At 59.3% G+C, this 57671-nt stretch carries 45 protein-coding genes and 2 pseudogenes (2 of these 47 cut by a window edge); 32 read left to right on the top strand and 15 right to left on the bottom strand.

Features of this window, described 5'->3' with window-relative positions; genetic code table 11:
• The 6 genes from G6P99_RS12960 to G6P99_RS12985 all read right to left on the bottom strand — a co-directional run.
• Nucleotides 1–726, bottom strand: the 5' portion of a protein-coding gene (locus G6P99_RS12960) for a hypothetical protein (RefSeq protein WP_165128329.1). The gene continues 642 nt to the left of window position 1, outside the view; 726 of the gene's 1368 nt are visible here — the first part of the coding sequence; it begins with the start codon at nt 724–726; its stop codon lies beyond the left edge, outside the window.
• A 15-nt stretch (nt 727–741) separates the two neighbouring features.
• The gene (locus tag G6P99_RS12965) at nt 742–1173 is read right to left on the bottom strand and encodes a DUF5681 domain-containing protein (protein WP_165123029.1); all 432 of its coding nucleotides are present in this window, start codon (nt 1171–1173) and stop codon (nt 742–744) included.
• Nucleotides 1166–1543, bottom strand: a complete 378-nt coding sequence (locus G6P99_RS12970; RefSeq protein WP_165128331.1) for a DUF5681 domain-containing protein — start codon at nt 1541–1543, stop codon at nt 1166–1168. Before G6P99_RS12970 ends, G6P99_RS12965 begins: the two co-directional genes overlap by 8 nt.
• Nucleotides 1536–2882, bottom strand: a complete 1347-nt coding sequence (locus G6P99_RS12975; protein ID WP_246709530.1) for a site-specific DNA-methyltransferase — start codon at nt 2880–2882, stop codon at nt 1536–1538. Before G6P99_RS12975 ends, G6P99_RS12970 begins: the two co-directional genes overlap by 8 nt.
• Nucleotides 2883–2924: 42 nt before the next feature.
• Nucleotides 2925–3650: a hypothetical protein gene (locus G6P99_RS12980; protein WP_165128333.1), complete on the bottom strand. Its 726-nt coding sequence runs from the start codon at nt 3648–3650 to the stop codon at nt 2925–2927.
• Nucleotides 3651–3914: 264 nt separating this feature from the next.
• Nucleotides 3915–4403 (bottom strand): tetratricopeptide repeat protein, encoded by a 489-nt coding sequence (locus tag G6P99_RS12985; RefSeq protein WP_165128335.1) that lies wholly within the window; start codon nt 4401–4403, stop codon nt 3915–3917.
• Between the two features lie 100 nt (nt 4404–4503).
• Between G6P99_RS12985 and G6P99_RS12990 the strand changes: the two genes are divergently transcribed.
• From G6P99_RS12990 to G6P99_RS13055, 14 genes are all read left to right on the top strand, one after another.
• Nucleotides 4504–5820, top strand: coding sequence for an aldehyde dehydrogenase family protein (locus G6P99_RS12990; RefSeq protein WP_246709531.1), 1317 nt, complete (start codon nt 4504–4506; stop codon nt 5818–5820).
• A 352-nt stretch (nt 5821–6172) separates the two neighbouring features.
• The gene (locus G6P99_RS12995) at nt 6173–7075 is read left to right on the top strand and encodes a helix-turn-helix domain-containing protein (protein WP_165128337.1); all 903 of its coding nucleotides are present in this window, start codon (nt 6173–6175) and stop codon (nt 7073–7075) included.
• A 643-nt stretch (nt 7076–7718) separates the two neighbouring features.
• The gene (locus G6P99_RS13000) at nt 7719–9359 is read left to right on the top strand and encodes a GMC family oxidoreductase (RefSeq protein ID WP_165128339.1); all 1641 of its coding nucleotides are present in this window, start codon (nt 7719–7721) and stop codon (nt 9357–9359) included.
• 3 nt (nt 9360–9362) lie between these two features.
• Nucleotides 9363–10781 (top strand): c-type cytochrome, encoded by a 1419-nt coding sequence (locus G6P99_RS13005; protein WP_246709532.1) that lies wholly within the window; start codon nt 9363–9365, stop codon nt 10779–10781.
• 21 nt (nt 10782–10802) lie between these two features.
• Complete coding sequence (locus tag G6P99_RS13010; protein ID WP_165128341.1) at nt 10803–11387, top strand: sugar dehydrogenase complex small subunit; 585 nt, start codon at nt 10803–10805, stop codon at nt 11385–11387.
• Nucleotides 11388–11988: 601 nt separating this feature from the next.
• Nucleotides 11989–12819: a 3-hydroxyacyl-CoA dehydrogenase gene (locus G6P99_RS13015; protein WP_246709533.1), complete on the top strand. Its 831-nt coding sequence runs from the start codon at nt 11989–11991 to the stop codon at nt 12817–12819.
• 1 nt (nt 12820) lies between these two features.
• Nucleotides 12821–13798 carry a 3-hydroxyacyl-CoA dehydrogenase NAD-binding domain-containing protein gene (locus G6P99_RS13020; protein ID WP_165128345.1) on the top strand — a complete coding sequence of 326 codons (978 nt, stop codon included), beginning with the start codon at nt 12821–12823 and terminating at the stop codon, nt 13796–13798.
• Between the two features lie 77 nt (nt 13799–13875).
• A complete protein-coding gene (locus G6P99_RS13025) occupies nt 13876–15096 on the top strand; it encodes an acyl-CoA dehydrogenase family protein (RefSeq protein ID WP_165128347.1) in 1221 nt (406 codons plus the stop codon).
• A gap of 159 nt (nt 15097–15255) precedes the next feature.
• The gene (locus tag G6P99_RS13030; RefSeq protein ID WP_246709534.1) at nt 15256–15990 is read left to right on the top strand and encodes an enoyl-CoA hydratase-related protein; all 735 of its coding nucleotides are present in this window, start codon (nt 15256–15258) and stop codon (nt 15988–15990) included.
• Between the two features lie 37 nt (nt 15991–16027).
• Nucleotides 16028–17254, top strand: a complete 1227-nt coding sequence (locus tag G6P99_RS13035) for a CaiB/BaiF CoA transferase family protein (RefSeq protein WP_165128351.1) — start codon at nt 16028–16030, stop codon at nt 17252–17254.
• A 212-nt stretch (nt 17255–17466) separates the two neighbouring features.
• The gene (locus G6P99_RS13040) at nt 17467–17865 is read left to right on the top strand and encodes a (2Fe-2S)-binding protein (protein ID WP_246709865.1); all 399 of its coding nucleotides are present in this window, start codon (nt 17467–17469) and stop codon (nt 17863–17865) included.
• Nucleotides 17862–20012 carry a xanthine dehydrogenase family protein molybdopterin-binding subunit gene (locus G6P99_RS13045; protein ID WP_165128355.1) on the top strand — a complete coding sequence of 717 codons (2151 nt, stop codon included), beginning with the start codon at nt 17862–17864 and terminating at the stop codon, nt 20010–20012. The genes G6P99_RS13040 and G6P99_RS13045 overlap by 4 nt, the downstream gene beginning before the upstream one ends.
• On the top strand, nt 20009–21301 hold the full coding sequence (locus G6P99_RS13050; RefSeq protein ID WP_165128357.1) for a c-type cytochrome: 1293 nt from the start codon (nt 20009–20011) through the stop codon (nt 21299–21301). The genes G6P99_RS13045 and G6P99_RS13050 overlap by 4 nt, the downstream gene beginning before the upstream one ends.
• A 114-nt stretch (nt 21302–21415) precedes the next feature.
• Entirely contained in the window at nt 21416–23008 is a 1593-nt protein-coding gene (locus G6P99_RS13055) for a carbohydrate porin (RefSeq protein WP_165128359.1), read from the top strand.
• Between the two features lie 105 nt (nt 23009–23113).
• On the opposite strand, the gene G6P99_RS13060 is transcribed toward G6P99_RS13055, so the two are convergent.
• The gene (locus tag G6P99_RS13060) at nt 23114–23563 is read right to left on the bottom strand and encodes a hypothetical protein (RefSeq protein WP_165128361.1); all 450 of its coding nucleotides are present in this window, start codon (nt 23561–23563) and stop codon (nt 23114–23116) included.
• Nucleotides 23564–23584: 21 nt separating this feature from the next.
• The gene (locus tag G6P99_RS13065; protein ID WP_165128363.1) at nt 23585–24916 is read right to left on the bottom strand and encodes an NAD(P)/FAD-dependent oxidoreductase; all 1332 of its coding nucleotides are present in this window, start codon (nt 24914–24916) and stop codon (nt 23585–23587) included.
• A 544-nt stretch (nt 24917–25460) separates the two neighbouring features.
• Here G6P99_RS13065 and G6P99_RS47625 point away from each other — a divergent pair.
• The 9 genes and pseudogenes from G6P99_RS47625 to G6P99_RS13105 form a co-directional block, all read left to right on the top strand.
• Nucleotides 25461–25799: pseudogene (locus tag G6P99_RS47625) on the top strand (catalase); the annotation flags it as partial.
• Nucleotides 25800–26000: 201 nt separating this feature from the next.
• A complete protein-coding gene (locus G6P99_RS47630; RefSeq protein ID WP_414645590.1) occupies nt 26001–26156 on the top strand; it encodes a catalase-related domain-containing protein in 156 nt (51 codons plus the stop codon).
• A 1101-nt stretch (nt 26157–27257) separates the two neighbouring features.
• Nucleotides 27258–27383, top strand: coding sequence for a hypothetical protein (locus tag G6P99_RS13075; RefSeq protein ID WP_256434658.1), 126 nt, complete (start codon nt 27258–27260; stop codon nt 27381–27383).
• 112 nt (nt 27384–27495) lie between these two features.
• Nucleotides 27496–28203: an ATP-binding protein gene (locus G6P99_RS13080; RefSeq protein ID WP_165128367.1), complete on the top strand. Its 708-nt coding sequence runs from the start codon at nt 27496–27498 to the stop codon at nt 28201–28203.
• A gap of 36 nt (nt 28204–28239) precedes the next feature.
• Nucleotides 28240–28764, top strand: a complete 525-nt coding sequence (locus G6P99_RS13085; RefSeq protein ID WP_165128369.1) for a flavodoxin domain-containing protein — start codon at nt 28240–28242, stop codon at nt 28762–28764.
• 3 nt (nt 28765–28767) lie between these two features.
• Nucleotides 28768–30615, top strand: a complete 1848-nt coding sequence (locus G6P99_RS13090; protein WP_165128371.1) for a 2-oxoacid:acceptor oxidoreductase subunit alpha — start codon at nt 28768–28770, stop codon at nt 30613–30615.
• Nucleotides 30612–31499 (top strand): thiamine pyrophosphate-dependent enzyme, encoded by an 888-nt coding sequence (locus G6P99_RS13095; protein ID WP_165128373.1) that lies wholly within the window; start codon nt 30612–30614, stop codon nt 31497–31499. The genes G6P99_RS13090 and G6P99_RS13095 overlap by 4 nt, the downstream gene beginning before the upstream one ends.
• A 241-nt stretch (nt 31500–31740) precedes the next feature.
• Entirely contained in the window at nt 31741–32358 is a 618-nt protein-coding gene (locus G6P99_RS13100; RefSeq protein ID WP_165128375.1) for a PepSY domain-containing protein, read from the top strand.
• 626 nt (nt 32359–32984) lie between these two features.
• The gene (locus tag G6P99_RS13105) at nt 32985–34007 is read left to right on the top strand and encodes an alpha/beta hydrolase (RefSeq protein WP_165128377.1); all 1023 of its coding nucleotides are present in this window, start codon (nt 32985–32987) and stop codon (nt 34005–34007) included.
• 98 nt (nt 34008–34105) lie between these two features.
• Here G6P99_RS13105 and G6P99_RS13110 read toward each other — a convergent pair whose 3' ends face one another.
• Nucleotides 34106–35392: a sensor histidine kinase gene (locus G6P99_RS13110; RefSeq protein ID WP_165128379.1), complete on the bottom strand. Its 1287-nt coding sequence runs from the start codon at nt 35390–35392 to the stop codon at nt 34106–34108.
• Between the two features lie 389 nt (nt 35393–35781).
• Here G6P99_RS13110 and G6P99_RS13115 point away from each other — a divergent pair, with 389 nt between their 5' ends.
• A complete protein-coding gene (locus G6P99_RS13115; RefSeq protein WP_165128381.1) occupies nt 35782–38496 on the top strand; it encodes a PAS domain-containing protein in 2715 nt (904 codons plus the stop codon).
• Nucleotides 38497–38614: 118 nt separating this feature from the next.
• On the opposite strand, the gene G6P99_RS13120 is transcribed toward G6P99_RS13115, so the two are convergent.
• A complete protein-coding gene (locus G6P99_RS13120) occupies nt 38615–39262 on the bottom strand; it encodes a response regulator transcription factor (RefSeq protein WP_165128383.1) in 648 nt (215 codons plus the stop codon).
• A 639-nt stretch (nt 39263–39901) separates the two neighbouring features.
• Between G6P99_RS13120 and G6P99_RS13125 the strand changes: the two genes are divergently transcribed.
• The 6 genes from G6P99_RS13125 to G6P99_RS13150 all read left to right on the top strand — a co-directional run bounded on the left by G6P99_RS13125 (nt 39902) and on the right by G6P99_RS13150 (nt 50369).
• Nucleotides 39902–40213 (top strand): response regulator transcription factor, encoded by a 312-nt coding sequence (locus tag G6P99_RS13125; protein WP_334262018.1) that lies wholly within the window; start codon nt 39902–39904, stop codon nt 40211–40213.
• A 530-nt stretch (nt 40214–40743) separates the two neighbouring features.
• The gene (locus G6P99_RS13130) at nt 40744–42195 is read left to right on the top strand and encodes an ATP-binding protein (RefSeq protein WP_165128385.1); all 1452 of its coding nucleotides are present in this window, start codon (nt 40744–40746) and stop codon (nt 42193–42195) included.
• Nucleotides 42196–42386: 191 nt separating this feature from the next.
• Complete coding sequence (locus G6P99_RS13135; protein ID WP_165128387.1) at nt 42387–47861, top strand: trifunctional serine/threonine-protein kinase/ATP-binding protein/sensor histidine kinase; 5475 nt, start codon at nt 42387–42389, stop codon at nt 47859–47861.
• A 347-nt stretch (nt 47862–48208) separates the two neighbouring features.
• Nucleotides 48209–48451, top strand: a complete 243-nt coding sequence (locus tag G6P99_RS13140; RefSeq protein ID WP_165128389.1) for a hypothetical protein — start codon at nt 48209–48211, stop codon at nt 48449–48451.
• 342 nt (nt 48452–48793) lie between these two features.
• Entirely contained in the window at nt 48794–49396 is a 603-nt protein-coding gene (locus G6P99_RS13145) for a helix-turn-helix domain-containing protein (RefSeq protein ID WP_165128391.1), read from the top strand.
• Between the two features lie 151 nt (nt 49397–49547).
• Complete coding sequence (locus tag G6P99_RS13150; RefSeq protein ID WP_165128393.1) at nt 49548–50369, top strand: cyclic nucleotide-binding domain-containing protein; 822 nt, start codon at nt 49548–49550, stop codon at nt 50367–50369.
• Nucleotides 50370–50638: 269 nt separating this feature from the next.
• On the opposite strand, the pseudogene tnpC reads toward G6P99_RS13150, so the two are convergent.
• The 3 genes and pseudogenes from tnpC to tnpA form a co-directional block, all read right to left on the bottom strand.
• Nucleotides 50639–52173 (bottom strand): annotated as a pseudogene (gene tnpC / locus G6P99_RS13155) (IS66 family transposase).
• Between the two features lie 72 nt (nt 52174–52245).
• Nucleotides 52246–52605, bottom strand: a complete 360-nt coding sequence (tnpB, locus tag G6P99_RS13160) for an IS66 family insertion sequence element accessory protein TnpB (protein ID WP_029084721.1) — start codon at nt 52603–52605, stop codon at nt 52246–52248.
• Nucleotides 52602–53108 (bottom strand): IS66 family insertion sequence element accessory protein TnpA, encoded by a 507-nt coding sequence (gene tnpA / locus G6P99_RS13165; RefSeq protein ID WP_035978196.1) that lies wholly within the window; start codon nt 53106–53108, stop codon nt 52602–52604. The genes tnpB and tnpA overlap by 4 nt, the downstream gene beginning before the upstream one ends.
• Before the next feature lie 1439 nt (nt 53109–54547).
• Between tnpA and G6P99_RS13170 the strand changes: the two genes are divergently transcribed.
• Nucleotides 54548–55150 (top strand): hypothetical protein, encoded by a 603-nt coding sequence (locus G6P99_RS13170; protein ID WP_165128395.1) that lies wholly within the window; start codon nt 54548–54550, stop codon nt 55148–55150.
• Entirely contained in the window at nt 55110–55442 is a 333-nt protein-coding gene (locus tag G6P99_RS13175; RefSeq protein ID WP_165128397.1) for a hypothetical protein, read from the top strand. The genes G6P99_RS13170 and G6P99_RS13175 overlap by 41 nt, the downstream gene beginning before the upstream one ends.
• A 1141-nt stretch (nt 55443–56583) precedes the next feature.
• Here G6P99_RS13175 and G6P99_RS13180 read toward each other — a convergent pair.
• A complete protein-coding gene (locus G6P99_RS13180) occupies nt 56584–56784 on the bottom strand; it encodes a hypothetical protein (protein WP_029085168.1) in 201 nt (66 codons plus the stop codon).
• Between the two features lie 97 nt (nt 56785–56881).
• A protein-coding gene (locus G6P99_RS13185; protein ID WP_165128399.1) for a glycosyltransferase family 4 protein crosses the window boundary here: on the bottom strand, nt 56882–57671 show its 3' portion. 344 nt of this gene lie beyond the right edge of the window; 790 of the gene's 1134 nt are visible here — the last part of the coding sequence; its start codon lies off the right edge, out of view; its stop codon occupies nt 56882–56884.

Consider the following 57671-nt stretch of genomic DNA (forward strand, 5'->3'; position numbering starts at 1 on the left):
GACAAATTCCGCAAGATATTCTTGTGCGTAGACCAGTGGATCGTTGTCTTTGATCAGGTCGGCCTGCAACCTGTCCCTGCGAATAAGCCAGTCTTCGACGCTTTCGCTCTGCAGGCGTTTCGGCAGGAGCGGATTGCCCATGGTTGGCGCATGATGTTCGATAAAGCCGTACTGAGCATCCGTACAGATGTTGTAGAAGAAATTATCGGGATTCTTGCCAGCTGAGTTTGAGCAGACCAACGCTTCACCGCCGAAGTCATAAAGGGTGGGCTTGATCGATTTCTCCCAAATCTCCATGGTTGAGCCGTCGGTCTTGTTATCTCCGTCTTTGGCAAACGCGGCCTCGTCGATAACGATCCGATGATATCGGCGGCCGCGGCCCGCGATCGAGTTTTCCAGTGACCAGAAGTCCAGACGTCCTTCTGTTTTGAATTTCATGACCCCGGCGGTCTTGGAGGTATGCTCGATGAGGCCTGCCAACGCGGATGCCGTTTCCGAATACACTTCTGACCAAGTTTTATGTTGGGGAGAAAACCATGCGCATTCGAACCCTTGGACGAGACCTTCCTTGATCCAAGTCTTGGCAAAATCGGTCTTCCCAAAGCGCCTGCCGCACCGCAGGGCTTTGAAGCGATGGCCGCGGAGAGCCAAAAACGCCTTCACTTGTCCAACATGAAAAGTTCCGAGCGAAATTCGTTTCGGAGGTGTGAGAAGTTTCTGGGCCAACTGAGCCGCGCTCCATCAATTTTTCTCGGTGCTGCCAAGTTGAGCCCACCATTCGATCGCAGCGGCACTCCTTTTTTGTGCAAAGTCGCGTGTCTTAGCTTCGGCCGTTTGCCCCGGGTAATCCGGCAGCCAATCCTCGACCACCACGCGTTGGGTGCCGCTTTTGCTGCGTTCGGCTCTAATCCAGAACTTCAGCACGGCCATCGCCGCGTCGACGTCGCCGCCCGGTGCGCGCCGAGCGAGCATATTCAAATTAAGCTCCCACCCCGGCGTTGTCTTGGCTTGGCCGTTTTCGTGGTGTCGGATCGGAGCATTGAGAACGCCGACGACGACGGCGGCCAAGTCAGCCGGCTGGCGTCTCGGCCGTCCCTTTGGGTTTCCGGAAACTCCGGGCTTGAATCGCGACGCCTTGGGAGGTCTACTGTAACCGATCTCATAGTCAGTCATCACTGTCCTCCTGCGAAGCAGCGAAAGCCTGTGTATATTCGTTGTCAACGAACACGATCTCAAACTTTGCAACGCTGTTTCGCTCCGCGAATTCCTTGAATTTTTGCAGCGTGCGGTCAGCCTTTTTGTCGCCGTTCAAAGACTTTTTCAGGAGCTGGTAGATGATTGCCTCTAGCATCGGCATCTTCGTCGGATGGCCATCCTTCTTAGTATCGACCGGGCTGAGGAGCAGCCGCTCGACTACCGTGAGCGGGGTTTCAACGGGCTTGGGCTTTGTCCTGTTGCGGGGATTGCCGCTTTGCCCGCCCTTCCATCGCTTGCTTTTGGGGGGCCGACGATAGCCCACGTCGTCGTCCGGCGGCTCAGCCAATGGCTGCACTCCGCCTTGACCTGAGGAATGCGAAACTTTCACCCAAGTGACTGTGGGCCTTGCGTCCCGTCATCCGCTGCCAACGTTCGACTGCGGTGTCGACATAGAGTGGGTCGAGCTCTATACCATAGCAGCGTCTTCCGACACGTTCGGCGGCAAGGAGCGTGGTCCCGCTGCCCAAGAATGGATCGAAGATAATGTCGTTACGGTTCGTGGAGTCCTGGATGGCGTCCGCCACTAGCAAGACAGGCTTGACCGTCGGGTGCAGTTCGCGATTACGCTTCGTGCCTTTCCGCGCAAACGCATTGCTGCCGGCATAATTCCAAACGTTCGTTCGGTTGCGCCCGAATCTGCCGAGCTGGATATTGTTGAGATGGGATCCCGAGCCGTTCTTAAAGACAAAGATAAGTTCGTGGCGGGATCGATAGAGCGAACCCATCCCACCATTACTCTTGACCCAAACGCAGAGGTTCAAGAGTTCGCAGCCAGACGATCGGCCGGCAGTGAGGGCTTCGGAGATGTGGCGCCAGTCCATGCAGATGTAGACTAGGCCGCCAGGTACGGTGTGCTGGCAGATGCCTGACAGAGCCCCGGTTAGGAATGCGACGAATTCGTCTTCGGACATCTCGCCGGTTGCCATCGGAAACTCGCGATGGCGGATGGCGCCTTTGCCACTCACATGCCCATCAATCCTGACGTTGTACGGAGGGTCGGTGAAGGTCGCCGAAGCTCTTTCGTCATTAAAGAGACAGGAGAGGGCGGAGGGATCAAGTGAGCTTGCGCAAAGGATCCGATGATCCCCCAGATTCCAAATGTCACCCAGGACCGACACTGGTTGACCGTCCGCAAGTCCGAAATCATCGGCGTCGAGCGACCCGGTTTCTTCAAGTGACTGTATACGAAAGTCGATTTCCGGCAGTTCAAATCCGGTCGCGTCGATATCAAAGCTCAGCGCGAGGTCAGAAAGCTCTTTAAGCTGAACGGCGAGCGTAGCGTTATCCCAAGTCGATCGGTCAGTCAGCTTGTTATCAGCCAGCATGTAGGCTCTAGCTTCGGCATCCGACAGATGATGCAGGAAGATGATGGGTACTTGCGAAAGGCCTAAGTGTTTTGCCGCTTCAACGCGGCCGTGGCCGGCAAGAATGTTCCTGTCTTTGTCCGCGAGCACAGGTGCATTGAAGCCAAATGCATCGATGCTCTTGCCGATAGCCTTAATCTGCGCCCGGCTGTGTTTGCGAGCATTGCGCGGATGAGGTTTGAGATCAGAAATCGGCACGAGCACGATTTGTGGCGAGCCCGCAAGCAAGCCCATCCGATTGTCGTCGTTGTCGGTGTCCATGACGTCGCTTTCCACACTGGCGACGTCAACCTACCAAAATTACTAGGTGAGAATAGGGGACTTGATTTCGGCTTCCTGAATGGGATTGTTGGTCCCTGGGTAACAAGGCGAACCGTTTCTGCGCTTCGCTTGCTCGAGATCGCGCCACCAGATGAATTGTTTGAGGCCAGGCGCGCCAGAATTGTCCCTGACTGCTTTGAAGTAGTCGTACCAGCCATTTAGGGGATCTCCATGCCCGTCGGACCTTCCGCCGCAAGCAAGCCAATAGGCCTGGGCGGCCGCCGCTGCCTCGAGATTCCCGATCCCGGGCACTGTCTTTCTGAAAAAGCGCCACATCACAACGATGCGGGTCGCGCAGAGGGTCCGTGCGTCAAAAATGTTCGGTACCTTTGGCTTTCCGCGTCCGCGCTTTGTTTTTCCACTGGTAGAAACCAATGGGGGTGATAGACGCGCGGACTCTGCCCTCGAAGCCAGCTGCTGCATATCGCGTCGGGTGACGCTGAGCTTGCTCGGACTAGCGGCTAACACCAGCGCACTGATTACTGGAGATTCTAGTTCCCGCGCGATCAACTCTGCCGCTGCAGCAATAGCAGCAAGCCGATCTCGAGCTTGCCGGGTCGAAGGATGTACCTCGTCCACCATTTGATCGTACCGCAGTCCGTCTGACCACCATCCGAGGTGGGCCGGTAACCAACTTGGGGGATCATCTGGTGCAATGAGTTTTGCAATGTCGGTGAAGTTCGGAATTGGAAAGCGGGATTTTCGCACTGGCTAGCTCCTTTGCGAGCCAATGCTACAGGCGTAAAGGCCGGGAAAGCCGTCGATCTAGAATTGAAATGTAAATAAGCTGTTGAAAAAGTCGACGATATCTCAGTTGTCTGGCTTGTCGGCGGAGTTTAGGGCGATTTGCGCAATGTGCGGTTATGGAACGGCCGCCGTGCGAAGCGGACAGTCGCAAACTATTGACGTTAGGTGTGTGCCATGAGCGGGGGTCCCAGTTTTGCGTGTCGCCTCGTGAGACGTGCCGGGACGTCAGTCGGGCAGCCCGGCTTTTCGCAATCCTTCCTCGTATCGCGTTACGTCTTCGGCACGTAGATAAGTCCCAAGGACGCCTTTGAGATTCGAAACACGCAACGCGGGATTTAACCGAAGCAGCCGGACTACCGCCTCATGTGCCTCCTCGGGCCGTCCGGCCGCCGCATTGCTTGCGGCGCTGATGCGTATTCCAGCCTGGAAGTCCGGATTGTCCTGCAATGCCGTTGCGGCCCACGATGCCGCTTCGTCATAGCGGCCGAGGAAAAAATGTGCATGCGCGATCCCGCTTTGAATGTCTACCAGCCACCGACCAAGGGGACTAAGGCGCATGGCACGTGCAAAATGCTCGATGACAGTTTCGGATCTCCGAGCCAGTTTCTCATCCAGCCACTGCAACGCCATGCCTCGGCCAAATTGGAATTGAGCATAAGGGCCGCGATCGACTAGGCCTGTGCCAACGCCGAGGTCACGCACAACAAACGCCAACGCCCATCCGCTGCCGCAGAGTACGTCAGCGTCGTCTTTGCCAAGTTCAAGCGCCCGATGAGCCAGCCTCGACCCTGCGACGGCGCAGGTCATCGGTCGGGTGCGGCTCGCCGGCGCGGAGGACGCACGCGCCGCTATCGCTGCCGCCATGCGCGCATTCCCGGCCTTCTCGCGCACGAGCAAGACCGAACGCATCGCACTGCTGCGGCGGATGCACGCTGCTATCAAGGCGCGTCGGGCGGACTTGCTGGATGCAATCGTCGAAGAGTATGGCGCACCCGTCTCGCGCGCCGGCTTCATGGCTGACCACCCGGCAGATGTCCTTCTCGATATGGCCCGGGTCCTGGAGGATTATCGCTTTACGCGTCGCGTCGGCACGGCCGAGGTGGTGATGGCGCCCTTGGGTGTCGCCGGTCTCATCACGCCGTGGAATAGCGATGCTGGCTTCATTTGCGGCAAGCTCGCGGCCGCAATCGCTGCTGGTTGCACGGCGGTCGTCAAGCCGAGTGAGATGAGCGCGATCCAGACGCAGGTCGTCACCGAAGCGCTGCATGAGGCCGGATTGCCGGCCGGTGTGTTCAACATCGTCACCGGCCGGGGCGAGGTGGTGGGCACCGAGATCACCAGCCATCCCGATGTCGCGAAGATCTCCTTCACTGGCTCGACCGCCGTCGGCAAGGCGATCCTGCGCGCCGGAGCGGAGACGATGAAAAGGATCGCGCTCGAACTTGGCGTAAAGTCTCCCACAGTCATTCTTGACGATGCCGATCTGGCGAAGGCGATTCCGTTGGCGCTCGGTGCGGGCCTCATGAACAGCGGAAAGGCTTGCATCGCTGGCACGCGCATCCTCGTGCCACGGAGCCGGCTCGGCGAGGTGGAAGAGCTTGCGAAGACGGCGATCGGACAGGTCAAAACCGGCGATCCGCGCGATCCCTCAACGACGGTCGGTCCGATGGTCAGCCAGAAGCAATGGGATCGCGTTCAACGTTATATCCGTATCGGTATCGACGAGGGCACGCTGCTTGCCGGCGGCGAGGGCAGGCCAGACGGGCTCGACGGCTGGTTCGTGCGGCCGACGCTGTTCACCAACGTTCGCAATGACAGGACCATTGCGCGCGAGGAAATCTTCGGGCCGGTTCTGTCGATCATTCCCTATGCAGATGACGAAGAGGCGATCGCCATCGCCAATGACACGGTCTACGGCCTGCAAGCGTATGTCCTGTCCGGCAACACGGCTCGTGCGCGACGAGTGGCCGATCGGATCATTGCCGGTCGCGTGCTGATCAACACGCTGGCCCACGAGCCGATGGCGCCCTTTGGCGGTTTCAAGCAATCCGGCATCGGCCGCGAATACGGAGACTTCGGACTCGAGGCGTTTCTTGAGCCGAAATCCCTGCTCGGGCTACATGCCGCTTGACACGCCAAATCGTCAACAATGACGCGACGCGGTCAGCCCGGCTGATATGGAGAACTCGGTGACAGCAACGACTCACGAAATCGACGTCAACAAAACTCGATCTCCACCTTGTCTAGCTCGCATCGATCCGCACTTGGCTACGTGCCAATAAGTCGGTGCCACAAAAGAGCATACGCGGACAGCTGGGATCACGTCCGTTCAAGAATTACTTGAGCAAACTGTGGGATCGTCGCATCGGATTGACAGTTGACGTTCATGCGATGGACCGGTTCCGGTGCCAGTCGCGGCGTCAGATCCAAGGAGCTACAAAATGCGGATCTACAGTTTGGCGCTTTGAACCATTGATTGAGTGATGACCGAGGCTTATGGACAACGGCTTGGCGAAGCACTGCGGGTCGAAAATGCACCGTCGATCGTTACCCGGGTATTGCGTGCAGCTAAAATAGCGGTCACGGAGATTCGATGTGATAATCCGCTGCCGGAAATGTGCGGTCCGCTTCAGCGGGAAGATGCTTTTCTCGTCACTTTGCACCTCCGCGATTCTCCCAATCGCGAATACTGGGAGGATGGCCGCCGGGCGTCGGTGTGCGCCTTGCGGGCCGGCGAGAGTTGTCTACATGACCTGAAGCGAAATCCCGCCGCTCTTCCTAAGGCCTTTCACTGTCTGTTTTTTTATTTGCCGCGTGCGGCGCTGGACGCGATCGCGGACGACGCTAACGCGCCGCCAATTCGCGATCTGAGATATGAACCCGGCGCGGGCGTCAACGACGTCACGATATCCGGCCTAGGAAGCTTGCTGCTTCCCGTCCTCAGCCATCCCGACCAAGCTAACCAGTTATTTGTCGACCACGTCCTGCTCGCGGTCGGGGTGCATGTCGCGCACACCTATGGCGGCATGCGGCCGATGTCGCGGCCGGCGCGGGGTGGGCTCGCGCCATGGCAGGAGCGACGCGCGATGGAAATTCTTCGTGCCAACATCAAGCGCGGTGTGGCACTCAAGGAGGTGGCGCGAGAGTGCGGCATATCAGTGGGTTATTTCTCGCACGCCTTCCGTCGCACGCTGGGAGTGGCGCCGCACAAGTGGATAATTGAGCAGCGCGTCGTGCTCTCCAAGGAAAAGCTGCGCGATGACAGGCTTTCGCTATCGGATGTCGCTATAGAGTGTGGCTTCAGCGATCAAAGTCACCTCACGCGAGCTTTCAGGCAGACGGTCGGCGTAAGTCCGGGCGCGTGGCGTCGGGCACTCAAGAAATAGCAAGCGAGGGGAGTTTCCTTCGGATTGCGTAGGCTGTACCGGGTCGCTCAAAACGGCGGATCGGCTGCCATCGAGCGCGATCCAGCGATCCGGACAACTGGCACAGTAGGTCCGGCTATGGCCGAGCGGCCAGTCGACCTGGATACGACACTGCTGATGCTCTCGCAGCAGTTCGAACCAGTCCGCGATACCGAGACGCGGGCCCGCCGAAGAAGATCCTGCAGAGCCGACAAGACTTTACTCACGACACAGCCTTGACCGGCAAATCAGGCGATTGGCGCCCCCAATCCAACGGTGAGCGGATGTGCAGGATGGCTAGACCTCGGATATAGAGCTCTGCCCGCGGTTGCCTTTTTCAACTGCTGCGGCTCGACCTCGCTCGGGATTGTTTTCAAGGGGGAGAAAGCTGGGGAATGGAGGCGCCGCGCTCAGAAGTGGCATTAGAACCAGAATCGTTCGATCGACGACAGTCCCGTTCAATATTGTGGCAAGCATTCGCGGCACAGTCGCAGTCAAGCGCTGAACAGTTCGCGTCGTCATATGGGTACCTCATGTCCGGAGACGTCAAGAAGGCAATCGAAGCGCCAGCGCCGTCGCCCCTACGATGCAACGTTCGGGTCACGGGAATTAGAGGTGGGTGCGCATGGTCAGCAAAATGGGAGCAGATGTCGTCATCGCCGGGACCGGGATCGTGGGTTGCCTGATCGCCGAGCAGATGCTGGATGCAGGTCTGTCGGTATTGATGCTCGAAGCGGGGCCACGCATCGATCGCGGGCGCATCATCGAAAATTACCGCAACATGCCGCCGGCCGCAAAGGTCGCGAATCCTGACGGTCCATTCCCGCCAAAACCCTGGGCGCTGCATCCGATGGACTACACGGGTGATCCGGATAAGGATTACCTCATCACTTCCGGTCCCGACGCGAAGGCGTATCAGCAAACTTACGTGCGCTATGTCGGCGGCGCCACTTGGCATTGGGCGGGCACGCTTTGGCGGCTGACGCCCGAGGACATGATGCTGAATGCGAAATTCGGCGTGGGCCGCGACTGGCCGTTCGATTATTCCGTGCTTGAGCCATACTACACTCGCGCCGAGTATGCGATTGGCGCAGCCGGTCCCTCCGACCCGGCGCTGCAATGGCCACCGATCCGCTCGAAGCCCTACATGATGGAGGCCTTCCCATTCGGCTCGGGACAACGTCGCTGCGTGCCGGCGGCGGAGTCTATCGGACTCCAATACATCCCCTGCGCGCAGGCGCGCAACAACAAGCTTGCCTATCAGGGCCGACCGCCGTGTTCGGGAAACAACAACTGCATGCCGGCCTGCCCGATTGCGGCCAAGTACGATGCATACAGCGCGCTGCTGCGCATCGAGGCAAAGGGCGCAGTGGTCGTGCCCAACGCGGTGGTCTACCGCGTCGAGACCGACGACAAGAACAACGTTCAGGCGCTTCACTTCTACGACCCAAACAAGACCTCGACGCGCGTGACCGGCAAGACATTCGTCCTGGCTTGCAACGGCATCGAGACGCCAAAAATCCTCCTGCTGTCGAAGAACGAAAATAACGCAAACGGTATCGCTAATAGCTCCGATCAAGTTGGCCGCAACATGATGGACACGCCGAAGTTTTTTGTGCTGGCCAAGTTTAAAGAACCGATCTGGTCTGGACTCGGCCCGGTACAGACCGGTGCGATCATGTCCACCTCGCAGGGAGACTTCCGCTCGCGGTATGCGGGCGGGCAGATCAGCCTGATCAATTTTTCCGGCGCGGGCTACGCCGGTCTCGCGGCGCTGAAGCAGAAGCTTGTCGGTAAGGCGCTTGACGAAGCGATCCGGCGCGAGACGGCCTGCAATGGCGTGATCGCTGTCGAGCACGAAGTCCTGCCGTCCGCGGAGAATCGTCTCACGCTGTCCGACAAGAAAGACATGCTCGGGCTCAACAAGCCTGCCGTGTACTACGACGTCGGCGACTACGTGCGCAACGGTGCCGATCTGCACACATTTCCGATCACTCGGAAATTCGCCGAAGCGCTTGGCGCCGAAAAGGTCATACGCTTATCCGGTTTCGAAGCAAGTCAGCACATTATGGGCGGGACGATCATGGGCAAGGATGCGAATACCTCCGTCGTCGACACCGACTGCCGCGCACACGATCATCCCAACCTGTTCCTGCCGGGCGGTTCGGCGATGCCTTCGGCTGGTTCCGGCAACAGTACGCTGACCATGGCCGCGCTGGGGGTGAAAGCGGCCGACGCAATCGTTAATCAGACGAAGAGGGGGTGAGTGTTGAATACGTTTGCCCTCATTCGCGTTTGCGTTACTGCGCTGCCGATTGCCGTGTCCGCTTTGGCCTCGGCTCAGGATGCCGCTGCGGATGACGAGGAAATCAAGCACGGCGAATACCTGGCCATCGCTTCCGACTGCGGAGCCTGCCATACCGCACCAGGTGGCAAGCCGCTCGCCGGCGGCCTGCCGATCGAATCACCGCTGGGTACGATCTATTCAACCAACATCACCTCATCAAAGCTGTACGGCATCGGCCGCTATTCGCTGCAGCAATTTTCGGAAGCCCTCAGGCGCGGCATTCGTGCCGATGGCGCGCACCTGTATCCAGCCATGCCTTACGCGTCTTATGCTCTGCTCACTGACGAGGACGTCAAAGCACTGTACGCTTACTTCACCAAGGCGGTCCCCGCCGTAGAGGAGCCGCCGGCCAAGACGACGTCGCTTCCGTTCCCTTACGACCTGCGCTTTTCAATGGCCTTCTGGAACGCGCTGTTCCTCGAGGCGAATCCCTTCACGCCCGATCCGCGGAGGTCGGCCGAATGGAATCGCGGCAAGTATCTCGTCGACGGTCCGGCACATTGCGGCGAGTGTCATACGCCGCGCGGCTTTTTCATGCAGCAGGACCGCAGCCGCCAATTCGCCGGGGCCGTACTCGGCTCCTGGTTTGCGCCCAACATCACGCCCGATGCCAACGCCGGGATCAGCGCGATGGGAGCGGACGAATTGTTCCGCTATCTCAAGTTTGGCAAAGTGGCCGGCAAGGCACAGGCCGGCGGCGAGATGGGAATCGCCGTGCAATTGAGCTTCAGCAAGCTCAGTGACGACGATCTCAAGGCCATCGTCACCTACGTGCGCAGCGTGCCGGCGATCGGCGATGCGGAAACGGAAGCGAGGTTCGCGCAGGGCAAGCCATTGACGGAAGTTGCGAAATTTCGTGGTGTCGGCGCCATGAGTTCAAGTGAAGCGCTGCCCGGCGGCGCCGCGCAATTGTTCGCGGCGAACTGCGCGAGCTGCCACGGCATCGGTGCAGGAGGGTCACGAGACAACTACTTCCCGAGCCTGTTCCACAACTCCGCACTTGCCACCGGGGGTGGCCGCAACCTTGTCGCCACGATCCTGTTCGGCGTCAACCGCAGCACGGCGGATGGCCTCGCCTTCATGCCGGGCTTCGGTGGCAACGCAACCGATATCGCCGCGTTCACCAACGAACAGGTCGTGGAGCTGGCGAATTATCTTTTGCAGCACTATGGCAACGCGGCTTACTCCGTCACCCCGCAGATGGTGGAGCAAGTCCGAAGCGGAGCCCCCAAGCCATTGTTAGCGATTTTGGTCGACGTCGGCAAAGGGCTGGTCTGCGCCTTAGTGATCTTGCTCATACTTTGGCGGATTGTCCGCCATTCGTCGCTCACACGCGTTTGACCTACTGGGGAGATGAATGCCATGACCTATGAAGGGAAATCCGCAACCGAGGCTACAGCGACCGAAGATACCATCCAGGCCGAGCCCATCTTACGCCGTACGCTGCTGAAAAACGGTGCAACCGCGCTTGGAGTCGCGGTGCTCGGAGGATCGATGCAAAAAGTGGTGCAAGCAGCAGGCGCGGTCGACACCGCCACCACCGTGAGCGTCGACAAGTTCATGGCGGCCTCCAGGTGCCTGATACAACACGGGCTCTCATCTGACGTCGGCGCCCGCATGGCGGGAATTCTTTCCACGAAGATTCCTTCGCTTGATGCAGATCTCGATGCGATCATCTCCACCGCCAGGGAGAAGAACTCCAAGGTCGTCGAGGATTTCTTTGATGCGCTACCGGACGGCCATGTTAAGGACTCGGCGCACCAAATCATCTTCGGCTGGTACGCGGGTGTCGTTGACGAAGGCTCGACTGCAGAAGTCTTCGCCTATGAAGAGGCGCTAATGTATCAACCGACGAAGGACGCGGTGGCGCTGCCGACATATTCGTTCAACGGGCCGAACCACTGGACAGACGTCGATCCGCCGCTTTCGGCCATGCCGGAATTTTGAACCGCCACAAGCCGGTTTAGCCACTGCGCTTCCGTGTCACTAGCATGACCCGGTGATCGCCGGGAGTTCTCCCTACGCATCGGACCAGGTCGCATAATCTCCGACCACGGGGTCCGATTGCGGCTGAGGGCCCTCGTTGGTGGATGGGGAGCGCTGGACCCGCCAGATCCGTTCGCCCCGTCCGAAGCGTTAGCGGCCGTTGCTGCACTCTAACACTTCAATCTGAGGCCGGCGTTCTGATATGCGACCGTCGTACGGAGATTGTTTGTCGTTCGCTCCGTTCGCGATGAAATTTGCCAGGATTTGCGAGCATCCGCTCACGCTTCTAGGTCCCGCATCGCGATTGTTCTCGAGGGGGCACAAGCGTCGTGCTTTCATAAGTAAAGTTAGAAGCAGAACTGTTCCAGAGACGACAGTCTCATCAAAGATGACCATCAGCCTGCGCGGCATAATCACGATCGAGCTTTGAGTTAACACTCTCCAGATTGCAAAGAGGTACGACATGTCGAGGCCGTTATTGAAATCATCTCAAGACGCTGTTGCGAGGGCCGTTATCCCACGCCTTTTTGTTCTTGAGCTGAACGCCGGCCGCATTCATTCGATGAATGTCGACGGTTCCGACCGTAAGACCATCGTGTCGGATTGCCATTTGCCCGACGGCATCGTGGTCGATGTCGAGGCTGGCCACATCTACTGGACCAACATGGGCATACCGAGTCTGAACGATGGCTCGGTCGAGCGCGCCGACATCGACGGCAAGAACCGCAAAACAATCGTCGCGCAGGGAGACACCCACAGTCCGAAGCAGATTATTCTCGATAAGAAGGGCGGCAAGCTCTACTGGTGCGACCGTGAGGGCATGCGCGTCATGCGTTGCAATCTCGATGGTTCGCGACTGGAGACGCTCATCGAGACGGGGCGCGGCGAAGCCGACAGCCGGGATGCGACACGGTGGTGTGTCGGGCTGACAATCGATCTGAAATTTGGACATATCTACTGGAGCCAGAAAGGCCCGGACAATGCCGGGCTCGGTCGCATCTCCCGCGCCAATGTTGAAATTCCCGCCGGCCAAACCGCGGCGACCAGGTCCGACATCGAGATCTTCTTCGACGGTCTCCCGGAACCGATCGATCTCGAGCTCGAGCTCAAGAGCCGTGTCCTCTACTGGACCGACCGCGGCGACCCGCCGCGCGGCAACACGGTGAACCGGGCCTCGATCGACACCAAGCCCGCCGAGCCGGAGGTCGTGGTGACCCACCTCATGGAGGGGATCGGCATCGCGCTCGACGTTCCAAACGACCGCATGTTCGTGACCGATTTCGCCGGCTCAATTTTCTCCGCACGGCTCGACGGATCCGATGAACGAAATGTCCTCGAAGCACAAGGCAACCTCACCGGCATCGCATATGCCGAAATCCCGAAGGTGAAGTGACATGTCGCAAAACAAGCCCATTCGCCGAGTTGCGATCATTGGCACGGGCGTCATCGGCGCCAGCTGGGCCTCACTCTTTCTTGCCAGAGGCCTTGACGTGGCGGCGACAGATGTCGCGCCGGGGGCGGAAGCGGCGCTGAAGCACTTTGTTGCGACGGCGTGGCCGGCACTGCAGCGGCTTGGACTCGCACCCGGTGCTTCCCAGAACAGGCTGTCATTCACCGGGGACCTGAAGGACGCCGTCAAGGATGCCGACCTGGTCCAAGAGAACGGGCCTGAGAAGATCGAGTTCAAGAAGACGCTTTATCGTCAGCTGGACGAAGTGCTGCATCCCAGCGTCATCATCGCCTCTAGTTCGTCCGGCTTGACGATGAGCGAAATCCAGTCGGCGTGCGAAATGCATCCTGAACGCTGCGTGATCGGCCATCCGTTCAATCCGCCTCACTTGATTCCGCTGGTCGAGATCGTCGGCGGGGCCAAAACCTCGGAAGCGACGATCAAGCGCGCAGCGGAGTTTTACACGTCGATCGGGCAACGGACAGTGCGCGTCAACAAGGAGATGCCGGGCCACGTCGCCAACCGCCTGCAGGCCGCGCTGGCGCGCGAGGTCTACTACCTCGTTGCCGAGGGCGTCGTGAGTGCCGCCGACGTCGACACGGCCCTGTGTTGGGGGCCCGGCCTGCGCTGGGGCATCATGGGCAACATGGTGCTCAATCACCTCGGCGGCGGGCCTGGTGGTATCGAGCACTTCTTCCAGCAGTTCGCCGGCCCGATGACGGCCTGGTGGAAGACCCTCGGCTCGCCGGTACTGACCCCGGACGTGCAAAAGAAGCTCATCGACAGCGTCCATACGGAGCTCGGATCTCGCACCATCGAGGAGCTCGCGGCGGAACGCGACGAAGTGCTGCTTGGCCTGCTGGCGCTGCGCAAGAAGGCAGCCAAGTCGAGCCAGGAGAAAACGAAGGTGCCTGTCGGCTGAGACCAGGCGCCATCAGCGAGATCAATCATACGTCCTTCAACTATCCGGTTTTCAAGCCGCAGCATCAGGAGTTCCAAATGTCCACGGCAGCCGCAGCAAGCAAGACCACCACGCCGAAGCCCGTCCCCGTACCGAACCCCGACTTCTATCAGCTGATCGAGCTGCTCACACCCGAGGAGAAGGCGATCGTCGCAAAGGTGCGGGCCTACATGCAGACTAAGGTCCAGCCGATCATCAACAAGTACTGGTCCGATGACGCGTTTCCGTTCGAACTGCTGCCTTCGTTCAAGGAAATCGGCATCGGCGGGCTCGGCTTCGAGGGTTACGGCTGCGCCGGCGGCAGCCAGAAACTGTACGGCTTCGTCACTATGGAGATCGCGCGCGTCGACGCGTCGATCTGCACGTTCTGGGGCGTCCACAGCGGTCTCGCCATGGGCTCGATCTATCTCGATGGATCCGAGGAGCAGAAGCAGAAATGGCTGCCGCAAATGGCCCGTTATGAAAAGATCGGGTGTTTCGGGTTGACCGAGCCGCTGGTTGGTTCGGGAGCGAGCGGCGGGTTGACCACGACCGCCAAGCGCGAGGGCGACACCTGGATTCTCAATGGACAGAAGCGGTGGATCGGCAACTCGACGTGGTGCGACCTCTCCATCATCTGGGCACGCGACCTCGCCGACAATCAGGTCAAGGGCTTCATCGTCGAGAACAAGTCGACGCCCGGTTTCAGCGTCGAGAAGATCGAGCACAAGATCGCGCTCAAGGTGGTCCAGAACGGCCAGATCACGCTGAAGGACGTGCGGGTGCCTGAAGCGAACCGCCTCCAGGGCGGCAATTCGTTCCGCGATACCGCGCGCGTGCTCCGGATGACGCGGTACATGGTGGGCTGGGCGTCGACCGGCATCCAGATGGGCGCATACGAGGCGACCCTCAAATACGCCCAGGAGCGACTGCAATTCGGCAAGCCGATCGCTTCGTTCCAGCTGATCCAGGATCTGCTCGCCAAGATGCTTGGCAATCTGACCGCGTGCCAGTGCCTGATGCTCCGCCTGGCGCAGATTGATGACGAAGGCAAGCTCGACGATCATCATGCGGCGCTGGCGAAGGCGTTCTGTACGGCGAAATCGCGCGAGACAGTTGCATGGGGCCGCGAGATCCTGGGCGGCAACGGCATCGTCGCCGACTACAACCTCGCGCGCTTCTTCGCCGACGCCGAGGCGCTCTATTCCTACGAAGGCACCTATCAGATGCAGAATCTGATCGTCGGCAAGGCCATCACCGGTCGCGGCGCCTTTGTCTGACATTCCAGCAGCCGGCGCTAGGAGGCCGGCAACCCTCAACAGGGAGACATGACTATGGTATCGCAAGCTGTATCGTCTGAAAAAGTATCCAACCCTTTGCCAAGGGCGGCATTGGCCCTCGCGAACGTCCAGTACGAGAAAAGGGGTGCGACCGCCTACGTGACGGTCAATCGTCCGAAGGTGCTCAATGCGCTCAATACGCCGACCTGGACCGATCTGCACGCTGCATTCGAGGATGCCAAGGCGGACACGTCCGTGCGCGGCGTCATCCTCACCGGCGCGGGCGACAAGGCGTTCATCGCCGGCGCCGACATTAGCGAACTCGCGCATGTCGGTGCCTATGAAGCGGAAGAGTCCAGCCGCTTCGGGCAAGACGTGCTCGATCTGATCGAGAATCTCGGCAAGCCCGTGATCGCAGCGGTCAATGGCTTTGCGCTTGGCGGCGGCTGCGAGACGGCGATGGCGTGCACCATCAGAATCGCAGCGGAGCACGCCAAATTCGGTCAACCCGAGGTCAAGCTGGGCCTGTTGCCCGGCGGCGGCGGAACGCAACGTTTGCCGCGCCTGGTAGGAAAGGGTCGTGCGTTGCAGCTGATCCTCACGGGCGAGACGATCTCTGCGCAGGAAGCCTATCGCATCGGGCTCGTCAACGAAGTTGTCCCTGCGGCGGACCTGATCGCGCGGGCCGAGACGATCCTGAAGCAGATCGCAGCCAATGCGCCGATAGCGGTGCAGTTCTCGCTGGAAGCCGCCAACAAGGGGATGGAGACGAGTCAAGGCGAAGGCCTCGCGCTGGAAGCGTCCTTCTTCGGCATCTGCGCCTCCACCGAAGACAAGAAGGAAGGCACCGCTGCCTTCCTCGAGAAACGTGCGCCGCAGTTCCGCGGTCGCTGAAGCGACCGCCGCACATGGCAATCTGGAAAGGACGACCATGACAAACGACAATATTTTCTCCGGACTGAAAGTGGTGGATCTGGCGAGCTTTATCGCAGGTCCGAGCGCCGCGGTAATCCTGTCGGATTTCGGCGCTGACGTCATCAAGGTTGAGCCGCCGCACGGCGACCTGTGGCGAATTGCGAACCACCTGCCACCGCAGCCGGTCGCCGAGGATGCGTACCCGTGGCACCTCGCCAATCGCAACAAGCGGGGCATCGCGCTGGATCTGAAGTCGCCGAGCGCCCATCAGGTTCTCGAAAAGCTGGTCAAATGGGCTGACGTCCTCATCGTCAATACACCGCACCCGGCGCGCAAGAAATTGAAGCTCGAATATGACGATGTGGTGGGGTGGAATCCGCGGCTAATCTACGCTGACATCACGGGCTTCGGCGACAAGGGACCGGATGCGAATCTTCCCGGCTTCGACATCACGTCGTACTGGGCCCGCAGTGGGTTACTGTCGATGACACGCGACGCCGGCGCGGCGCCGACCTGGCCGGTGGCCGGCAGCGGTGACAATGCCACCGCCGTCGGGCTGTATTCGGCGATCGTCACGGCTCTGTATCGTCGTGAACGTACAGGGGAGGGAGCACATGTCACGACCTCACTGCTCGCAGAGGGCGTGTGGTCCGCCAGTGTCTCGATCCAGGCCGCGCTGTGCGATGCGAAGTTCTTCGGGTTGCACGATCGCAAGAATCCTGCGAATGCGGCGATGAACGTCTATCGCGCCAAGGATGACACCTGGTTCGTGCTCATCGTCACGCCCGACAAGCTGGCGGCCGTCGTCAAGGCCATCGGCCGCCCTGACCTTCTGACCGATCCACGCTTCTCCGACCCGGCCAAGCTGACGGCGAATATGCCACAGCTCACGGCCATCCTCGACGAGACTTTCTGTGCCGAGCCGATGGCCCATTGGTACGAAGTGTTCAATGGTGTTCACGTGACGTTCGGCGCGGTGCGTGGGCCGCGAGAGGTGATCAATGATCCTCAGCTGCAGGCGAACGACATCATCGTTCCGCTCAGCGGTGCCGGCGGCAAGCTGACGTCCACTATTAGTAGCCCGCTTCAGGTGCATGGCGTCGCCAAAGTGCCCGCCAAGCGCGCCCCGAAGATTGGAGAGCACAACGAGGAAGTTCTCCGGCAGCTTGGATTCAGCGCGGCCGAGGTCGATGGCTTGTGTGCTAGCGGTGCCATTTCGAAGCCAAAGGAACATGCAGTCTAGCGTGACGACGCCGTCGGGTGCGGCGGGAGCCGCCCCCGAGTCGTCCCGCCTTGCAGTGGAATTCACCTCAGTGGATCGACATGAGCCCACCTGCGCACCCGCTCGACGACAATGCCGGCACACAGAAAGCCGGACTCACCGAAGATCCGGCCCAAGTCGCACTATTACTCAACGTCAATGGACGCGACTATGCCGTGCAGGCTCCCGAAGACATGCCATTGCTCTGGGTTCTGCGTGATCTCCTGAACCTCAAGGGGACCAAATTCGGATGCGGAATCGCGCAATGCGGCGCATGTACCGTACATGTGGACGGCCGGCCGGTTCGATCCTGCATGTTGCCGGCGGCGAATGTCGGGTCTCGCGAAGTGACGACGATCGAAGCTATCGGGCAAAAGGAGAGTGGGCGCCGGATCCAACAGGCGTGGCTCGAACTCGAGGTCGTCCAATGCGGCTACTGTCAGTCGGGTCAGATCATGAGTGCGGCGGCTCTTATCGAGCGCAATCCTTCTCCCGATGATGCTGAAATCGATGCGGCCATGGCCGGAAATATCTGCCGTTGCGCGACTTACGCCCGCATACGCGCTGCGATCAAGTCGGCCTCACGCACATGACCGGGCACCTGTCGATTTCCCGTCGTAAGTTCATCGTAGGCGGCCTCATGGTCGCCTTCGCCTGTGAAGCCCGAGCGAGGGCCGCGACGTCCGGAGCGGCAGGTCCGAGCGCAATCGGTGGTTTCGTCCGCATCTCGCAGGAGGGAAGCGTATCGCTGGTGATGCCGAGCGTCGAGATGGGTCAAGGTATCTACACAGCGGAAGCGGCTTTGCTGGCCGAGGAACTCGACGTGCGTCTCGATCAGATCGTGGCGATTGCCGCTCCACCCGACGCATCGCTCTACGCGCAGCCTCTCTTCAAGGCACAGATGACGGGTGGGTCCACTTCAATCCGAGGATTTTGGACCCCTCTTCGGCAGGCCGGGGCCGCTGCGCGATCCATGCTCGTTGCCGCGGCGGCGCGCGCTTGGGCAGTTCATCCGGACGAATGCTCCACGAAGGACGGTACGGTCCTGCATTCATCTACCGGCCGCGTGCTGAGATACGGAGAGGTCGCTGAATCGGCCGCGACCCTGCCGATACCCGAAGATCCGAAGTTGAAGTCGCCCGAAGAGTTCAGGGTCATCGGCAAATCCCAACGTCGCATCGATACGCCGTCGAAGGTGAATGGAAGCGCCGTCTACGGGATCGATGTGGCGCTTGATGGAATGAAGACCGCGGCCGTGGTGATGTGCCCTGTGGACGGAGGCAAGGTCAGGTCGGTCGACGAAGCCGATGCGCGGAAGATTCCGGGCGTAATCGACGTCTTGCGTATCGACGACGCAGTTGCAGTCGTCGGCGAACACTATTGGGCTGCCCGCGCCGGCGTCAACGCATTGAATGTCGATTGGGATCTGGGACCGAACGCAAAGCTTTCCACTGCGTCGATCCGGGCCGAGGTTGCGAAAGCAGCTAAAGCGGGGACACGGCTCAAGGCGCTCGAGCGTGGCGACGTCGAAGCCGGGGTCATGAGTGCGACGAGATTGTTGACGGCCGAATACGAGCTTCCATTCCTGGCTCATGCCACGATGGAGCCGATCAATACCACTGTTCACGTTCGTCCGGATGGCTGCGACATCTGGGTCGGAACTCAGACACCCGTGGTCGCTCAGAAGCATGCCGCCAGGATCACGGGACTTCCAGTCGAGAAGGTGGCCTTGCACAATCATCTCATTGGCGGCGGGTTCGGGCGCCGCCTCCAGGCAGATACGATCGAGCAGGCCGTTCGTTTTGCAAAGCAGGTTCCTTATCCCCTGAAGATCATCTGGACGCGCGAGCAGGATATCCGGCACGACCGTTTCCGCCCCTGCTATCTCGACAGACTTTCAGCGAGTCTGGACGAGCAGGGCAGACCCTCGGCGTGGATTCATCGCACCACGTCCGGGACAGTCAGACGCTACTTCGACGAAAACGGCTGGCCGGAAGGAAAGCTCGACAAGGATGCCGTTGAAGGGGCCTGGGACAGCCCCTATGCGTTTCCCGCCATTCGGGTCGAATGGATCAGGCACGATCCACCGGTCAAGCTGAACTGGTGGCGCGGCGTCGGACCTACGCACAACGTCTTCGTCGTCGAGAGCTTCCTGGACGAGCTGGCGCACGCGGCGGGACAAGATCCTATCGCCTACAGGCGGGCGTTGCTCGAGGCAAATCCGCGCGCTATCGCCGTGCTGGACAAGGTTGCTGCCGCGGCCGGTTGGGACAGGCCACAAAAACCGAGGTCCGGGCGTGGCGTATCGCTGCATCAGAACTTCGGAACCTACGCCGCTCTGGTAGTCGAAGTCGGAGTAGCCCTGTCGGGCGAGATATCGCTGACGAAGATCGTGGCGGCCGTCGACTGCGGTATCCGGATCAATCCGGATACCGTCCGCGCGCAGATCGAGGGCGGCGTTCTGTTCGGACTGTCTGCCGCCCTGTTCAACGGCATTACCTTCAGCGACGGACGGGTCGAACAGGGTAACTTCAACGACTACAGACAACTTCGTATCAACGAAACGCCGCCGATTGAGGTGCACTTATTGGAAAGCGGCGAGAATCCCGGCGGCCTTGGCGAGGTCGGAACGGTGTCTGCGGCCCCAGCGCTGGGGAATGCAATCTTCGCAGCGACCGGCGTTCGCGTCCGCCGCCTGCCGATCGACCGAAGCCTGCTTTCCAAACGGGAGAACGCATGAAGCGCATCCTCGTCGCGGTATGTGCGCTCGGTGCTGTCCTCGCGATCCCGACCGCATGCTTTTTCTTTTGGCCGGCCTCTATCGAAGCGGTCCAGGCTACGCAGGCACAACCAACTGGATCCGCACTTGTTACGAAAGGGGAGTATCTGACTAAAGCGGCCGATTGCGCCGCCTGCCACACCGCCGCCGGCGGGGAGCCGTTTGCCGGCGGACGCGCCTTCAAACTTCCGTTTGGAACGATCTATTCGACCAACATCACACCCGACCGGGAAACAGGAATTGGCCAATGGAGTGACGCCGAATTCGTGAGAGCCGTACATAAAGGAATCGGGAAAAACGGGGAGGATCTCTATCCTGCCTTTCCGTACACAGCCTACGCCCTTCTTTCGACCGACGACGTCCTTGCCGTCCGTGCCTACCTCTCAACTGTGCGACCAGTGTCGCTGCGGAAGATCGATAACACACTCGTTTTCCCGTTCAACCAGCGGTATTCGCTGAGAGCCTGGAAACTCCTGTTTGTGCCGACCAGGCCATGGGAGCCGTCCGCGGCCCACGATGCGACATGGAACCGCGGAGCGTATCTTGCCGAAGCGCTGGCGCATTGCGGCGAATGCCATACACCGCGCAATCTGATGTTCGCGACAGAGAGCGGCAGGAAGTTCGCCGGAGCGGTCATTGACGGGTGGAAAGCCTACAACATCACTTCTGACAGTGAGACCGGCATAGGCGCATGGTCCAACGACGAAATAGAACAGTATCTGTCTTCCGGACACGCGCCCGCGCGCGGCAGCGCGGGAGGCGGCATGGGAGAGGCAATCGATCTCAGTCTCCGTCATCTCTCCTCCGAAGACATCGCAGCGCTGGCCCGATATCTGAGGACCATCCCGGCACAACGATCGGAACTCACGGTGCAGATTGATCACGATCCCGCCACGTTGAATGGTGCCACGGCCTGGTCGCCGGGGCCGGATCGTGACGAGAGTATCGGATTCCAGATTTTCGCCTCGGCTTGCGCCAGCTGCCACGGTTGGGACGGGACCGGTCAGCAGACCGACCATGCAGAACTTCTCGGCTCACGCGCGGTGAACGACCCGTCAGGCGCCAATCTTGTCCGCGCCGTGCTTGAAGGGGTCAAGATCGGGTCACCCAGGGGCGACAACTTGATGCCCTCCTTCGCCGCCGCCTATTCCGACGCGGAGATCGCTGCCGTCAGCAACTATGTCATAGGGCATTTCGGCGGCAAGCAAGGCAACGTCACCGCGGCCGACGTTCGTGCCTCCCGCGACTGAGCCATACAATCAGATGAGACGAAGAGAGACTTGTGCAAACCATCGCGTTCCCAGCATTGACGCTGCCGATTTAGCGTCTTCTGACAAACGCGAGCGGGGCACGGGAGCACTGCGATGGAGTTAGGGCGCGTTGCGCTTGGCATTTGTTTTTTCCTTGCCCTGGGACGATCTGCGGCGGCGGATGCAGGATTGACCAACTTTGGTCATCTGACCGGCGTCCCGCGCGCGACCGAAGAGAAGCGTGCGGCTACACCTCGCAAGCAAAAGAAAGCGCCTGCCGCTAACGCGAGCCGGGACCGGCCGATTGATCCTTGGCAACCAGTTCCGACGAAGTACGTGTCCCTGGCAAACTTGGCTCCCGGCCTCTTGCCTTTCTTCAATAATGGACCTGTGTTCGGAATACCTGGAACGGTGACCGGGGATATCTGGCATCGTACTCAGCTCACCGGCGACTGGGGTGGCGCGCGAACGGACTGGGCGCTTCACGGCGTTTTCATCGATATCTATTCGACCAGCTATTATCAGAGCGTAACATCCGGCGGACTAAAAGCCGGCGGTTCCTTTGTGCAGAACACACAGGCTTCGCTCAACATCGACACCGGGCGAGCCGGCCTTTGGTCTGGCGGCCTGCTGCATCTGACCCTGCATTCGCGCTTTGGTGATACTCCGGCGGATACCTTCACGGCAGGCGCGACGGTTCCCCAGTATACCGGGCTCGCCTATCCCGACCCGCTTCGCGCAAATGATGTCCTGCCCGCGCAATTCTTTCTGACTCAATCACTCACCAAAGAATTCAGCGTCCTCATCGGCAAAGTTGCTGTCGTCTACCTCGCCGATCAGACGCTGTTCGGCGACAGCTACAAATACGACTTTACCAACTTCAACTTCAACAAGAGCCCGGCGGCGCTCAATTTCTTCAATGCTGTTTCATGGACGGCGCTAGGCGTGTGGGCGCCCAGTCCACAGTTTACCGTTTACGGCGGTGTGTTTGATCCAAATTCCAAGGCAGACAACTTCGCCGACCATGCCTTCGAGACGGTCAATCTCTACATCACCTCGATCCTGTCCTACTCGGTTGGGGGCCTCCCTGGTCAATTCGCACCGGCCTTCAATTGGTCCAACAAGCCGAAACTCAATCTCGAGTCCCCGTTCGGACCGTTGACCACGCTGGCTGCGACAAGCCAGGCCGTTGGCGCCCTTATTGGTGGCTTCCCGAGCGACGGCTTGCCCGCCAATTTCAAGGATCAGAGCTGGGTCGTGATTGCTAACGCCTCGCAGTATCTCTATGTCATGGACGACCCCACAACGATTGCAGAGAAGCTGAAAAGCGGCCAACCGCTCCGCGGGATCGGGATTTTTGGCAGGGTTGGATATGGTCCAGAGGCCACAAATCCGGTTACCAGCTACGCAAGCGTCGCGCTGGTCGCGCATGGTCTGTTCAACGGCAGGGAATGCGACGGTTTCGGAGCGGGAGTTTATTACAACAGGGTCAGCAGCAATCTGAAGACAGACATCGCTCGGCTTACGCTGGGGAATGCCAGCGCGAGCGACGAGAGCGGCATTGAGGTGTTCTACAATTTTGCGGTTACGCCGGCTGTCCGATTGATCCCCAGTTACCAGCACATATGGCATCCACTCGCTGCCCAAATCGCCAAAGGCCAGGATCACGCCGATCTCTTTCTGACGCGTCTCACTGTGGCTTGGTGAGTTACGGTAACAAGGAACAATCTCCACGCTCTCGAGCCGGAAAACGCCGAGCGACTTTGGAGCCTCGCAACGACAATGCTGGCGCTGTAACGACGCGAACTAGTGTCAAAATTGCTTAGCTTGCATTTCCTCAAATTCGTCGCGACACGCGTCGCTGAAGCCACGCAACAGATCGATCGTGCCATCGATGGCCATTTCGCGCAGTTCGACGAAACTCTTGTCTGGCTCCAAATAGGTGTCCAGGATCTTTCGGACGACGTCTTCGGCTCGCCGGATCACCGTCTTCGAAGACACCGCCCGCATTCCGCTAAGCTTCGCGTAAAGACCGACCAAGCCGGGTATGTCGGCTTCGTCGTGCTGGAGGGCATCAATATAACATTTGGCGGCGTCCTCGATGAAATCACTGTAAAGGACCTGCCGGCGGCTCTTCTCGTGAAGAGTCCACTCGACGCGGACCTGGCTTCGGTGGTTCAGCCAAGTCGCCACTCCGCTGGTCAAGCCGCCGACAGCTGCACCCGTGAGGGCGGCGAGCGCCGAGATGATGGAGACGTCCACAGTTGCAGTCCCTCACAATTCCTATGACGCGGAGGAACGCGGCCCTTCGGAAATCAGCCTCGAGCTGCGTTGTCCGGTTAGATAAGACCAGAACCACTGCGTTTGGACCCGGAAACGGTTCTGAAGCTGTGGCAACGCGAGCACGTGTAACGCGGCCCACACCAGCCAGGTCAGAAAACCACTGCTGCGCAAATGGCCGGACTCGAGGATTGCGAAATTCTTTCCGACCACCGCCATGTTGCCCTTGTTGCGGTATCGGAACGGCCGACCATCCTTGCGCCCCCTGACACGGTTGGCGATGACATGCCCGACAAATCGGCCCTGTTGAATGGCTGCCTGCGCCACTCCGGGGACGGGGTGACCATCCTGGGTTATCGTGGCTGCATCTCCCGCGACAAAGACGTTGAGCGCCTCGGGGATGTCCATGAAAGCGCCAACGAAAGCGCGCCCGGCGCGGTCAGTCTTCGCTCCGAGCATTTTTACGACAGGCGAAGCGTTTACGCCTGCCGTCCAAAGGACGGTGGCGCTGGGAATGCGAGTGCCCGCCGCGATCACGCCTTGATCGTCAACCTTCTCGACCTTAACGCCGGTCGAAACTTCAACGCCGAGCTTGGTTAGTCGCCTGGTTGCTTTTCGCGACAGAGATTCTGCAAAGGTCGGAAGAATACGGGCGCCGCCGTCGACTAACACAATTCGGCTCTTGGCAGGGTCGATCTTGCGAAAATTGTTGCGCAGGGTCACCGCGACCAGTTGAGCGATCGAAGCGGCAAGCTCGACGCCGGTCGGGCCGGCGCCCACCAGCACAAAGGTCATTTGGCGCGCGCGTTCTTTCTCGTCATCGGTCGCTTCAGCCAATTCAAATGCGCCTAGGATCTTGGTTCGAATTGTCTCAGCATCGTTGAGGCTCTTGAGGCCTGGTGCAAAGCGCGCGAATTCGTCGTGACCGAAATAGCTCGGACGCATGCCGGCGGCGATCACGAGGAAGTCGTACTCAAGTTTTCGAGGACCTATTCCCGGGCAATATACGTCGACGGTCCGAGTTCCCAGGTTGATGCCCTTAACCTCGGCCATCAATACGCTGAGGTTCTTCTGTTTCGCCTCGAGCTGCCGGATTGGCGCCGCAATCTCGGATGGCGCCAATACAGCGGTGGCGACCTGGTACAAGAGTGGCTGGAAAATATGATGATTGCGCCGGTCGATCAGGGTTATTTCGACATTGGCTCGCTTGAGCGCCCGTGCAGCCGCGATGCCGGCGAAGCCTCCACCCACGATCAGGACGCGTTTCTTACCTAAGACCGCTTTTGCCACAGGCGGCGGTTCTAGCGGAAACGATTTGGTCAGAACTGTCTTCATGGAAACTACTCCGATCCGAAGGCGACTCAGTCTCGGGTATCGATATGGGAGTGGTGTGACTTCTCGTCTTGAACGGCGCTGCGGTGCATGGAACGTTCACGACGTTATTTATTAATGCGGACAGCAAGCATTTGAACAATGGGCGCTGCGAACCAGCCCTAAGGTCACGGCGATAACGATCAGGAATGCTGTCGCGCCGTTCGTTACGATGCTCGTCAGCAGAGTCGGGCGCCCGACCCGATCGTCCGGCTATCGCGAGCGTGCACCGATCTGCTCTAGGAGAAGCTGGCGCAGCCAGCTTTTGAAACTCGCGCGAACTATTCTGAAAATCGTGCGATTGCAGCGCGCTTTCCGAATTCATCAGCTGACAGTTTTGAGCACAATTGGCGTTAATCCCGCAGCCGCATTCAAGCGCGCCTGGCGGCGAGAAGGCATATTGAGCGCCTGGCTTTGAGAAGCTGTTCCAGCTCAACACGACGGCTCTCGTACTAGATGATGAAGCATCGAGCGCCCGGCACGCCCAACTCTCCACCGGAGCCTACCCTTGAACGCCCCATCCAAACGACCGCCGTTAGCCCATGCATCTGGCACCCCAGTCACGGATAATTTTAACATTCAGACCGCGGGGCCGCGCGGCCCCGCTCTGCTGCAGGATGTCTGGCTGATCGAGAAGCTCGCCCATTTCGCCCGCGAAGTGATCCCCGAGCGCCGCATGCACGCCAAGGGATCCGGCGCCCACGGCACCTTCACCGTCACGCACGACATCACGCGCTACACCAAGGCTAGGATTTTCTCCGAGATCGGCAAGCAGACCCCAATGTTCGCCCGTTTCTCGACCGTCGCGGGCGAGCGCGGCGCTGCTGACGCCGAGCGCGATATCCGCGATAGCTATCATCGTGACGGCGCCATGCGCACTGGCGGCAATCTCGGCGGAACCCCCAGCTATTTCCCCAATAGCCGGGGCGAGTGGATCGATCAGCCGCAGCTTAATGAGCCGCTGCTGGAGCTCGAAGGCGGGGCTGCACATTGGGACCATCGTGTCGACGATGATCACTACCGGCAGCCCGGCAACCTCTTTCGCAAGATGACTCCTGCCCAGCAGCAAATTCTGTTCGACAATGCGGCTCGCCAGGTCGGCGCCGCAGCTAGGCACATTCAGGAGCGTCATGTCGTCAACTGCGCCAAGGCAGATCCTGCCTACGGCGCAGGCGTCGCGAAGGCGCTGGGCATCGAATTATGATCGTACATAATCGCGGCTGAGTAGGCCTCGCGCTCCGCGCCCGCCGATGGCGCTCACTGCGCCGTCGGCCGCCCGCACCGTGTCTGCGGAAGAAGCAGGGTCGTCGCGACGCGACGTGTCGAGGAAAGTGAAGTCGGCAGCATCGGCGCGAAATGAAAGGGCAAAGGAGCCGATATGAGGAGTGCATTGAGTCTGGCTACATTCGCCATCGGAGTGCTGTGCTTCGTGGCGTTCGTTACCAAAGTAAAGCCGGCTTCCATCGTTGCAGCGCCTTCGCCGATTGAGCAGTCGCGGGCCCAGTGATGGGTCCTGCGATTCCGATATGTCTTAAAGCAGAACCGAGATTTATCAATTATCGGGGCCGATAAGCGGTGCCTATAGCTCGCTATTTTATCTTTGTTGGAAGCGCGCTTGCGGCCTTGCTGTTCATCTCCGACTGGCTTCTGGCAAACCCCCGAGCGACGTCCGCTGATCGGTCCGTCGCCCTCTATAGAGCGGTCATCCGGATCAAGTCCGCCAACAAATGGCCGGAGAAGGTCGTTTTGGATACAAGCCAGCTGACTATCACACCTCCCGTTGTCATGGACGCCCCGACGATCCAATCGTCGAGCCCACTACCGTCTGACAAATCGCCGGATCGTTTGAAATTTGACGCTACGAGCTTGTTAAAGTCAGATGCACAGACGGCCGCGATAAATCATCCGACCCCGCAATCCAGGGCCCGCACGACGAGGGCCCCTCGATCGAGGCGTGCAGCGAAAGGTCCTGTCATACACCGCCGAACGGTAATGAGCAGGGACTGTTGCCAGTTAGGGTGGGTTGATAGCGGTCAAACAGGGTCGAATGCTATGCCGCACAGGCGCGCGGCGTCGTCATGGCAATTGGATTGACGTGCGCTCGATCGGCAGAAATTGAAAGACAAAAGAGCTCTGCAGGTGCGCACGGAAGTGCGCATCAATCATCTAAATTAGTCAGCAACGTACAAGATCGCCCAAAGTACATCCGCTATTCTTTACAGCATCAAGACGAAATCGGCAGCCCATTTGGCGTCTCGTTCAAGTCACACGAGCGGGCTGCATTTCGCATTCGGAGCAACCTAGCATGATCGAGTACCTAATTGCTGCGCGCGCTGCGGTCATCCTCTGGACCAGTTTCGTAGTAATGCCGGCCGAGATTGTCTTTGACGCGATTGAAGCCGAGCTGGAGCGTCGCGGCGTCGAGCAATGAAGGCTCCTGTCCGAAGGTATTCACCGCGAGCGCTGTTCGGAACGGTATTGATACCCGAACGAAACCATGGCGAACGCCTCTGGTCAGAGAGAACAACTCGTTGGAGCACGAAATGACAGAGCGCGCCGCACAGTTGCCGAATCCTGACGGATCGTTGCTCCTTCGCGAGTTGGACCACAGAATAAAGAACGAGCTCACGTCGGCCATCTGCGCGTTTTCGACCAAGGCGGTGCAGTCGGAGAGTGTCGCGGTCAAAGCGACGCTGCTCGATGTCGTAGACGTCTTGCATCGATGGGCCGATGTTCATCGTGCGCTGCATATGCCGGATCAGGGGGGCCTCACCGATGCCGCGAGATACCTCCAGCAGCTCTGCTTCGCAATCACCAAATACCGGCTCGATTGTCGGGCGATACGTGTCTTGTTTTCGGCGGACGATCTGAGGCTTGAAGGAGAGCGTTGTTGGAAGCTTGGACTGATTGTATCCGAGCTGCTGACCAATGTGGCACGACACGTACGATTTGACGGTAAGCATCCAGAATTGCGGGTGAGGTTGATGCTTGCAGGCAATGTCGTAAAGTGCGGGGTGTCTGACAATGGGGCGGCGCCTGAACCCATCCGGCGCGGTCGAGGGCTTACGATCGTCGGCGAACTGGCCAGCAGTCTGGGGGGCCACGTTCATACGTCCTGCGCTGCCGAAGGATCTTCGTTCCTCCTCACCTTTCCATTGACTGAGGCCGAGCAATGCGCCGCTGGCGCGGCTCAACATGTCTTGAAGCAGAGGAAGATGGGCCGCGCTCAGCGGTTGGCGCCGTCAAGGTAGCGGGGAAACGTCACTGATGGAAAGCGGAGCTAATTCTTGAACAGTATCGCCAATCCCGCGGGAGCTGTCCCGCAGTTCGCTCAGCGTCGGGTCCTCCATATCGTCTTTGCCTCCACCAGCGGACATACGGAGTACGTGGTGGGTGCGCTGATGGAGTCCTTGAGAAACAGTATTCTAGGCTGGGAGATCGAGGCAACGATCGCCGAGAAAGCGCAACCACAGGATTTGCTGAGGGGAAATGTTCTCCTGCTCGCCTCCGCAACCTGGAATACCGGGGGCACCGAGGGGCAATTGAATCCGCACATGTGGGAGCTACTCCATGATAAGGCGAAGACTCTGGATTTGGCCGGCAAACCGTGTGCGTGCATCGGACTAGGCGACCATCGATACTTCTACACGGCGCGAGCGGCGGATCATTTGGAACACTACGTTGAGGTCCACCATGGTCGGTTGATCGTTCCAACGCTTAAAATCATAGATGAGCCCTATGGCCAAGAAAAGACCGTAGGAGCCTGGAGCAAACAGTTGGTGGATGTCTTGAAACCGGCAGATCGGTGTTAGGCGATGCCCCGCATCTCTCTCAAAATCGTCGGCGCGTCCGGACAGGGAATAAACTCCATTGGCGCAATCATCGCCAAAGGCCTCAAGAGATCCGGATACTGCGCGTTCGGCTACCGCGAGTATCCCTCCCTTATAAAAGGCGGACACGCGAGCTATCAACTGGACATCTCGAATGACCAAATCCGCAGCACGGAAACCAAGGTGAACGTGCTTGTCGCGCTCAACCATCACGGTCTCGAGCTGAACATTGAGGAGCTGAAACAAGGCGGGATCGTGCTGCACGTGACGCCCGGGTGGCAGTTTCCGGAGCACCATCGGAATCTGATCGCGGAGCGAAGCCTTCGCGTCATCTATTTTCCGGTCGATGACATTCTCAAGCGCCTCGGCGCGAGGGCAATTCTGTCGAACGTGCTGCTGACGGCGTTTGTCTGGTCCATGCTGGACCAGGATATCGATGTCATCAAATCCCTCGTCGGAGCGACGTTTGCGAAGAAGAAAGCTCTGCTCGAACTCAACATGCGATGTATCGAAGAGGGATATTCCTTTGTCGATCCGGAGCAGGGGACGGTCTCCGTCACGTTGCCGCCGCCTGACAGGGGTTTCGCCAACCACCTTTTGATTACCGGCAGTCAAGCGATGGGGCTCGGCGCGGTTCATGCGGGGGTACGGCTCTATGCCGGCTACCCGATGACACCCTCCAGTCCGCTGCTGTCATTCATCGCCGAGCTCGAAAACAAGACCCACATGGTGGTCAAGCAGGCGGAAGACGAAATCACCGCAGCCCAGATCGTGAGTGGGGCGATGTACATGGGAACCCGCGCGCTCACGGCCACTTCCGGTGTCGGTTTTGATCTCATGAGCGAGACACTGTCCCTGAATGCCATGATCGAGAACCCGACGGTGTTTGTGTTAGCGCAACGCCCCGGTCCGGCGACCGGCCTGCCGACCTGGACAGCCCAAGGAAGTCTCTTGCAGGCCACGAACTGCTCCGCAGGCGAATTTACGCGCTGCGTGATTTCGGTCAGCAACAGCCAGGACGCCTTCGATCTGATGCCGGTCGCATTCAACCTGGCGGAGCAGTACCAGATCAGTGTCATTGTCCTCACCGACAAGCAGATCGCCGAGGCGCTGTACACGCAACACCCGTACGATCTGGAAAAGGCCGAAATTGATCGTGGCAGGCTTGTCGTCGATCCCGAGAAGCTGGAACTCCTGAAGTCTTCTGATCGATTTAACCCGCACGCCCAGGGCGGCGTTTCGTTGCGATGGCTTCCCGGCAGCCGCGCGGCGACCTATTGCGCGCAAGGTGATGAACACAATTCCATCGGCGCGGTGGATGAGTCCAGTCTCAACACGAAGTTGCAGATGGAGAAGAGGCTGCGGAAGTTTCACGGATTGAAAGCGGGACTTCCGGCCCCTCACTTAAGTATCGGCGGTCGCAGCACAACGACGAGCGACTGGATTGATACCGGCGACGAAATCGAGTTGCTCGCGATTGGCTGGGGAAGCACCGGCGACGTATTTCAGGACGTCATGCATAGCGATGAACTGCGAGGGCGGAAGATTGCGTATTTGCACTTCACATATCTCTGGCCGCTCCGCACCCAGGAGCTTCAGGTTTTGGCCAAGCGATCGAAGCGGCTGGTCCTGGTGGAGCAGAACTATCAGGGGCAGCTGGGCATGCTCATCAGGATGGAATGCGGGCTGGATATCCCGGACAAGATTCTCAAGTACGACGGCCGACCGTTTTTCTACGATGAGCTTCTTTCGTCGGTGATGGAGAGATGCGCGAGCGCCTCGGAAAACGAAGCGACGTCTCCCGGTTTCGAACATGCGGGTAGCCCATCATGAATATCGCTCTGCAGACCCAGCCGCCCGCTCTTTCCGACTACTATTCGGAGACCAAATGCATCTGGTGTGACGGCTGCGGCAACTATGGCATTTGGAGCGCCGTGAAGTATGCGCTGGTGGAGCTGAATTTGCACCCATGGCAGGTGTGCCTTTGCTACGATGTCGGGTGCAACGGCAATGGCTCGGACAAGATTGAGGGCTACCGCTTCCACGGGCTGCATGGTCGCGTCATCCCGTTTGCAGCAGGCGCGAAACTTGCGAACATGAAGGCTCCGGTCATCGCCTTCGGCGGGGATGGCGGGACCTTCTCGGAAGGTGTCGGGCATCTGGTCCATGGCGTGAGAAGCAATTATCCCATCACGTTTGTCCTGCACAACAACACAAACTTTGGGCTAACCACCGGGCAGGCGAGCTCGCTCACTCCACAGGGCCAGCCAATGAACACGAGCCCTTACGGGATCCCCGAGCATACGTTGGCGAGCATGGACCTGATCTTCTCGCTCAACCCAACCTTCGTTGCTCGGGGCTTTAGCGGTGACATCAAACTAATTACTCGTATTCTCAAAGCCGCCATTCAGCACCGCGGCTTTGCCTTCGTCGAGATGCTCCAGGCGTGTCCGACATACAATCACTTCGCGACGCACGAATATCTTCTGAACAGGTACTTCGATGCAAATGCCGATGGTCACGACCCGGGCAATCTGCAGCAGGCGAGGGCGCTCGCTGCGCAGGTTCAGGATCGGATCGCCTGCGGCATTCTCTATCAACGCGAAGACATTCCCCACTTCTATGACCGGCTAGTCCCGCGGCAAGGGCTCGAGACGACCTGCGTGGAGGAGGTGCGGAGGTATGATGTGAGCGAGTATTGGAAGGAATTGGTGTAATCGAATTAACCGTTGGCCGTGCGACAGCGCGGGCTTCGAACATAATCATTTCTTTCGTCCGTCTATTCGAGAAATGCCGGCTAGTTGTAGCTCATGGTCGGGTCTCCCGTGGCGCCAACGATTGGGGATTCCGCGAAGCGGCGTGTTGTGTCCGTCGATAACTTGCAGCTGGACGGCGTCATTCTGTCGGCCGGCGTGCCTCTTGTTAACCGTTCCTCGTCGATCTAAATCGAGTGGGCCAATGTCAAAGAAACAACTATCCGTAGCCCTATTAACGTCGCTGATCTGCGCGCCCTCCTATGCCGGCACCACGTTGGATGGCGAAATCGGCGCGGCTCAGGAACAGGGCGCAAGCGGCAATGGACTTACCGACGAGGCGATAAGCCGTGAACTTGAGTTGTTCCGAGGCGCGAAAATATCACTGCGCCAGGCGCTGAAGATAGCCGGCAGCCTCCACCCCGGCTCGAGGATCGTGGATGTCAGTTTTGATGGCGGCTCCGGCTCATCGGTTTATCACGTGAAGACGTTTCGGCAGGATCATATCTGGGAAGATACGATCGACGCCAAAACAGGGCAGGTTGCGGGCAATGCTGCAGTGTCGTCCATGAGCGAGTTAACCCTAGAGGATCGGCTCAATCTGATCGCCATGCAATCTGTCCGGCAAGAGCTTGCAGATGCAGTCCTCGTAGCCGAGAACAACACGTCAGGAAAAGCGCTCAGTGGCGGACTGATGAACGAAGCTGGCAAGTTGATTTTTGTGATCGTGGTTCTGTCCGGCACAAACCTCAAGCAGATCATGCTCGAACCGCCGAGCGCCAACAACCGGGAAACGCTTCCGCGTCGTTCAAAGCAGCACTGATGCCAAGGATCAGGCCGCTCGGACGGCAACCGAGTGTTGGCCTTTCAATGCCCTTTTTTGGTCCCCCACTATCGGCCACGCTGAGCCCTCGGCTTACGCACCGGCAACAGATCCGTAAATTCCAGGACACAAATCTGCGCATCGGCAGCGGGAAGAGCACGCAAATGCTGAACTTTGAAGGAAACGGCTCCATTTTTTGAGATTGGTGCCTGCCTCAAACTAGCGTGCGCAGCGAGGAAAACGTTACAGCACGCGCAATGGCGGAGTGGAGCAAGATGACCTCCGATGGATGCAGTGATGGCTGAGCGCTATGGACAGCGGGTTGGCGAGCGATTGCGAGTCGAAACGGTTACCCGGGTATTGGGCTCTGTGACGGCCATGCGTGCGGCTTCACAGCTCCAGGTCATTTCACGCGCATGTTCAAAAAGATCGTTGGCGTAAGTCCGGACGCGGGCGGCGGGCGCTTGAGGAATAGCACGCAAGCAGATAAGCGTTGGCTTGGGGGAGAGTCAGTTACCATGTGGAGTAGCTTTCGTTGTCGCAGGCTAGATTGGGCAGTCGCTGTTCTATTTGCCTTCGTTTTGGTCGGTTGCGCGGCCAGACCTGGCCCGGAGGTGCTGACGCCCGTGGCTGCCTCGTCTGGCGAGAAGGCGCTGCAGATCTATGTGGCGACCACGCGTGAGCGCGAGAGTTTGTCGGGGAATGTATTCACTGCGAACCTCGCCAATGCGCTCAACTTTGCAAAGTTTGTCGTCTCGGTGCCGCCCAACCACAAATCCGGAAATATCGAAATGCCGACCGCAACCCCCGATCCACGGAATAGCTTTGCTGTAGTGGATCAGGCCGTGATGAGCGAAGCCGACTTTCGCAGAGCCGTCGCTCCGCAAGGCGATACTCGGCGGACGAAGCACAAAGCCTTCGTTTTCGTGCACGGGTTTAACAGCAACTTCCAAGAGTCGCTGTTCCGACTCGCCCAATTGCAGGCGGACATCAAAATCGACGGGATTCCGATCCTGTTCTCCTGGCCATCACAGGGGCAGGTGGCGGCCTACGAAATGGACAAGCAATCGGCAAGCTATTCTCGCGACTATCTGATGGCTTTACTAACCCTGTTGAGCAGCAGCCCCGAGGTCGGCGACATTGTAGTGGTTGCCCACAGTATGGGTGCTATGTTGACCGTTGACGCTCTGCGCCAGCTTCGTATCGAAGGCAAAGACCGAGTGATCGCCCGGTTAGGCCGTGTTGTGCTGGCGGCGCCCGACATCAACGCGGAGACGTTTCGGGCTCAGGTACAAGCCATCGGTCCGCTCAAGCCACCTTTGCTGGTTCTAGTTTCCAAGGATGATGGTGCACTTCGAGTGTCCAGTTTTCTTGACGGTGGCATCGCGCGTGCTGGCGATATCAACGTTGACGATCCTGTTGTGCGGGAGGCTGCCCTCAAGGAAAAGGTTCAGATCGTCGACATTTCGAAGCTCGCAAAGCACGACGATTTGGGGCATGACCAGTTCGTCAGTGTTGCTGTGCTTTATTCACGATTGCACGACCAAGTCGCGCGTTTTCGCAACACGGCTGGCACATTCAGCTTTGTGGATGACGGTGAAACGTTCTTGCGGCCGATCGACATCGGAGATCAGGTGGCTGCGCAATGACGACTTGCAAGGATCTCACCTACCTCCGGCGCATAGTTGACTCGACGAAGGGTGAGGTCCGGAAGGCGCCAAAAGCGGCATCGATCACGGATAGCGGTTCAGTCAGCGGGGATCGTAAACTGAAAGAGAGCTCCGCGCGGCTCGCACCCCGTCGCCCACAGCCGCCCACCATGGGCTTCGATGATCGAGCGGCAGATCGAGAGGCCGATGCCCATGCCCTCGGGCTTCATCGTGTAGAAGGGTTCAAAGAGACGCGGTAGGCTCTCCGGGCGCAGCCCATGACCGGTATCCCGCACCGCAACGCACACGCCCTCCGGCTCAATACTCATGGTGCTGATGTGTATTTCGCGGTTGCCGTCCTGAATGCCACTCATCGACTGGATGGCATTGGCAATCAAGTTGAACATCACTTGTTGCAGTTGCACCTGATCGCATTGGATGCGTGGCAACTCACCCGCCAGTTGCGTGCCCACCGTGACGCCAGTCTTGATCGTCTCGCTTCGGCTTAGCGCGACCACCTCCAGTATCGCTGCATTGAGGTCGACGACATCCTTCTGGGGGGGCACTTTTCTGATGAGAGACCCGATCCGGTCGACGACTTCGTTGGTTCGACCGGTTTCGTTCACAATGCAGGTGAGCGCCATCCTCGCCTCCGCCACATTGGGCGGGTTTGTCTCTAAGAACCGTAATGCAGCAGCAGCGTATGTGCGTGCCGCCGTAATGGGCTGCTTGATTTCATGCACAATCGAAGTGGTGAGTTGGCCCATGGTAGCGACGCGGTTGGCGTGCGCCAGCTCGGCCTGCATCTCGCGATATTGCCGCTCGCGACGGGTGCTCTCCAAGGCAATGGTGGCTTGCGCAGCGAAGTCCGTGAATAGGCAAATCTGTCTGTCGGTGAACGGCTGTACCCGTGTGCGGCCCAGACTAATTACCCCGACTATATCATTGTCTTTGAGCAGCGGCAGAAACAGGGCCGTTCGATAACGAGCCTTCGCCGCGGTGATCCAAAGATCATCGCGATGATCGCCTTCAAGCGCTGTCAAGTCTGGGATATGGGCGGGTAACTTGCTTGTGGTTAATCGCCCCAGAAAACTCTCCTTGTCGAGCACTGGGAATGAAGACCGCACCTGACTAACCAAAAAGGGGTCCCCTCGTACCGCCACCAGACGAAGGCCGCGTTCTTCGAAGAGGCGCAAGCTGCCCATGTCGGCTCGACAGAGACGCTTGGCGCTGTCGAGGATGGCGTCGAAAATGGGCTGCAAGTCGTGCGGCGAGCTCGCAATGGCGCGCAGCACTTCCGAGATGGCCGCCTGTTGCTCGATGAGTTCGGTCACCCGATCTTCCGGCTCAGAAGCGGCGCGTTCTGCGTGGATACCCTCGGTCATGCGGAGCAGCCTCGGCCTAGAAGTTGAGGGCAGCATAACAGCTCCAGCCGCTGTTCGCGACAGCTCCCTCGCCATCCGGCGCACTCGGGCGATGTCGACTGACGGCTGGTAATTCTCGGGCGATGCAGTAAGATTTGCAGACGGACAGCGGCCTCAGTGCGCAGCGCACGCGAAGCCTTGTCCGCCGAAATCAAGCCGGAAGCTCGACGCCGGAGCTGAGAGATTGTGCCGCATTTGATGATGAACGGCGCTTACTCTGACCGTGGTTCTCACGAATTTTTTGCGATAAGATTTACCTGACGGAATATCCAGAGCGAAAGGGTTGGCCATAGGACCAGCTGCGGGGCCGCTATGGCGCTCTGTCACTGCACAAAACGCACGGGCGGAAGATGACTGTCGTCGATGCAGGCAAGAAGACCGAAGACCAGCTCGGATACGTGGCACAATTGCAAGCCACTCTAAATGTAATTCCCGCGCACACTTGGTACGCATCTCCGTCCGGTGGACTCACCTTCGTGAACCAACGAGCTGCGGACTACCTTGGTCTTCCGAAAGATCATCCTCTGCGTTTCGGCATCGACGTTGGCGCAAAGTGGGACGCCCATCTTCCCTTCGTGCATCCGGACGACCGCGAAGAAACACAAGAAAATTGGTCGACCCGTCTGCGCACGGGTGAGGGCGGTGAGGGGAGTTTTCGAGTTCGTAACGCTGAAGGACGCTACCGCTGGTTCCTCAGTCGCGCCGAGCCGCTCCTGGCGAGCGATGGAACCATACTGCAGTGGGTTGGAGTGAACTTGGATATTGACGAGCTCAAATGGGCGGAGCAGGCCCTGCGGCAGGGCGAATACAAGCTCCGTCAAATAATCGATACCATACCGACCCATGTCGTGCGTTACCAGCCGGACGGCACAGCTGATTTCATGAATCAGACCTTCAGGGAATTCGTTGGTCCGGGGGTCGGGTTCGACAACCTGAGAAGCGTGGTGCATCCGGAAGATTACCCGAAACGCTCGCGCGACTGGGACACACATGTAGCGGCGACAGAGCCGTACGACATCGAAATGCGACTGCGCCGCGCCGACGGCGTGTATCGCTGGCACCGCAGCAGGCGCGTGCCGCTGCGCGACGCGAACGGCGCGATCGTGAACTGGTATGGCGCCGGTCACGACATCGATGACCAGAAACGGGCTGAGCAAGCGTTACGCCGCAGCGAAGCCTATCTGTCGGAAGCACAGAGGCTGAGCCACGTCGGTTCCGCGGCCTACAACGAGACGGAAATGCTTTATTGGTCCGAGGAGGCTTCCCGCATCTGGGGGTTTGATCCGCAGCAGGGCATTCCGAGCCGCGAAGCGGTTTGGCAGCGGATCCACCCAGACGACCTAAACAGGGTGAAGGAAGACGTCGAGCGCGGAGTGCGCGAGAAAAGAAGCTTTACGAACGAGTTCAGAATCATATTGCCCGATGAAACGGTCAAACACATCGAAGCAACTAACTATCCTGTGTTCTCGGCAAGCGCAGAACTACTAGAGATCCTCGTCACCGGTATGGATGTGACGGAACGCAAGCGGGCCGAGGACACGTTGCGGCAGAGCGAGGCGCGTCTTGCCGAAACGCGGCGCGAGTTGCAGGCGACCATCGACAAGATCCCGGCACTGGTCGCAAGCCTTTGGCCGAGCGGAGAGCGCGATTTCGTGAATCTTACCTGGCAGCGTTTTACTGGAATCTCGCAGGAGGAGGCGCGCGGCACGACGCACATGATCCCGGTTCACCCGGATCACCGCGGGCTCGATGCGAGCGATTGGCAGAGGTGCCTCGAGACCGGGGAGCCGTTCGAGCAGGAAGAGCAGCTGCTGCGGGTCGATGGACAGTATCGATGGCATTGGGTCCGCCGCGAGCCGTCGTTCGACGAGAACGGAAAAGTGATTAAGTGGTACGGCATCGGCTTCGACATCGAGGACCGCAAGCGCGCCGAGGATGCGCTGCGGGAGAGCGAGGCCAAGTTCCGCGACTACGCCGAGACCGCCTCGGATTGGTTTTGGGAAATCGGTCCGGACTACAGATTCACACTGTTGACCGCGAATGCGTTTCGTTCGGATCCGGCGGATCGAATCGGGACGTTGTGTTGGGATCGCGCTCTCGACCTTAAAACCGAACCGGAGAAGTGGCGGCTTGTCTGGGCAACCCTCGATTCACGGAAGCCGTTCCGTGATTTCGTATATTGCTCCGTGGACGGCGGCGGCTCTCCGATGTACGTGAGGATTAGCGGCAAGCCAATTTTTGACGCTAATGGAGAATTCCGCGGTTATCGCGGCACCGGCACCGACGTTACGGCATTGCGGACAGCGGAGGCAGAAGCTCGCGAAAGCGAGCGGCGCTATCGTGAGGTACAGTTGGAGCTAGCGCATGCCAACCGTGTCGCGACCATGGGCCAGTTGACGGCCTCGATCGCCCATGAAGTCAACCAGCCGATTACAGCGGCAATCACGTACGCGTTAGCCGCTCGGCGTTTCCTAAGCGCGGACCCGCCGAATTTTCACGAAGCGGATGACGCGCTCTCTCTTATTGTCAAGGAGGGGAATCGCGCAGGGGAGGTCGTGGGGCGAATCCGCGCGCTCATCAAGAAGGCGCCCCCACGAAAAGACGCTGTAGCGATCAACGATGCGATCCTCGAGGTTGTTGCGCTCACCCGTACTGAGGCTGCAGACAACAAAGTCTCGGTGCGGACGCAGTTGGCGGAGGGCTTGCCGCATATCCGGGGAGATCGGGTCCAGCTGCAACAGGTACTGCTTAACCTGATCATCAATGCCATCGAAGCGATGCGCGACGTCGGCGAAGGGGAGCGGGAATTGCTCATCACCAGTCGTAACGAACCGGATGGCGTGTCGGTCGAGGTGCGCGATTCGGGTCTGGGCCTCGCGCCGGTGGCTCTTGAGCGGGTGTTCGAGGCGTTCTACACCACGAAACCGAGCGGTTTGGGGCTCGGGTTGTCAATCTGCCGATCGATCATCGAAGCGCATAATGGACAATTGTGGGCGAGTCCTAACGCGCCACGTGGCGCTATCTTTCGTTTCACTGCGCCGGCTCATCCGGCCGCCGCGTCGTGAGTGGAATGCCGCTTCCGATCGAAGGCGTGGCAGACGTCGAGTCTAGCACGCACCCTGATCACCCGTGGTGAGACGCAATTGTATCGCCGCGGAAGATGCAGGCCTAAGCGTGTGCGCGCTAGGCAACGCGACCTGGGCTATGCGGCTTTGTTGGCGTCAGTTGCAATTGGTCGGCCATACGCGCCAGGTCAGGCAAGGACGATGCCCGCATCTTGCGCATTACCTGGCCACGATGAACCTTTACCGTGATTTCGCTTACGCCGAGGTCGGCTGCGATCTGCTTGTTTAAACGCCCGGTCACCACGAACGCCATGACCTCGCGCTCCCGCGGCGTCAAGGTCTCGAAACGAGCTTTCAGCCCTGCCTTAGCTTGTTCCTGCTCAAGCTGCGCTCGATCACGGGCGTGACCGAGCTGAATCGCTTCAAGCAAATCCTGCTCCCGGAACGGCTTTGTCAGGAATTCAATAGCGCCCCCCTTCATCGCCTGCACCGACATTGGAATGTCGCCATGTCCGGTGATGAAGATTATCGGCAGCCGTCTTTTGGCACCTGCCAGTTCACGCTGAAGCTCGAGCCCGCTCGGGCCGGGAAGCCGCACGTCAAGTACCAGGCAAGTGGGTCCTTCTGGCAGATCCGCTGCGCAAAATTCGCTCACTGACCCGAATAGGCTGGTCCGAAAGCCCGCCGATTGAAGCAGCTTACCTACCGAGTCCCGCACTCCCGGATCATCGTCGATGACCATCACTGTTGGCGGTTGCTCTATCACATGTGCCTCGTTGACATGCGCATCAGCTTTCTAGTCCGCCACCCAGCATAGAGAGATTATCGCAAGGGCGATAGAGGGAACAACAATTCGGTTCCCTCCGATTGCAGCGATCGGTGAACTGCCCTTTTGAAGTCGGCGCGGTGTTCTGCGCCAGGCAGCCAATCGCCCATCAAGGTCGAACCGACTAGCGCTCGCAGAGCCCAACCTTCGTATAGTCCGCACATTCCCATCTGATGCTCGATCTTTCCGCTAGTTCAATAGCGAGCGCCAATGCGTTCCATTATGGTGAAGTTGTCCCGTCCCGAGGCCGATCACTGCCTGCGGCCTTCACTCGCCCTCCAGTCTAGTCCAGGCTGGAGGGACTTTTGTGAGTTAACAGAGGTAGGGTGATATGAAAGTCGATGCCTGTTAACGCAGCGTGGTGCATGGACCACAAAATTTCCGGTCGAGTTACCTATACAATTGTATAATCGAAGCACATAGCGGTTGCGTCTAGGTTGGATGAGCGAGAGTGTGTGGACGACATCCGTTTCTCCAATCGCCGCTCGCCCTTACCGGTCGTGCCAAGTGCCAAATGCCAGACCAATAGTTGCGATAGTCGATGACGACAACGCGGTTGGAAATGCAATCGAAGTTCTAATGCGTTCGGTAGGATTGATCGCCAAGACATTTTCGTCGGGGGAGGAGTTCTTGCGCTCACCCGAACTGAGCCGCACCGGCTGCTTGGTTGTCGACTTCAACATGCCCAAGATGAGTGGCCTCGATTTGCATAACCATTTGTCTCGATTGGGCAAAGAGATTCCCACCGTACTGATCACTGCGTATCCGAGCGATGGTATTCGTGCCCGCGCACTTCAGGCGGGAGTCATCGGCTATCTGCCCAAGCCGTTCGATGAGAGCGACCTCCTGAATTGTATTCAGGCTGCGCTAGATCGTGCAAAGGGACAATAGAGGCGCGCCTTAGCGTGCCAACGTTGCATCAACGGCTGTTAGGCAGGCGATAGGTCGCCTCCGCTGGCCATCGGCGATGTAACTCAGTTTGCGACGGCATCGCAGCGGGAGCAAGCTAGACCTGTCCATTGTCTGTCGACTGATCATGGTGCAATAAGCTTCAACAACTAGACGCCAGCGCTGGACGGTCGTGCTGGTGCACGCGGCTCCTGCCGGTCATTGTGGTCGCAGCGGCGCGGGGGACGGCCCAATCTGTGTCGAGGGCGATTGATTATACCAACGTGTAGTTCTTGCTTTCCAAAGGTGAGGGAAAGACTACGAGCTTCGTTGGGGCCAGCTTTACGCGCGCACAATTGCGGCGTTTGCCCACCGACGATACGCATGCCGAGCCGGGGAGATCCAACATTTGGCTGACAAGCATGCATGGCACCGTAGTTCACAAGAAGCTGAGGTTTGGCCCTTTTGAACTTTCGATTGGCGAGAGGGCGCTCCGGCGCGACGGTCGAGCGCTTTCCCTCGGGGATCGGGCGTTGGATATTTTGACCTATCTTGCCGACCGCCCAGGTGAGGTCATCGCGAAGCAGGAGCTGATGGATCACGTCTGGTCGGAGGTAACCGTTGAGGAGGGAAGCCTCCGGGTCCACGTGGCCGCAATCCGCAAGGCGCTTGGTGACGGCCAATTCGGTAATCGATACATCGCAAACATCAAGGGACGGGGCTATTCGTTCGTCGGCACCGTCGTTCCGCTCGCTGATGGCACGGAAAGCAGGAACGCCAAGTGCGCCCTCCAAGGCAGGCTCCCTGTCCGACCGATCGTGATGATTGGGCGAGAAGCGGTTGTCAGCGAGGTCAGCGAGAAGCTTCGAAATGCGCGATTCGTAACTCTTCTTGGCCCCGGCGGTATCGGTAAGACGACCATTGCCTTGGCTGTTGGCCGTGCCGCCGTCGCGGAGTTTGGTGGGGAAGTCCATTTTGTTGATCTGGAAAGCCTTACCGATCCGCGGCATGTTGCAGGCGCAGTCGCTACATCCCTAGGAATTGCGCTCACATCGAAAGATCCCGCTCTGGAACTGGTCGACTTCGTACACTCGCGGAAGCTTCTTATCATTCTCGATAACTGTGAGCACGTCATCGAGGCGGTCGCGCTGCTCGCCGAGCAACTCTACCGAGAATCGGAGCAGATATATCTCCTCACCACCAGTCGCGAATTGCTGAAGGTAGGCGGCGAGCATTGTTGGCGGGTTCTTCCCCTTGAATTTCCACCAGATGGCTCGGAGCAAAAGGCAAATGCTGTGCTTCGTTACCCGGCAGTACAGTTGCTCGCACGACGCGTAGCGGCGAGGGCGGGAAGCTTCATTCTCACCGATAAGGAGGCTCCGTTTGTCGCGGAAATGTGCCGCAAGCTGGATGGCATACCCTTGGCAATTGAACTGGCTGCGGGTCAGGTGGCCGCCCTCGGCCTCAAGAACGCCGTTGCTCGGCTAGAGTTGTTGAAATTGGCCCATCGATCGGCGGTTGCCAGACATCAGACGCTGAAGGCGACATTGGATTGGAGCTACAATCTGTTGTCGAACGAAGAGAGGATTGTTCTTCGACGCATTGCTCCTTTCGTCGGTCATTTCACCCTTGAGGGCGCGCGGTATGTCGCAGGCGAAATCGGCGCAGGCGCCGGCGGAATATTTGATGCGATCGCCGGTTTAGTTGAGAAGTCACTGATAGCAACTCGGTTCGACGAAACGCAGGCACAGTATCGGTTGCTGGGCACGACGCGAGCATATGCACTCGAAAAATTGGAGGAGCATGCCGAAGTCGACGTTGTCTTCCGCCGGCATGGGCAATACGTCGCTGGCTACCCTGAACCGCAAAGAGTTGCGCTGTTGGCAATTGAGTGTGCAGAAGCTGACAAGTCGTCGCACGTTCTTTCAAGCGGCGAGCCGCCTAGCCGTCTAAACCTGGTGCAGACGGGTTGTCGCGACGGGTGACAGTGGGCAGCCAACAGGTCGGCGCTTTCAAGTAGATGCATGCCCCACCCGGAAAACGCTCCAGCCGGAACAGTCATGGAGGTAACGAATGGCTGAAGCCTCCTGTAAGCGAGTCACGAATTGGTGACCGCGCGAGTGTGCAGGCCGTAACGAAAGTGATTACCGAGCAAGCCTTAACGTCAGGAGCCTTCATGACCGGGCTCTCGGGCTACGCATTCTCGTCGCTGCGGGAGGGCGGCATCGCCCTATCCCGGGGCTCTGGCAACGGCTTGACGCCGATCTTGGTTGTTGCTGCAGAAGAAGCCTCGCCCGGTTGCGTCGAGCGACTTGAGCACGAATATGCGCTCAGGTCCGAACTTGACGCCGAGTGGGCAGCGCGGCCGGTTGCACTTACGCACGATAGCGGCCGTATGACGCTGGTGCTTGAGGATCCCGGCGGAACGCCTCTCGATCAACTGCTTGGCCATCCACTGGATGTATCGCATTTCCTCCGCATCGCGATCCCGCTCGCGGGCACGCTCCGCCATGTGCACCAGCGTGGCCTCATCCATAAGGACATCAAGCCGGCAAATATCCTGGTGGAACTGGAAAGCAGCAGCGTGTGGTTGACGGGGTTCGGGATCGCTTCACGGGTGCCGCGTGAGCGCCAGGCGCCAGAGCCGCCGGAGACTATCACCGGCACACTCGCCTACATGGCGCCGGAGCAGACTGGCCGGATGAATCGCTCGGTCGACTCCCGAAGCGATCTGTACGCGCTGGGGGTCACCTTTTACGAGCTGTTGACCGGCGCGTTGCCCTTCACCGCCGCTGATCCGATCGAGTTGATCCACTGTCACATCGCGCGAGAGCCTGTCCCGCCGCACGAGCTTGCAAGCGCGCTGCCGGCTCCGCTCTCGATGATCGTCATGAAGCTTCTCGCGAAGACCGCCGAGGACCGCTACCAGACCGCAGCAGGAGTCGAGGCGGACCTCCGCAAGTGCCTCACCGCCTGGGAGTCGTTCGGGCGGATCGACCCGTTCCCGCTCGGCGTGCAGGATGCGTCGGACCGGCTGATGATCCCGGAGAAGCTGTACGGACGCGAGGGCGAGATCGCCACCCTGCTCGCGGCCTTCGATCGTGTCGTGAAGCATGGTGGTTCGGAACTCGTTCTGGTCTCTGGCTACTCGGGCATCGGCAAGTCGTCGGTTGTCAACGAACTGCACAAGGTCATCGTGCTGCCTCGCGGCATCTTCATTTCGGGAAAATTCGACCAGCGGCTCCGTGATACCCCCCACGCGACCCTTGCTCAGGCGTTTCAGGGATTGATTCAACAGCTGCTGAACGGCCACGCGGACGACATCGCTCGCTGGCGACGCGCGATCATGGAAGCTATCGGAAACCAGGGCCGTCTGCTGACCGACCTCATTCCCAACCTCGTTCGACTGATCGGCCCACAGCCGACCGTAGCGGTCCTCTCGCCGGTCGATGCCCAACTGCGGTTTCAGACTGTGTTCCAGCGGTTCGTCGGCGTGTTCGCCAGGGCGGAACACCCGCTGGTCTTTTTCGTCGATGACCTGCAATGGCTCGATCCGGCCACGCTGACACTCATCGAATATCTCCTCCTCCATCCGGACACGCGTCACCTGTTGCTCATCGGCGCCTATCGCGACAACGAGGTCGATCCGGCACATCCATTGATGCGCAAGCTGGAGGATCTGCGCCAGGCCGGCGCGAAAGTCGATCAGATCGTGCTCGGGCCGCTCTCGTTCGACGACATCAACCAATTGCTGAGTGACACGTTGCGGAGTGCGCCCGCCGAGATGCGGCCGTTCGGTGAACTGGTGCACAAGAGAAGCGGCGGCGGTAATCCCTTTTTCGCCGGACAGTTCCTCACCAGCCTTGCCGAAGAACGGCTGATCGAGTTCGATCCGTTCTCGCGGTCGTGGACATGGGATTTGGGCGCTATCGTCGACAACAAGAGGTTCAGCGACAATCCCGTGGACCTGATGATCGGCAGGTTGCGGCGTCTTGCTCCGGAGGCCCAGGAAGCGTTGAAGCTTCTCGCCTGCCTGGGCAATCACGCCGACTTTGCGACCTTGGCAAAGCTGTGCACCGACTCCGACGATGCGATGCACGCAAGTTTTCGCGACGCGGTTCGCGCCGGTGCCGCTGTCCCCCGCGACGGAAGCTACCGATTCTTCCATGATCGCGTTCAGGAGGCCGCGTATGCGCTTATTCCGGCGGAAGGTCGTGCCGAACTCCATCTGCGAATCGCACGTCTCCTTGTCGCGGAGACCGCGCAGGAGAGCATCGCGGAGAAGATTTACGACCTCGTCAACCAGCTGAACCTTGGCTCGGCGCTCATCTCCGAATGGCCCGAGAAGGTACGCGCCGCCGAACTCAATTTTGTTGCAGGCCGGAAGGCGAAAACCTCGACCGCCTATGCTGCGGCGTCCACTTACCTTGCAGCAGGCATCGCCATTCTGTCGGAAGAAGGCTGGCAAAGATCCTATGACCTGATGCTGAGTCTATTCCTGGAACGGGCGGAATGTGAGATCCTTGGCTCGAACCTGGAGCAGGCTACCGGACTCGTGGAAGTGCTACTCATCCAGGCACGGTCCAAGATTGATCATGCCGAGATCTGTCGTCTGCGTATCATGCTTCAATTGAGGCAAGGCAACTACGCCCCGGCGATCCACCTGGCGCTCGAATGCCTGCGAACGTTCGGCGTCGACCTGCCGGACTCGCCGACGCCAGAACAAGTGCGAGTAGAATACGAGGAGATGCGCGAGGCCCTCGGCGGGCGCCCGATCGAGAGCCTGATCGACCTGCCGATAATGGATGACCCTGAGATGCGGGCCGTTATGAAGCTCTGCAGCTCGATGGGCGAGCTGGCCTATCACGCCAACGGCGAACTGTTCCAGATGAATTGTTTAAGGATGGTCAAGCTGAGCTGTCGGCACGGAACAAGCGGGTACTCCGCGATCAACTACGCCGGGATCTCCATAGCTCTTGGTCCGGTGTTCCATCGCTTCGCAGACGGGGAGGCATTTGCACGGTTGGCGGTCGCAGTGGCCGAACGGTACGGGTTCACCGCACAAAAAGCGGGCGCGCATTTCCTCATGCAAATGGCGGTTCTGTGGACGCGTCCAATCGAAGACTCTCTGACCTGCCTCGAGGCCGCGGCTCGATCTGTCGCGGAAACCGGCGAAATGGTCTACGCCTGCTGGACCCGACAACATCGCCTCACCGATCTGATGTCGCGCGGCGATCCTCTCGACCAAGTGTGGCTCGAGTCGGTAGATGCCCTAGATTTCGTCCGCAAATACAGATTTGGTCAGTTAGTCATCTTGAGCATTCAGGGTTTCGTCCAAAATCTTCGCGGAGGAGCGGGAAGCGGTGCCCCCCTCGACGAGACGGCGCTGGAAGCGCGGGTGCTTCGGGGCGGCGTTCCAATCGTTGCCTGCTTTCATTGGATCCTGCAATTGCAGCGGCACTTCTTACTGGGCAACGCGGAGAGAGCCCTTGAGTTTGCCGCCAAGGCGAAGCCAGTACTCTGGTCAGCTCGTTTCAATCTTCAGTCGATGGATTACTGCTTTTATCATTCTCTTGCCATCGCCGCGGTCTTTCCAGCGTCTTCGCCGGAGAGACGAGCAGAGCTCCGTGGGGAGTTCATCGCACACCTGGGTTCGTTTCAGCGATGGGCTGAGAGTGGCCCGGCGACGTTCGCGCATAAGCATGCCTTGGTCTCGGCGGAATGGGCGCGGCTCGAAGGACGTGACATCGAGGCCATGCGGCTGTACGAGCAGGCAATCCGCTTGGCGGCTGAGCGCGGGTTCCTCCAGGATCAGGCGCTCGCCGGCGAATTGGCAGCTCGATTCTACCGCCTTCGCGGTCTCGAAAAGGTGGCAGATACTTTTTTTGACGAAGCCCGCGACTGCTATGTCCGCTGGGGCGCCTGGGCTAAGGTTGCTCAGCTCGACAAGACCCATCCCCGGATCCGACAACCGGCATCATTGGCCGCAAAGCCCACCATCGAGACCTCTGTCGAGCGATTGGATCTGGCTACGGTCATCAAGATGTCGGAAGCCGTGGCCGGCGAAATCGTCCTCGAGAGGTTAATCGAGACGTTGATGGCTATTGCGGTCGAGCATGCCGGGGCTGACCGCGGCCTCCTGATTCTCCCGCACGGCGACGAAAACCGGATCGAGGCGGTCGCGAGGAGCGGTCGCGATGGCGTCAGGGTCCATCTTCTCCGGACACCGGTAACTGCGTCTGAATTGCCCGGGCTGGTTCTTGAACAAGTCATCCGCACCGAGAGCCAAGTGATACTGGATGACGCCCGCGAGCAGAATGCGTTTTCCGAAGATGAATATATAGGGCGCAAGCAGGCACGATCGCTTCTCTGCCTGCCGTTGCTGAAACAGGCCGAGCTGATCGGCGTACTGTACCTCGAAAACAGTCTGGCATCGCATGTGTTCACGCCGGGGCGGATCGCGGTGCTGAAGCTGCTCGCCTCACAGGCGGCAATCGCGCTGGAGAACGCCCGGTTGTACAGCGACGTCGCAGAGCGCGAGTCGAAAATCAGGCGACTGGTCGATGCCAACATCATCGGGATTTTCATCTCGAGCCAGAAGGGTGAAATCATCGAAGCCAACGACGCATTCCTCAAGATGATGGGATACGACCGAGAGGATATCGTCGCCGGCAACATGCGCTTGGCCGACTTGACGCCGTCGGAATGGCGGGCCAGCGCCGCCCGCTCCCTAATGGGCACCGACAGGCCTGGCGCGGTTCAACCTTATGAAAAGGAGTATTTGCGCAAGGACGGCAGCCGCGTGCCCGTGCTGGTCGGCTCGGCCGCGTTCGACGAACAGCAAGATCATGGTGTTGCCTTCGTTCTTGATTTGACTGAGCGCAAACTCGTGGAGGCAGAAGCACGTGAAAGCGAGCGGCGCTACCGTGAAACGCAACTGGAGCTCGCGCACGCCAACCGCGTCGCGACGATGGGTCAACTGACATCATCAATCGCGCATGAAGTGAATCAGCCGATCGCGGCGGCAGTCACGTACGCGTCAGCCGCTCGGCGTTTCCTAAGCGCTAAGCCACCGAATGTTCGTGAGGTGGATGACGCGCTCTCTCTTATTGTCAAGGAGGGGAATCGCGCAGGCGAGGTCGTGGGGCGAATCCGCGCGCTCATCAAGAAGGCGCCCCCACGAAAAGACGCTGTAGCGATCAACGATGCGATCCTCGAGGTTGTTGCGCTCACCCGTACTGAGGCTGCAGACAACAAAGTCTCGGTGCGGACGCAGTTGGCGGAGGGCTTGCCGCATATCCGGGGAGATCGGGTCCAGCTGCAACAGGTACTCCTCAACCTGATCATCAATGCGATCGAAGCGATGCGCGACGTCGGCGAAGGGGAGCGGGAATTGCTTATCAGCAGCCGTAACGAACCGGATGGCGTGTCGGTCGAGGTGCGCGATTCGGGTCCAGGCCTTGCGCCGGCGGATCTTGAGCGGGTGTTCGAGGCGTTCTACACCACGAAGCTAGGCGGTTTGGGGCTCGGGTTGTCAATCTGCCGGTCGATCATCGAAGCGCATAATGGACAATTGTGGGCGAGTCCTAACGCGCCAGGTGGCGCTATCTTTCGCTTCAGTGCGCCGGCCCATCCGGCCGCCGCGTCGTGAGTGAATGCCGCTTCGGATCGATGGCGCGGCAGACGTCGAGTCTAGGAGACACCCTGTTCGCGCGTGGTGATGCCTCGTGCCCCACTGCACGCGAATGTCGATCAGGGAAGACAGTCGTTTAATAGCTCCGCACCTCGCCGAACACTTCCGCAAGCACGTACAACTCGGCACACGTCGTCAATTGCGGTCGGTTTCGATGGCCTCCGTACCGAAGGTGACGCATCAGGAAACGGCATTTGTTCAGGGCTTTGCGGTTACGAAATCGCTTCGGCTAGGCCTTTCTAACTCCAATACCGTCCTGCTCTACGCCGGCGACTCTGTCGGAGCCGAGTTCCGGACTGACGCCGATGCGACCCGCAGCGACATTGCCGAACAGGTCTTTCCCGGATCCGAAGTCAAACGGTCGCGCCGCCATGATGTCGATTACCAACAATTTCACGGTGGATGGCGCATGGATCGAGGAGGGCGAAGTCAACATTCCGGAAGCGAATGGCGAAGAACTCAACGTGCTCGCGCGGAAAATCGAGTCCGGGTTTCGCCATTCACTTTCTTACTCAAAATCTGAAGATCCTGAGGACCACGGTTCGTAGGTGACCAAAAGAACCCCGTCGTAACGGCGAAGCGTACAGTTCCCGCGCTTGGCCGAGAGGGTCTCCGGGGCTCCATGTCGCGTGGAAAGCTTTCGTGGGAGATGTTTTCGCGACAGGCGAGGAAAGTTGTCCTCGTGTCTCAGGTACCATTTTGGATTTCAGTGACCTGGCGGTGTTCTGAACTGTCGCGAGCTCAGGTTCGGCTGCAAGGTATAATATTCAACACTCAATCCGCGGCTGAGGAACTAACCTTCCATAACGTTGATTAACGAGCCAAAAGTCCCCCCCTACTGCACGTTCCTGTCGATCCGAAGCTTCGGATAGTTCGGCAAGGGAGTGACCATGGAAGGGTTTCAAGCCAGCGCATCAGAGTCTTCCTCTGCAACCGATCAAGAGTTTCACCTGATTGCTAACAGGGTGGCCAGGCTGGTCGAAACGGCAAGGCGAGAGTTGGGGCGTGACCAAAAGGCGGCCAAGGCGTCGCTGGTCACGGCATCGCACATCCTGCAAGCTGAGATCGAACGTTGTTCCGGCGCTAACGGCCCCTCGCGGGGCGGCCTAGCGGCCTGGCAAATCCTTCGCGTGCGCGCTTACATTGACGAAAACCTGCACTGTTCCATTCACATCCAGGATCTCAGTGCGGTCGCGCGTCGAAGCCCGGCGCACTTCTCCCGGAAATTCAAACTGGCTGTTGGCGAGTCGCCACACGCCTATGTGGTGAGAAGGCGTCTCGAAAAAGCCTGCCACCTGATGATCACCGGGGCGGCATCACTGAGTGAAATCGCCTTGAGTGTAGGCTTTTCGGACCAGTCACATCTATGCAGGCTCTTTAGACGGGTCTTTGGTCAAAGTCCGGCCAACTGGCGACGCGAGCGTGAAACGCCCGACCGGTCACCTCAGGGACCGGCATGGCCCAGAATATCCCATCAGCAATCAGCGCGATGACGGGCGAAAAAAGCTCTTAACTGCACGCAGGTCCTCAACCGACTTTATGTCGTCATTATACCAATGGGTCGACTTTCCCATCGGATTCGTACGCCGAATAAGCAATGATGTGGTCGCCGCGCCAGTCCGGAGTCGACCGCTGCAGTATCGGATGGTCGATCGTCTGCATCTCGGACATTCGCCGTCGACATTGCTGATGTCGTCGGCCCCGCCGTCGCGGCCTTTGGCTGTTCGAATTCCTGATGCCTGGCTTGGTTGCGCAGAAAACGTCGTTGGAGTTTTGATGTACGAGTTCGTCGCTGGTCAGGTTGTCGGAATCAACGGGCTGATTAACCTATCGAACATTGTGTTTCTCGTGGCGTTCTCGGTGCGAGACGTGCTTAAGCTGCGCATATTGGCGATCGTCGGTGAGGGGCTGACCTTGCCATATTACTATTTCCAGGACGAAAAACTGTGGCCGCCGATTATCTGGGGAGCTGCGTTCATGATCGTCAACGCGATTCGCATCGTGGCGATCGCTTTGGAGCGGCGGCCGGTGGTTCTCAGCGACAAAGAAGAGCAGCTCTACCGCGTCGCATTCAGCTCGATCGACAAGCGCGAATTCTTAAGGCTAGTCAGTCTTGCTCGGTGGGTGGACTGCTCGCCCGGGGAGATTATTCTCGAAAAAGGGCAGCACATATCCGAGGCCATCGTCGTCATTGCCGGGGACCTCGAAGCCATTATTAGCGGCAGCTCCAGAATGGCTCTTCGACCTGGTCAACTGATCGGGGATGTAAGCGCCTACAGCGGATTGGCCAGTCCGGTGGAAATAGTGGCTCTCGGTCCTAGCATTCTCGCAAAGTGGGACCTGCAGCACGTGCGCGAGTTCACTGCGAGCAGACCCGAACTCCGCGCCAACCTTCTGCGGATTGTAAGCATGGATCTTGCCGCCAAATTGCGCGATATCGCCAGTCCCAGCCTAGCTGCCGAGTAGCTTGTGCCGAAGTGGTTCGACGGCGGCGCGTAGGGGAGGGGAGCTATGTCAGACGACGGAGCATTGACGGGTCGCCAGCGATCGGCTGGCTATCTAGGTTCGCTGAATGGCGCGCTTTTGGAACGGGGCGCTTTCGCGCAAAGCGGCCGCCCGGCGTCGGCACCTTGGCGTGGCGTGGCCATTCCCGATTTTCGCAGCTGGCAGACTCGCCTACTGATGACGGCCGACCCTGTTGGCAGATCGTAAGCGTTCATTTCTGACACGTCGAATTAATTGACAACGGTTGCTGGCCGCCAGTTCCAGGGCAGAAGCTCGTTGAGCTGGCTCATGGGATGTCCGTTGGACATGCGCTCGAGCACGTCCTGGAGATAGGCGAAGGGCTCGACGTCGTTGAGCTTGGCGGTGGTAATGAGGGAACAGATGGTTGCCCAGCGGTCGGCGCCGCCGTCGGATCCGGCAAACAGGTGGTTTTTGCGGCCGAGCGTGATGGGACGGATTGCGCGCTCGACGGTGTTGGTGTCGAGTTCGACGCGGCCATCAACGAGGAAGCAGCAGAGAACCTCCCAGCGGCTTAAGGAGTAGCGGATAGCGTCGGCGAGGCTGCCGCGGGGCGGGATTTGAGCAAGCTGCCGCTCAAGCCAAGCCTTCATCGCTGTGACCAGAGGCAGCGATCTGGATTGACGCCGCTCCGTCGTGCATCGGCGGCATGGCCGCGGATGGCATTCTCGATCGCGTAGAACTCGGCGATGCGCCGCAGCGCTTCTGCCGCGACAGGCGAGCGGGTAGCCTGCTGCACCTCATAGAACTTGCGTCTGGCGTGAGCCCAACATCCTGCGAGCAGGATTCTGCCGCCATCGCTGAGCCGGTCGAAGCCGGGATACCCGTCGACCTGCACGATGCCGCTGAATCTGGCTAGGTGAGAGGCGGGGCGCTCGGCTTTGCGATCAGGGCTGTAAAGATAGACCGCAGCCGGCGGATCGGGCCCGTTCCAGGGCCGGTCGTCGCGGGCATAGACCCATAGCCGGCCGGTCTTCGTGCGGCCTCGGCCGGGATCGAGCACCGGGATCGGGGTGTCATCGGCGAACAGCTTCTGCGATGCGAAGACGTGCTCGGCGAGCCTCTTTTGCAGCGAGTCGAGCCACCAGCAGGCGCCGCCGACCCAGTTGGCAAGGGTCGACCGGTCGATCTCGACGCCCTGCCGGGCAAAGATCTGGCTTTGCCGGTAGAGCGGCAGATGATCGCAGTATTTGGAGACTAGGACATGGGCGAGCAGGGCGGGGGTCGCGAGGCCCTTGGCGACTGGCCGCTCCGGGGCGGGCGCCTGGTGGATGGTCGCGCAGGCCCGGCAGCCATAGCGGGGCCGGCAGATGCGGATGACCCGCAGCCGCGCCGGGACGTGGTCGAGCATCTCGCTCACGGTCTCGCCGATCACGTGTAGGGGGCCGCCGCAACAGGAACAGGCCTCGTGCTCGACATCGAACCGTCGGTCCTCGCGCGGCAGGTGCGCCGGCAGGCTCGGCCGCTCCTCCTGCGTCCTTGCAGTTTTGGTCCTGGCTGGTGGAAGTATGGCCTCAGCCCTTGCAAGATCGGCGCTGATATCCTCGAAGCCGAGCTGCAGCTGATCATCATCGAGCTGCTCCGCGCGCCGGCCGAATTGGCTGCGCTGCAGCTTCTTGATGATGAGATGGAGCCGTTCGATCTCGGCCTGCGCCTCGCTGAGGCTGGTGCGCTCGGCTGCGAGCGAGCGCACCAGATTCTGCAAGGTCTCCACATCATCCGGCAGGGTGGCGAGATTGATGCTCATGGCAGCAGAGGGTAGCTGACTCGTACCGTTCTCGCCGCTCTGCTTGCGTTAGAGAGTCAATCCGTCGCAGTGTCAGCCCGCTAGAGTCGGACGCCACCGCTGTTCCGGAGCACGCCAGTCCACGCCTTCGATCAGCAGCGACAACTGTGCTGACGTCAGGGACAGCGTCTCGTCCGGTTTGACGCTCGGCGGCCACACGAAGACACCGTGCTCGAGCCGTTTGGTGAACAGGCAGAACCCGGTGCCGTCCCAATAGATGATCTTGATCAGGTTGGCCCGGGTGCGCCCCCGGAACACGAACAGGTGGCCGGTGAACGGATCCTGCTGCAGCACGCCCTGCACCAGCATGGCGAGGCCGTCGATGCCTTTGCGCATGTCGATGAAGCCCAAGGCCAGATGCACCTTTACGTTCGGAGGAAGTAGCGTCGTCATGCCACGGTCTCCGCATCGGTGATCTCGACGGTGACAAATGCCGGAGGCGCCAGCTCTTGCTTCCATCGGCGCAGAACGCGGCCGTCGATACCGTAGCGGCGAGCGACCTCAGCGGCACTCGTTCCATCTTGCGCGACCTGATCGAGAATCTGACGCTTGTCCGCCTCACTGAACCGGCGCCGATGCCCCTCACGCGGTCGCGCAACGATGGGGCTTGCCGAGCGGGAGGAGGGATAAGTCCCCGGATTAAGGGGAGGACTAAAGGGCGGACTTAGCTGCGGACTAAAGGGAGGACTTAAGCCTCGACGGCGATAGAGCAGTTTGCGTTCCGGCGGTTGCGGCTCGGCTTTAAACACCGCTCGCCAGTTGCCGAACGCCTTCAGCGGAATGCACTCCGCTTCGCAATACTGCCGTTGGTTCAGGTCACTACGCTTCCACGCCTCATGGTGCGCACGCCAGAACGACTCGTCCTGGCGTCTCCACCTTCCGTCCTCGTCCGCCATCTCGTTCTCCTCATTTGCAAATCGAGAACGAGAACAGATCGTGCTTCCGTGCCGCAGGAAAAGTGTGCGAGAAATGGACGCTTACGCAATTGCGCAATTGCCTGACTTCAATTCCGTGATATGTCGGGAAGAGTCCCTGTTCCTTGAGTTATTTTCCCTGTTCGTCCATCTAGGGAAATACCTAAAAATCGCTGCGGCACAGCGATTTTCGGCGCCCATATTGTCTCCGCACCCCCAAAATTGCGAATTTCCCTGTAAAATTCCCTGTTCGCAGGGAATCCGCTTGGAGACTGGCGCGATCAGTACTGTGTCGCCAGCCATCCAGTGTAAGCTAACAGGCAAGTGCCTGGAAAAGCATGAGAATTGGTCTAAAATGGCCGATTTCTGTGGGCTGCATGGGTCTCCGTCACCTCGGCATCTAGGGTTTCTGGGACCAGACCGCCGAAAGTCTCCCGCCTTGTCCCGGAAGTTCCCATTTTGGGGAGCGACCGGGCGGAGACTAATTCGACCAAGACTGCGACCCGACCGTACCAGGAGTTCGAATCCTCCTCGCTCCGCCACTTCGCTCCGCCAGTTCGTACTTCCAAACGGAGAAAGGCTCGAAAACTCGCCGCTTTTGTTGCATTTTCCGGCGCGCCTAAGAACGCCGACCGCTCCAAAACTGAGTCCTCGAAGCTGCCAGAGAGTCCATTTTTCTCTGAATCTTTGAATGCCGCACATTGGTACGGTACGGCCTTCTACCGGAAACCAAGCGGTTCCTGAGGGGGATGGTTTGATCTTTCTCGCTCGACCAACACACTCAATTGCCCGTCGGGGTGCGTCATTCGAAATGCTGTCTTGCGGCACGGGCTTAGCCCAAATTTGGTTTGAAATTTTCCCTCTGGCTAACGCCGGAAAAAGCCATCCTGCCCGCTCCGCGATGAGCGCATAGGCAAGCCGAGCCCTCGCTTGGGGTCGAAATAAGAGATCAGTCCCGGTTACACCGGATGCAGTAGGAAAGCGCCGCCCTTGTGGGAGCCCCAGCATACCGGCTACTCGCCCTTAACGTAAATCCGGCCGCGCTGACCTAGATGATCCCGCGCTCGGCGGCCATGCGGAGCGCACTAACCTGCAGATAGAGGCGAGCCGCAAGGATTACTTGGTCACGATCCCGCACAGGATCGCCGAGCAGTCGATCGAAACGCGCCCTCCGCCAACGCTCCACACAGCTAAGCCGGCTTAGCACGGAAGGCCGCTGCTCGATATCGGTTCGGTCAGCTCTCCCGTCACGCTTCGCGCAGCTCCCGTTCGGGTTGTAACCCTATCCCCGTTCGCCACGCGTGTCTCGTTTGTACTGGTCGGGCAGGGCGCTGGGGTCGCTGGTTATCCGAAAGGGCACCTTGCGGTAGCCGCTCGCCCAAGGCACAACTATCCTTTTGACGGGTCGGGACGCATTGCCGATGCAGCAGCCGCTTTTTGACGCGATACCAATCACCTATCGAGGACTACTCGCCGATCAGCATCTCGTTGATGCGCAGCAATTCGGCAAGTCACTAATCGGCGTCACGAAGCTCGCCAACAGCATCTGCCACGAGCTTTTCCACGAAGAGATCACGCACGACCCGCGTTCGTATCAAATCCGCTTCTGCGTCGGCCCGAGCAAAACAAACGGTCTGATCCAAGAGATTTTCGCAGTCGTCACCTCGGGGCAGATGCCGGTCTACACGCCGATCCTGATGACGGTCGGCAAGAGACTGACCCAATTCGTCATTGAAGCCGTGATCGAAAAGGCGCTCGGCAAAAAGAAGAGCACAGACAACGCTGTCGATAAAATCCATTCGCTCGCGATGGAGCACGTCGAGTTCTCGCGGCAAGTATTGCAGGGCCAAATGCAGGACAAAGCCGCGCTATACAAGATCATCAACGCACTACACCGAGAAAACCGCGCATCGATCCGGCAAATCCCCGAGCCCGTTGGGCGCACGGTGCGCCTGCTACAGCGGCGACGATCGCGATGCGTCTGTGATCGACGAGCCGGCGGCAGAAGTGTTGCGGTCGACTGAGCAACTGAGTTTGGCGGAGCCCGTCACCTATGACGTGAGAATCCACGGCGTTTTCAAAACCAATGGTGCATGCCGCATCGAGATTTTAGAGCAGAACAGAATCGTGCCCGGCAAGATCGCCGATGCGGTGCTCGATGAGCCCCACAACGTCTACACGAAGGCGCTCGACGAAGGCGCGACCCTTCGTGTCACCGCACAGCCCACAATGAAAGACGGCAAGTTGCATCGCCTGTTCATCACCGGGGCGAAGGTCGCTCCGAGGCGTCGCGCGACGAAAGCAAAGGCGAAGTGAAGGCCAACGCTGTCAACTTACGTTAAGAAGGCTTTGCACATGCCCGGCGCAACACCGAAGAGAACGCGACGCAAGGCTAGCGTCGTCCTCATACGCGCGTCCCAGGTTGAGGTCCGCAAATGACCGTGGCTTGTAAGGCCAAAAGTGGACTTCCGGCCCGCCACTACTTTTTGATTGTCCAGTATCAGAATTCGTTCTCACAAGACGGCGGGCACTGGTCTGTTTTCACCGTGAGTAGCCGGTCTTGGGTGGCCCAGTTTGTTCTGGCTTTGGCCGATTCATTAACTTTTTTGAAAGTGAGCAAAAAGGAACAGCAAGGGAGCTTCTAAGGCCTCAAGCTGACACCATCACCGCACGGCTTTCGGCATTCATCGGTGATGAGAACGCCATCACGCGCTCCCGCCCTTCCTATAATGGAATGGAGCAGCCCCGATGCAGCGACGCCGTATCAAACAGGCCATACCCTTCGAAGCACGCCTGACCCAAGAAGCCGCGCGCCTGCGACAAGCAGCGAAAGGCACTCCACTCGGGATCGAACGAGAGAGAATGATCCGCCAGGCACGGCAGGCTGAGACCGCCTCTCACATCAGCCAGTGGCTTTCCTCGCCGGGATTGCGCGCGCCGACGTAAGCGGCACTGATCCGACAACCGTCGCGCCACGCGCTTATTCGCCAGTGAAAGAGTCTACACGATGCAGGGCAGCGATCAGTGGACCGAGTTAGTTTCATGCCCGAACTGTGGAATGACAGGGGCTGCCCGTCTTTCGAAGGCCAAAAAGGGAGCCTTCGATTTTAGGGTGGAGGCCATTCCTGCGGGCTTTAAAATGAGTCGCTTGGAATTCTGTAACACCTTCTTCTGTGGGGCATGCGATCAACCGGCGCATTCCCACAAAACAAAGCAATAAGGCCACCCCAGTTGGTGGCCTTATTGTTCATGCGATGCCATGTCGCCTCTTGGCCCTTTTGGGACATGCCGGGCCGCTCTGACGATGCCGCAGACGAGGAGCTTGTCTGCGTGCTTGGTCCGTTGCCGGAGTTGAGCTATCCAATGTTCCTTCTTGCGCAACGGGGAGCTATATCCTCCGTCGAGAGTTTGGCAGTCTATGGTACGGGAATTGCCCCGAGACTGTGCGAGCGCTGCTCTACTCCTGTGCTAGGAATTGATCCAAATCTATCCGAAGGTCCTTGGCCGTGTCGCCGCTTATCGCGAGACGAAACACGCCGTCTTCAGTCGAAATTTGCAGGACGCCGGCGAGTGGACTAGTGGAGGACTTGCGAACACTTGTATCCAAAACATTCAATGGAACGTCCGCGCGAACATAGCCCTGAATCGGTTTGCTCATTGAATTGTCCTTTGTTCTGCGCCCGCCAAAAACTGATCGGGCCAGGTCGGAAGACTATCATCAAAACGCCGGCCGCCCTGATCGGGGAAGCGTGAGCTCAGTTCTCTTCGCCCACAGCCGGGAACGAGGCGGGCTCCAGGCCATGTTCATTCGCGACAGAAAAACTTGCCTTCAGGGCGGAGAGCTGAAGTTGGGACGCGGCCCGCGCACGCAGCATCTTCTGATAGATCTTGACGTAGTGCGAAGCCATCCGCGCTGCGGAGAATCGCTCTTCGAAGCGAAGACGTATGGCTATCCGGTCCAACCCCAGCAATTCCGGAATCGCGCGCACGGCTTCGTCGACGTCCGAGACGATTCTGCCAGTTAGGCGGTCTTCGACGATTTCCGGCACTGATCCGCAACGGAAAGCCAGGACCGGCGTGCCACAGGCCATCGCCTCAATCATCACCAGGCCGAAAGGCTCAGGCCAGTCGATCGGGAAAAGAAGCCCGGCGGCTCGGCCGAGGAATTCACTTTTAGTGTTGTCATTAATCTCACCGATGAACTCGATCCCGCCGCCGTCGAGCATTGGCGCGATGAAATCCCGGAAGTATGCTTCGTCAGCCTTGTCGACTTTGGCGGCGATCTTCAGCGGAAGACGCGCGGCGCGGGCAATCTGGATGGCTCGGTCTGGCCTTTTCTCCGGCGAGATTCGCCCAAGAAAGGCCAGGTACCCGCCATGCCCGTCGAAGCGGGGAGTATGCAGGTTGAGCGGCAGCCCGTGGTAGACAGTGCCAACGAAGTTTGCGCCCGGAAGTGGCGTGCGCTGCGCGTTCGAGATTGAGGCTAGAGCCATGTGTGAAAATCGCCGGTAGAACGGCATGTGATCGGCGAGGTCCTGTCTGCCG

Origin of the sequence: Bradyrhizobium sp. 6(2017), assembly GCF_011058295.2 — a bacterium.
GTDB lineage: Bacteria > Pseudomonadota > Alphaproteobacteria > Rhizobiales > Xanthobacteraceae > Bradyrhizobium > Bradyrhizobium septentrionale.

Coding starts and splice junctions, on each gene's coding strand:
- G6P99_RS13140 (WP_165128389.1), top strand. CDS start 48,209: ATGCGACCCGCAGCGACATTGCCGAACAGGTCTTTCCCGGATCCGAAG.
- G6P99_RS13000 (WP_165128339.1), top strand. CDS start 7,719: ATGGTCAGCAAAATGGGAGCAGATGTCGTCATCGCCGGGACCGGGATC.
- G6P99_RS13090 (WP_165128371.1), top strand. CDS start 28,768: ATGCCCCGCATCTCTCTCAAAATCGTCGGCGCGTCCGGACAGGGAATA.
- G6P99_RS13115 (WP_165128381.1), top strand. CDS start 35,782: ATGACTGTCGTCGATGCAGGCAAGAAGACCGAAGACCAGCTCGGATAC.
- G6P99_RS13125 (WP_334262018.1), top strand. CDS start 39,902: ATGCGTTCGGTAGGATTGATCGCCAAGACATTTTCGTCGGGGGAGGAG.
- G6P99_RS13010 (WP_165128341.1), top strand. CDS start 10,803: ATGACCTATGAAGGGAAATCCGCAACCGAGGCTACAGCGACCGAAGAT.
- G6P99_RS13040 (WP_246709865.1), top strand. CDS start 17,467: ATGCCATTGCTCTGGGTTCTGCGTGATCTCCTGAACCTCAAGGGGACC.
- G6P99_RS13045 (WP_165128355.1), top strand. CDS start 17,862: ATGACCGGGCACCTGTCGATTTCCCGTCGTAAGTTCATCGTAGGCGGC.
- G6P99_RS13145 (WP_165128391.1), top strand. CDS start 48,794: ATGGAAGGGTTTCAAGCCAGCGCATCAGAGTCTTCCTCTGCAACCGAT.
- G6P99_RS13035 (WP_165128351.1), top strand. CDS start 16,028: ATGACAAACGACAATATTTTCTCCGGACTGAAAGTGGTGGATCTGGCG.
- G6P99_RS12965 (WP_165123029.1), bottom strand. CDS start 1,173: ATGACTGACTATGAGATCGGTTACAGTAGACCTCCCAAGGCGTCGCGA.
- G6P99_RS13095 (WP_165128373.1), top strand. CDS start 30,612: ATGAATATCGCTCTGCAGACCCAGCCGCCCGCTCTTTCCGACTACTAT.
- G6P99_RS13065 (WP_165128363.1), bottom strand. CDS start 24,916: ATGAAGACAGTTCTGACCAAATCGTTTCCGCTAGAACCGCCGCCTGTG.
- G6P99_RS13075 (WP_256434658.1), top strand. CDS start 27,258: ATGATCGAGTACCTAATTGCTGCGCGCGCTGCGGTCATCCTCTGGACC.
- G6P99_RS13180 (WP_029085168.1), bottom strand. CDS start 56,784: ATGAGCAAACCGATTCAGGGCTATGTTCGCGCGGACGTTCCATTGAAT.
- tnpB (WP_029084721.1), bottom strand. CDS start 52,605: ATGACGACGCTACTTCCTCCGAACGTAAAGGTGCATCTGGCCTTGGGC.
- G6P99_RS13050 (WP_165128357.1), top strand. CDS start 20,009: ATGAAGCGCATCCTCGTCGCGGTATGTGCGCTCGGTGCTGTCCTCGCG.
- G6P99_RS13100 (WP_165128375.1), top strand. CDS start 31,741: ATGTCAAAGAAACAACTATCCGTAGCCCTATTAACGTCGCTGATCTGC.
- G6P99_RS13020 (WP_165128345.1), top strand. CDS start 12,821: ATGTCGCAAAACAAGCCCATTCGCCGAGTTGCGATCATTGGCACGGGC.
- G6P99_RS13170 (WP_165128395.1), top strand. CDS start 54,548: ATGCAGCAGCCGCTTTTTGACGCGATACCAATCACCTATCGAGGACTA.
- G6P99_RS13110 (WP_165128379.1), bottom strand. CDS start 35,392: ATGACCGAGGGTATCCACGCAGAACGCGCCGCTTCTGAGCCGGAAGAT.
- tnpA (WP_035978196.1), bottom strand. CDS start 53,108: ATGGCGGACGAGGACGGAAGGTGGAGACGCCAGGACGAGTCGTTCTGG.
- G6P99_RS47630 (WP_414645590.1), top strand. CDS start 26,001: ATGACTCCTGCCCAGCAGCAAATTCTGTTCGACAATGCGGCTCGCCAG.
- G6P99_RS12995 (WP_165128337.1), top strand. CDS start 6,173: ATGACCGAGGCTTATGGACAACGGCTTGGCGAAGCACTGCGGGTCGAA.
- G6P99_RS13150 (WP_165128393.1), top strand. CDS start 49,548: ATGGTCGATCGTCTGCATCTCGGACATTCGCCGTCGACATTGCTGATG.
- G6P99_RS13015 (WP_246709533.1), top strand. CDS start 11,989: ATGAATGTCGACGGTTCCGACCGTAAGACCATCGTGTCGGATTGCCAT.
- G6P99_RS13025 (WP_165128347.1), top strand. CDS start 13,876: ATGTCCACGGCAGCCGCAGCAAGCAAGACCACCACGCCGAAGCCCGTC.
- G6P99_RS13080 (WP_165128367.1), top strand. CDS start 27,496: ATGACAGAGCGCGCCGCACAGTTGCCGAATCCTGACGGATCGTTGCTC.
- G6P99_RS13055 (WP_165128359.1), top strand. CDS start 21,416: ATGGAGTTAGGGCGCGTTGCGCTTGGCATTTGTTTTTTCCTTGCCCTG.
- G6P99_RS12975 (WP_246709530.1), bottom strand. CDS start 2,882: ATGGACACCGACAACGACGACAATCGGATGGGCTTGCTTGCGGGCTCG.
- G6P99_RS13135 (WP_165128387.1), top strand. CDS start 42,387: ATGACCGGGCTCTCGGGCTACGCATTCTCGTCGCTGCGGGAGGGCGGC.